The 57671-nt window shown below is 58.6% G+C and carries 50 protein-coding genes and 1 pseudogene (2 of these 51 running past the window's edge); 27 read left to right on the plus strand and 24 right to left on the minus strand.

Annotation, left to right across the window (positions count from 1 at the left end):
* Window positions 1-570: the final stretch of a Gfo/Idh/MocA family protein gene (locus JAO29_RS00690; protein ID WP_334266244.1), read on the plus strand. 693 nt of this gene lie to the left of the window's left edge; the window shows 570 of its 1263 coding nt (coding positions 694-1263); the start codon falls outside the window, past its left edge; it ends in the stop codon at window positions 568-570.
* A gap of 11 nt (window positions 571-581) precedes the next feature.
* Here JAO29_RS00690 and JAO29_RS00695 read toward each other — a convergent pair whose 3' ends face one another.
* From JAO29_RS00695 to ald, 3 genes are read right to left on the minus strand one after another with little or no spacing between them, the layout of a single operon-like run.
* A complete protein-coding gene (locus tag JAO29_RS00695; RefSeq protein WP_334266245.1) occupies window positions 582-1961 on the minus strand; it encodes a sigma-54-dependent transcriptional regulator in 1380 nt (459 codons plus the stop codon).
* Window positions 1958-4339, minus strand: coding sequence for a sensor histidine kinase (locus JAO29_RS00700; RefSeq protein ID WP_334266246.1), 2382 nt, complete (start codon window positions 4337-4339; stop codon window positions 1958-1960). The genes JAO29_RS00695 and JAO29_RS00700 overlap by 4 nt, the downstream gene beginning before the upstream one ends.
* 22 nt (window positions 4340-4361) lie before the next feature.
* On the minus strand, window positions 4362-5474 hold the full coding sequence (ald, locus tag JAO29_RS00705) for an alanine dehydrogenase (protein WP_334266247.1): 1113 nt from the start codon (window positions 5472-5474) through the stop codon (window positions 4362-4364).
* Window positions 5475-5560: 86 nt separating this feature from the next.
* Between ald and JAO29_RS00710 the strand changes: the two genes are divergently transcribed.
* On the plus strand, window positions 5561-6763 hold the full coding sequence (locus tag JAO29_RS00710) for an acyltransferase family protein (RefSeq protein ID WP_334266248.1): 1203 nt from the start codon (window positions 5561-5563) through the stop codon (window positions 6761-6763).
* 138 nt (window positions 6764-6901) lie between these two features.
* Window positions 6902-7966, plus strand: a complete 1065-nt coding sequence (locus tag JAO29_RS00715) for a rod shape-determining protein (RefSeq protein ID WP_130420560.1) — start codon at window positions 6902-6904, stop codon at window positions 7964-7966.
* Between the two features lie 292 nt (window positions 7967-8258).
* On the opposite strand, the gene JAO29_RS00720 is transcribed toward JAO29_RS00715, so the two are convergent.
* From JAO29_RS00720 to JAO29_RS00730, 3 genes are all read right to left on the minus strand, one after another.
* Complete coding sequence (locus JAO29_RS00720) at window positions 8259-9626, minus strand: hemolysin family protein (RefSeq protein WP_334266249.1); 1368 nt, start codon at window positions 9624-9626, stop codon at window positions 8259-8261.
* Entirely contained in the window at window positions 9626-10120 is a 495-nt protein-coding gene (gene ybeY, locus JAO29_RS00725) for an rRNA maturation RNase YbeY (protein WP_334266250.1), read from the minus strand. The genes JAO29_RS00720 and ybeY overlap by 1 nt, the downstream gene beginning before the upstream one ends.
* Before the next feature lie 95 nt (window positions 10121-10215).
* The gene (locus tag JAO29_RS00730) at window positions 10216-11259 is read right to left on the minus strand and encodes a PhoH family protein (protein WP_334266251.1); all 1044 of its coding nucleotides are present in this window, start codon (window positions 11257-11259) and stop codon (window positions 10216-10218) included.
* Between the two features lie 435 nt (window positions 11260-11694).
* On the opposite strand from JAO29_RS00730, the gene rpsT reads away from it, so the two are divergent.
* Complete coding sequence (rpsT, locus tag JAO29_RS00735) at window positions 11695-11973, plus strand: 30S ribosomal protein S20 (RefSeq protein WP_334266252.1); 279 nt, start codon at window positions 11695-11697, stop codon at window positions 11971-11973.
* Window positions 11974-12037: 64 nt separating this feature from the next.
* Here the strand turns inward: rpsT and JAO29_RS00740 are convergent, their stop codons facing one another.
* Entirely contained in the window at window positions 12038-13705 is a 1668-nt protein-coding gene (locus JAO29_RS00740) for a hypothetical protein (RefSeq protein ID WP_334266253.1), read from the minus strand.
* A gap of 143 nt (window positions 13706-13848) precedes the next feature.
* Here JAO29_RS00740 and JAO29_RS00745 point away from each other — a divergent pair, with 143 nt between their 5' ends.
* The 3 genes from JAO29_RS00745 (at window position 13849) to JAO29_RS00755 (ending at window position 19213) form a co-directional block, all read left to right on the plus strand.
* A complete protein-coding gene (locus JAO29_RS00745) occupies window positions 13849-15957 on the plus strand; it encodes a M13 family metallopeptidase (protein ID WP_334266254.1) in 2109 nt (702 codons plus the stop codon).
* Between the two features lie 96 nt (window positions 15958-16053).
* A complete protein-coding gene (locus JAO29_RS00750) occupies window positions 16054-16971 on the plus strand; it encodes a DMT family transporter (protein WP_334266255.1) in 918 nt (305 codons plus the stop codon).
* A gap of 31 nt (window positions 16972-17002) precedes the next feature.
* Window positions 17003-19213, plus strand: coding sequence for an FUSC family protein (locus JAO29_RS00755; protein ID WP_334266256.1), 2211 nt, complete (start codon window positions 17003-17005; stop codon window positions 19211-19213).
* A 2-nt stretch (window positions 19214-19215) separates the two neighbouring features.
* On the opposite strand, the gene JAO29_RS00760 is transcribed toward JAO29_RS00755, so the two are convergent.
* The gene (locus JAO29_RS00760; RefSeq protein ID WP_334266257.1) at window positions 19216-20580 is read right to left on the minus strand and encodes an MATE family efflux transporter; all 1365 of its coding nucleotides are present in this window, start codon (window positions 20578-20580) and stop codon (window positions 19216-19218) included.
* 504 nt (window positions 20581-21084) lie between these two features.
* Between JAO29_RS00760 and JAO29_RS00765 the strand changes: the two genes are divergently transcribed.
* Entirely contained in the window at window positions 21085-21429 is a 345-nt protein-coding gene (locus JAO29_RS00765; RefSeq protein WP_334266258.1) for an STAS domain-containing protein, read from the plus strand.
* A 746-nt stretch (window positions 21430-22175) separates the two neighbouring features.
* Here the strand turns inward: JAO29_RS00765 and JAO29_RS00770 are convergent.
* From JAO29_RS00770 to JAO29_RS00810, 9 genes are all read right to left on the minus strand, one after another.
* Window positions 22176-22997 carry a hypothetical protein gene (locus JAO29_RS00770; RefSeq protein WP_334266259.1) on the minus strand — a complete coding sequence of 274 codons (822 nt, stop codon included), beginning with the start codon at window positions 22995-22997 and terminating at the stop codon, window positions 22176-22178.
* 66 nt (window positions 22998-23063) lie between these two features.
* Window positions 23064-23573 (minus strand): MerC domain-containing protein, encoded by a 510-nt coding sequence (locus JAO29_RS00775; RefSeq protein WP_334266260.1) that lies wholly within the window; start codon window positions 23571-23573, stop codon window positions 23064-23066.
* A 37-nt stretch (window positions 23574-23610) separates the two neighbouring features.
* Window positions 23611-24216, minus strand: a complete 606-nt coding sequence (locus JAO29_RS00780; RefSeq protein WP_334266261.1) for a cation transporter — start codon at window positions 24214-24216, stop codon at window positions 23611-23613.
* Window positions 24216-24776 carry a hypothetical protein gene (locus JAO29_RS00785; RefSeq protein WP_334266262.1) on the minus strand — a complete coding sequence of 187 codons (561 nt, stop codon included), beginning with the start codon at window positions 24774-24776 and terminating at the stop codon, window positions 24216-24218. The genes JAO29_RS00780 and JAO29_RS00785 overlap by 1 nt, the downstream gene beginning before the upstream one ends.
* 583 nt (window positions 24777-25359) lie before the next feature.
* Complete coding sequence (locus tag JAO29_RS00790; protein ID WP_334266263.1) at window positions 25360-25797, minus strand: VOC family protein; 438 nt, start codon at window positions 25795-25797, stop codon at window positions 25360-25362.
* A gap of 266 nt (window positions 25798-26063) precedes the next feature.
* Window positions 26064-26546, minus strand: coding sequence for a hypothetical protein (locus tag JAO29_RS00795; protein ID WP_334266264.1), 483 nt, complete (start codon window positions 26544-26546; stop codon window positions 26064-26066).
* Window positions 26547-26619: 73 nt separating this feature from the next.
* A complete protein-coding gene (locus tag JAO29_RS00800; RefSeq protein ID WP_334266265.1) occupies window positions 26620-27228 on the minus strand; it encodes a class I SAM-dependent methyltransferase in 609 nt (202 codons plus the stop codon).
* 203 nt (window positions 27229-27431) lie between these two features.
* Window positions 27432-28463 carry an aldo/keto reductase gene (locus JAO29_RS00805; RefSeq protein WP_334266266.1) on the minus strand — a complete coding sequence of 344 codons (1032 nt, stop codon included), beginning with the start codon at window positions 28461-28463 and terminating at the stop codon, window positions 27432-27434.
* Window positions 28464-28533: 70 nt separating this feature from the next.
* Window positions 28534-29292, minus strand: a complete 759-nt coding sequence (locus JAO29_RS00810) for an SDR family oxidoreductase (RefSeq protein ID WP_334266267.1) — start codon at window positions 29290-29292, stop codon at window positions 28534-28536.
* Window positions 29293-29376: 84 nt separating this feature from the next.
* Between JAO29_RS00810 and JAO29_RS00815 the strand changes: the two genes are divergently transcribed.
* Window positions 29377-30282, plus strand: a complete 906-nt coding sequence (locus tag JAO29_RS00815) for a LysR family transcriptional regulator (protein WP_334266268.1) — start codon at window positions 29377-29379, stop codon at window positions 30280-30282.
* Between the two features lie 479 nt (window positions 30283-30761).
* On the plus strand, window positions 30762-31679 hold the full coding sequence (locus tag JAO29_RS00820) for a DAPG hydrolase family protein (RefSeq protein ID WP_334266269.1): 918 nt from the start codon (window positions 30762-30764) through the stop codon (window positions 31677-31679).
* Window positions 31680-31883: 204 nt separating this feature from the next.
* On the opposite strand, the gene JAO29_RS00825 is transcribed toward JAO29_RS00820, so the two are convergent.
* Window positions 31884-33320, minus strand: coding sequence for a two-component system sensor histidine kinase NtrB (locus JAO29_RS00825; protein WP_334266270.1), 1437 nt, complete (start codon window positions 33318-33320; stop codon window positions 31884-31886).
* Between the two features lie 244 nt (window positions 33321-33564).
* Entirely contained in the window at window positions 33565-33837 is a 273-nt protein-coding gene (locus JAO29_RS00830) for a hypothetical protein (protein ID WP_334266271.1), read from the minus strand.
* 393 nt (window positions 33838-34230) lie between these two features.
* On the opposite strand from JAO29_RS00830, the gene JAO29_RS00835 reads away from it, so the two are divergent.
* Window positions 34231-36483, plus strand: coding sequence for a transferrin receptor-like dimerization domain-containing protein (locus JAO29_RS00835; RefSeq protein ID WP_334266272.1), 2253 nt, complete (start codon window positions 34231-34233; stop codon window positions 36481-36483).
* 182 nt (window positions 36484-36665) lie between these two features.
* On the opposite strand, the gene JAO29_RS00840 is transcribed toward JAO29_RS00835, so the two are convergent.
* The 4 genes and pseudogenes from JAO29_RS00840 to JAO29_RS23325 form a co-directional block, all read right to left on the minus strand.
* Window positions 36666-38114: a serine hydrolase gene (locus tag JAO29_RS00840; protein WP_334266273.1), complete on the minus strand. Its 1449-nt coding sequence runs from the start codon at window positions 38112-38114 to the stop codon at window positions 36666-36668.
* A gap of 61 nt (window positions 38115-38175) precedes the next feature.
* Window positions 38176-38523, minus strand: a complete 348-nt coding sequence (locus tag JAO29_RS00845) for a DUF488 domain-containing protein (RefSeq protein ID WP_334266274.1) — start codon at window positions 38521-38523, stop codon at window positions 38176-38178.
* Window positions 38524-38555: 32 nt separating this feature from the next.
* Window positions 38556-38855, minus strand: a complete 300-nt coding sequence (locus JAO29_RS00850; RefSeq protein ID WP_334266275.1) for a hypothetical protein — start codon at window positions 38853-38855, stop codon at window positions 38556-38558.
* Window positions 38856-38865: 10 nt separating this feature from the next.
* A pseudogene (locus tag JAO29_RS23325) lies at window positions 38866-40121 on the minus strand (threonine synthase).
* Window positions 40122-40394: 273 nt separating this feature from the next.
* On the opposite strand from JAO29_RS23325, the gene JAO29_RS00865 reads away from it, so the two are divergent.
* The 14 genes from JAO29_RS00865 to JAO29_RS00930 all read left to right on the plus strand — a co-directional run bounded on the left by JAO29_RS00865 (window position 40395) and on the right by JAO29_RS00930 (window position 53759).
* Window positions 40395-41378, plus strand: a complete 984-nt coding sequence (locus tag JAO29_RS00865) for an HAD-IIB family hydrolase (protein ID WP_334266278.1) — start codon at window positions 40395-40397, stop codon at window positions 41376-41378.
* Between the two features lie 28 nt (window positions 41379-41406).
* Window positions 41407-42165: a lytic transglycosylase domain-containing protein gene (locus tag JAO29_RS00870; protein ID WP_334266279.1), complete on the plus strand. Its 759-nt coding sequence runs from the start codon at window positions 41407-41409 to the stop codon at window positions 42163-42165.
* A 36-nt stretch (window positions 42166-42201) separates the two neighbouring features.
* Complete coding sequence (locus JAO29_RS00875; protein WP_334266280.1) at window positions 42202-42513, plus strand: hypothetical protein; 312 nt, start codon at window positions 42202-42204, stop codon at window positions 42511-42513.
* Window positions 42513-43250: a lysylphosphatidylglycerol synthase domain-containing protein gene (locus JAO29_RS00880; RefSeq protein WP_334266281.1), complete on the plus strand. Its 738-nt coding sequence runs from the start codon at window positions 42513-42515 to the stop codon at window positions 43248-43250. Before JAO29_RS00875 ends, JAO29_RS00880 begins: the two co-directional genes overlap by 1 nt.
* Before the next feature lie 170 nt (window positions 43251-43420).
* Window positions 43421-43900, plus strand: coding sequence for a transcriptional regulator NrdR (nrdR, locus tag JAO29_RS00885; protein WP_334266282.1), 480 nt, complete (start codon window positions 43421-43423; stop codon window positions 43898-43900).
* 128 nt (window positions 43901-44028) lie between these two features.
* The gene (locus JAO29_RS00890) at window positions 44029-45072 is read left to right on the plus strand and encodes an isocitrate/isopropylmalate dehydrogenase family protein (RefSeq protein WP_334266283.1); all 1044 of its coding nucleotides are present in this window, start codon (window positions 44029-44031) and stop codon (window positions 45070-45072) included.
* A 131-nt stretch (window positions 45073-45203) separates the two neighbouring features.
* Complete coding sequence (locus JAO29_RS00895; protein WP_334266284.1) at window positions 45204-45539, plus strand: hypothetical protein; 336 nt, start codon at window positions 45204-45206, stop codon at window positions 45537-45539.
* A 106-nt stretch (window positions 45540-45645) separates the two neighbouring features.
* A complete protein-coding gene (asd, locus tag JAO29_RS00900; RefSeq protein WP_334266285.1) occupies window positions 45646-46752 on the plus strand; it encodes an aspartate-semialdehyde dehydrogenase in 1107 nt (368 codons plus the stop codon).
* Between the two features lie 26 nt (window positions 46753-46778).
* Window positions 46779-48182 (plus strand): lysine-sensitive aspartokinase 3, encoded by a 1404-nt coding sequence (lysC, locus tag JAO29_RS00905; RefSeq protein WP_334266601.1) that lies wholly within the window; start codon window positions 46779-46781, stop codon window positions 48180-48182.
* Between the two features lie 16 nt (window positions 48183-48198).
* Window positions 48199-48885: a 4-hydroxy-tetrahydrodipicolinate reductase gene (gene dapB, locus JAO29_RS00910; protein ID WP_334266286.1), complete on the plus strand. Its 687-nt coding sequence runs from the start codon at window positions 48199-48201 to the stop codon at window positions 48883-48885.
* A 52-nt stretch (window positions 48886-48937) separates the two neighbouring features.
* Entirely contained in the window at window positions 48938-50212 is a 1275-nt protein-coding gene (locus tag JAO29_RS00915; protein WP_334266287.1) for an aminopeptidase, read from the plus strand.
* 363 nt (window positions 50213-50575) lie between these two features.
* A complete protein-coding gene (locus JAO29_RS00920; RefSeq protein WP_334266288.1) occupies window positions 50576-51835 on the plus strand; it encodes a pyridoxal phosphate-dependent aminotransferase in 1260 nt (419 codons plus the stop codon).
* Window positions 51836-51962: 127 nt separating this feature from the next.
* On the plus strand, window positions 51963-52871 hold the full coding sequence (gene dapA / locus JAO29_RS00925) for a 4-hydroxy-tetrahydrodipicolinate synthase (RefSeq protein WP_334266289.1): 909 nt from the start codon (window positions 51963-51965) through the stop codon (window positions 52869-52871).
* Window positions 52872-52904: 33 nt separating this feature from the next.
* Window positions 52905-53759, plus strand: coding sequence for a 2,3,4,5-tetrahydropyridine-2,6-dicarboxylate N-succinyltransferase (locus JAO29_RS00930; protein ID WP_334266290.1), 855 nt, complete (start codon window positions 52905-52907; stop codon window positions 53757-53759).
* A 30-nt stretch (window positions 53760-53789) separates the two neighbouring features.
* On the opposite strand, the gene JAO29_RS00935 is transcribed toward JAO29_RS00930, so the two are convergent.
* Window positions 53790-55184, minus strand: a complete 1395-nt coding sequence (locus JAO29_RS00935) for a dihydrolipoyl dehydrogenase family protein (protein ID WP_334266291.1) — start codon at window positions 55182-55184, stop codon at window positions 53790-53792.
* Window positions 55185-55360: 176 nt separating this feature from the next.
* Between JAO29_RS00935 and JAO29_RS00940 the strand changes: the two genes are divergently transcribed.
* Both JAO29_RS00940 and JAO29_RS00945 read left to right on the plus strand, forming a co-directional pair.
* Window positions 55361-57025, plus strand: coding sequence for a ribonuclease J (locus tag JAO29_RS00940; RefSeq protein ID WP_334266292.1), 1665 nt, complete (start codon window positions 55361-55363; stop codon window positions 57023-57025).
* A gap of 214 nt (window positions 57026-57239) precedes the next feature.
* Window positions 57240-57671 carry the 5' portion of a patatin-like phospholipase family protein gene (locus JAO29_RS00945; RefSeq protein WP_334266293.1) on the plus strand. It continues 1818 nt past the right edge of the window, so 432 of the gene's 2250 nt are visible here — the first part of the coding sequence; its start codon is at window positions 57240-57242; its stop codon lies beyond the right edge, outside the window.

The raw sequence follows: 57671 nt of genomic DNA on the forward strand, positions 1-57671 counted from the left end.
ATGCTCCTCGAGCAGAACATCCACGTCATAGATGTCTGCAATTGGGTCATGAACGCACATCCAGTCTCTGCATTTGCGAAGAGCAGCCGCAAAGTTGTTCAGAGTCCGGGCGATACTTCGGATAACTATGAGGTCATCTTCACCTATCCGGGGGGAGTAGAACTCAGCTTCTCTTCAACACAATTCAGTAAGAATAATTTCTTCGATGTGTCGGAGCGCTTCTTTGGCTCGGAAGGACTCGCGGAAGCTCCTTACAGCGGCCCTCTTCAGATCAGGGGAACCCAGCCGTGGAAGTGGAACGCACCGGTGAATGCAACAGCGGGACAGTTCGCTGCCAACGGTGCCTTTACCGACAACCTCGCCGAAGCCGATGCGATGAAAGATCGCGACTTCATTCAGAGCATCGTCTCTGGCAAGTTGCAGAACCAGATTGCCGCAGGTGTCGATACCGCCCGAAGCTGCATTATGGGTCGGAAAGCTGCAGAGACCGGCCGTATCGTCACATGGCAGGAGATCGAGGCGGATACTGAAGCCTACTCACTGGGGTTCAATCTTTCGCAGTTCACCTGATCGTTGCTGTACTAATCCTTTAGGTTCACGCCGAGTGCCTTCATCTTGCGATAAAGATGACTACGCTCAAGTCCAAGCCCCTCTGCTGCGCGGCTTACATTGCCGTGAACCTCATCCAGCTTTTTCAGGATGAACTCGCGCTCGTAAGCCTCGCGGGCCTCCACCAGGCTCGAGAACTCTTCTGTCTTCGTACTCACCCTGCCGGACTCCGTCAACTTGGGGCCGCGATATACAAGCATGGGCAGATGCTTCTTCTCAATCCGTTGCACCTTCGGATTCAGGATCAGGACTCGCTCCACCAGATTGCGGAGCTCACGCACATTCCCCGGCCAGTGATACTGCCGCAGAGCAGTCAAGGCATCCTCTGTCATCTCCATATGCGGCCTGCCGTAGCGCGGCCCAAACTCTTCGAGGAATTCCTTTACCAGTAGAGGGATATCTTCCTTCCGCTCTCGCAATGGCGGAACATAAAACGGGATGACGTTCAGCCGGTAGAACAGATCCTCGCGAAAGTTGCCGCGAGCGATCTCTTCCTCAACGTCCTTATTTGTAGCAGCGATTACCCGCACGTCCACGTGAACGGGATGCGAAGCGCCTACGGGAAGAAATCGTTGCTCATCGAGAGCGCGCAGCACCTTTGCCTGCGTCTTCAGGCTCATGTCCCCTACTTCATCGAGAAAGAGTGTTCCTCCATCTGCCCGCTCGAACGTCCCTCGTTTTTCGGGTGGCCCACCCTGCACTGCTCCATGCCGATAGCCAAAGAGCTCACTCTCGATGTAGTCCTCCGGAATAGCCGCACAGTTGAGCTCGATAAAGGGACGATCCTTCCGCAGACTTGCCGCATGCATTGCCCGTCCGATTAGCTCTTTTCCTGTGCCGCTTTCGCCAAAGATCAGAACTCGTCCATTTGTGGGAGCCATCAGTTGGATCTGCTGACGGAGCGCCTTCATAGCAACACTCTGGCCGGTCACGTTGCCTTTGCCTGCCAGTTGGCGCGCAAACTCTGCATTGTCGGCTCGCATCTGGCGAGCCCGCATCGCGTTGTTGACCACGATGAGAGTGCGTTCCAGAGAGAGCGGCTTCTCCAAAAAGTCGTAAGCTCCCAGTTTTGTCGCCCGGACGGCGGCCTCGATGGTCCCATGCCCGCTGATGATGACCACCTCAGGAAGGTTTGCGGTCTCCATTCTGCGCATCTCGCCCAGGGTCTCTAGACCATCGCGGTCCGGCAACCAGATATCAAGAAGCACAACGTCATAATCGGCATCGCGAACCAGATCCAGTGCCTCGCCCGCGGTCGCACAGGTCGTCACCAGGTACCCTTCTTCGCGCAGAATCCCCTCGAGCGATTCGCGAATCTCTCCCTCATCGTCGACGATTAATACATGATTCAAGCGATCACACCTCCTGTTCCATTCACCGCAGCGGTCGTCTCTGATTCTCCATCTCCGACCGTAGCGGGGCGTAGCTCGATAATAAATTTCGCGCCCTTGGGAACATTCTTTTCGGCGCGGATTGTTCCCTGATGTTCCTGAATAATCTTCGCCGCAATTGCCAGCCCTAACCCCGTCCCTCGCTGTTTCGTGGAGAAGTAAGGAAGGAACAGCCTTTCACGCATCTCATCGGTAAGGCCCGAACCGGTATCGGAGATGGTTAGTTCCACCATTCCATTCTCCAGCAGACCCGTTGTGATTCGCAGCTCCCTCAGAAGACTCGATTGCATGGCCTCGGCGGCGTTATCGATCAGGTTGCCCAAAGCCCGCTTGAGTGCCTCCGGATCAGCCAGCACAAGAGGAAGCCCCTTGCTCACACGATTGATCAGGGTGATGCTCTGCATGCGTCCCGCAAACATCGCCAGCGAATTTTCAACAATAGTATTCAGATCTGCCGGACGGGGCTGTGCCGTAGGAAACTCGGCCAGTGCAGCGAATTGATCGACGAGAGATCGCATGCTCTCGACAGAACCCGAGATCACCTCGCTGCATCGACGAATCACACCTGTGGAAGCGGATTCAATCTCGTTCGTTCGGAGCGTCTCTGCCAGTCGGTCGATGTGTCTCCGTATCTGCTCAGCAGATAGGCCGATTGGCGTCAATGGATTCTTAATCTCGTGCGCCACTCGCCGCGCGACCTCCTTCCACGCAGACTGCTTCTGCGCTCGCAACAACTCGGTCGCGTCCTCCAGAACGAGCACATAGCCGCGATGCTCCCGGCGCAGGCGATCATTTCCGACTGAGGTCTCAAGCAGCGCGACCGTCACCAGCAGATTGAGCGTTCCACCGAAACGCTCGGCTCCTGGTGCCGTTATCTCGATTTCGCTGGAGGCTGCCCCCATACGATGACTCCGACGAATCAGCCGATCGAGAAGCTCAACCACCTCGGAAGGAAATAGCTCTTCTATTGCCAGACCAAGAAAGGGCCGTTGACCGCCGGGGTCGATCATCTCGCTCAACGCGCGGTTCGTAAGGATGATCCTGCGATCTGCATCCAGCATGGCCACGCCATTCGGGATGGTCTCGAGCATGGTCTCCAACTCTCCGCGTCGGGCCTCAAGTGCTGCATTTGCAGCACTCAGTTGAATGGTCGACTCTTCCACCGCCCTGCGACTGCCTTCAAGATCTGCAGCCATATGATTGAAGCTTCGCACCAGCTCACCAAGCTCCTGCGTCGCGCTCTCCTTGACGCGGTGTCCGTAATCCCCCGCGGCAATGGCAGCCATGGCATCGGCGAGAGATTCGACCGGTTTGGTCACCTGCTTGGAGAGATGAAGGGCGAGCCAACTGGATGAGAACAGCGCAAGACTGGTCATCATCAACAGCAAAAGCATGTACAGATTTCTAAGCTGACGCCTGCTTCGGAAGAGCACCCAATAAGTGTCGGCGGCAGAGCGGAGGCTCGCCATCGTATCGGCAAGCCCGTGAGGCATAGGTAAACCAACAACGACCATTACTCCGTTCCTTGCCGTTGCGGTACCCAGAGCATAATCCGTGTCACCGACGCTAAAGACAGGAACATCGCTGCGCCGAGCTGTAACAAAGATGGCGTCGTTCTTCGAAAGGCTCTGATCGGCTTGAAGACTGTCGTTCTTTCGTCTGCCATCCGGGGACGTTGCCGACGTCTCTGGAATCCACGGCTTTACCCGGGCAGGCGCACCGTTGCCCTCGGGCACCTGGAACGATGTCACAAATCGCTGATCGCGATAGACAGCGACAAATCCGCTCTGCAGCGTAATCTCATGCTTGCGGAGGACGCCCTGAACTTGGCTGGCATAATGCTGGGCCGACGTTTCTTCTCCTATGTCCGGCAGCGTTGTTGCAACGGATTCCGCTTCAGCCCTCGCATTCGCAGTCGTGTATCGAGCCAGTTCGAACGCCATGCTGTTGCTGGCGTCCCGCATCTCCGTCACAGGTTGCGAAAACCAACGTTCGACAGCCCGGTTCAGAAGCAGGTAGCTGAACGCGAACATAAACGAGATGGGAAGCAGGCTTACCAGTACGGCTCCCCACAGCATCCGCGTGCGCAACCTTGTGCCCATCACGTTGCTGCGTTGGTCCGCGTAGAGTTTCAAGACATTGCGGACCAGCATCACCAGTACGGCGACAAAAAGCAAGAATGCAACGATGGAAAGACCCGTGTAGATAAAGATTTGGCCGGTGGTCTCCGGATCGAGAAACCGCTTGTTGAATGCATTGAGAGCAGCCAGCGCTGCAAGCAACACCAGCAGGCAGGTTCCCAGCGCGATGCTCAGTACCTTCCGCCTGTTGTCGTTCATCCAAACCTCCGCGCACCAGAGACTAGGCCAGTTCCGTTACGCTCTTCCAATCGCGCTGCTGCGCAGCGGCCACCGCTTCATAGGTAAGAACGCCATCGAAGGTATTTACACCTTCTGCAATACCCTTATCTTCGCGAATCGCCTCTTTGGCTCCCAGCCTTGCCAGCTTCATCACATACGGGAACGTTGCGTTGGTCAGGGCAAGAGTAGACGTGTTCGGAACAGCGGCCGGCATATTGGTTACGCAGTAATGGACCACTCCGTTGACCTCGTACGATGGATCGCTGTGCGTGGTCGGGTGAGCTGTCTCGATGCATCCGCCCTGATCGATAGCGACGTCCACGATGACTGCTCCCTTCTTCATCTTCTCAACCATTGCCTTCGTCACGATCTTGGGCGCAGCGGCACCCGGAATCAACACTCCGCCAATCAGCAGGTCGGCCTCGCTGGCTGCACGCGCGATGTTGTAGCTGTTGGAGGCCATCGTGAAGACGCGGCCATTGAATATGTCGTCGAGCTCCCGCAGTCGGTTGAGGTTCAGATCGATCAGTGTGACTTTCGCTCCCATGCCCAGCGCGATCTTCGCCGCATTGGTACCGACGATTCCGCCGCCGATAATGCAGACCGAAGCTGGAGGAACCCCGGGCACACCACCCAGAAGAAGACCCCGGCCCCCATGCTCCTTGGTCAGATATTCGGCACCGATCTGGACGCTCAATCGCCCGGCAACCTCGCTCATCGGTGTGAGGAGCGGAAGGGATCCCGCGCGATCCCGGACGGTTTCATATGCGATCCCGGTGACCTTTTTCTCAAGCAGAGCGTCTGTCAGTTCCTTCAGAGGCGCAAGGTGCAGATAGGTGAACAAGACCAGGCCCTCGCGGAAGTGCCGATATTCCTTCTCCACCGGCTCCTTGACTTTGACCACCATTTCGGCCAGACGCCAAACGTCATACGCAGAACCGACGATCTCCGCGCCAGCCTCCTGATACTCGTCGTCCGGCATCGCCGAGAGAACCCCGGCGTCATGCTCCACCAGAACTTTGTGACCAGCCTCGACAAGTGCCTTCACACCGGCAGGAGTAACACCCACTCGGCTCTCGTGGTCCTTCACTTCCTTAGGTACACCAATGATCATCTTTGTCTTTCGCTCCACAATTGATTGTATCGACGCTTTCACGAAGTGTTGCATTTGGGGTGTAGCTATCTCATATACTGACCCCAATGGCCTCCCCTACGCGTCAATTTGCGCCTATCGATTTCAAATCTCGCTTTCCGGCGCTTGATGGTATCCGGGCCCTGGCAATCCTGATGGTCTTCGCTCTGCACTATGGCGGCGGAACCCATGGGGGCGCGTTTCTTCAGCTCGTCAATCAGATTCGCCTCAGAGGTTGGATGGGCGTCGACCTGTTTTTTACCCTCTCGGGTTTTCTGATCACCGGCATTCTCTTTGACACGCGAGCGGATTCACACTACTTCAAGAGATTTTTCGCGCGGCGGAGCGTCCGCATCTTCCCTATCTTTTATCTGGTATTTACCGTTTTTCTTATCCTGACCCCGATCCTTCACTACCAGTGGAAGGGTGGGCACCTGCTGTTTCTGCTCTATTTCGGCAACCTGGCCATGGTCGCCAATCCGAGTCTTGAAAACATTAATTCAGCGACCCATCCCGCCTTTTCGGCTCATCTCTTTCACTTCTGGTCGCTATGCGTGGAGGAGCAGTTCTACCTTATCTGGCCGCTGGTCGTCTGGCTGGTGAAGGAACGAATAAACCTCATCCGGATCGCCACTCTTCTGTCAGTTATCGCCCTGGTTCTGCGGATCGGAATGGTTCAGGTCGTCCCCTCCACCCATCTCGAAAGCTGGATGGCGCATCAGCTGCCTTTTCGCATGGACTCGCTGCTCCTGGGTGCGATCCTGGCCCTTGTGCTTCGTGGAGCGAATGCAGATCAGTGGCAGAGAAGCTGCAAATGGTGCTTCCTTATCGCTGCAGCTGCTTTCACAGCGCTCTCCATTGCGATGCCATCCCTCAATGCACCCTGGCTGAACACGATCGGCTTCTCCCTGCTGGCCGTGGCGTCTGCCGGTCTGATCGGCGTAACTCTCCGTCGCGAATCTCAAGCTTTTCGCCTCTTCAATCTCAAGCCGCTGCGCATTCTTGGGAAGTACAGCTACGGGTTTTACGTTTACCACGTACTCTGGGCTAGCGCCTGGTGGGCATTAGAGGCTTCACTGATCACCCGCTTTCATTCCTCCATCCTGGCAAACGCCATCTGCGATGTACTTAGCTTCACGGTGTCATTCCTGGTCGCGAAGATAAGCTATGATCTCTTCGAGGTCCGGTTCCTCCGCTTCAAAAAGAACTTCGAATATGACTCCGAACTCCGCGAGCACCGAACCAACTTCGCGGAAGAGCTGAAAGTCTGACCGCTTCAAGTCGCCTAGCTGTAAATGCGCGGCTTCTCCCAGAATGGACTTGCACCATGCAAGGTACGCTCCAAACCTTGCGACTCACGCCGTACAATATCCATAACTATCGTCCCCAGAAAGCCCGCGCAGCCGAAAATGTCTTCGAACTCCTTCCAGACCCGCTACTCCCGCATCCACAACATGCGATCGCTTTTCAGCTTATTTTCGAGCGACTTAGCCATCGATCTCGGGACCGCCAACACCCTTGTCTTCGCCCATAACAAGGGCATCATCGTCAATGAGCCCTCCATTATCGCCGTCAACAAGGTGACCAATGAGGTCGAGGCTGTCGGCAAAGAAGCCAAAGAGATGCTCGGGAGGACGCCCGGCAACATCGTGGCGATCAAGCCCATGAAAGATGGCGTAATCGCCGACTTCCGGCATACCGAAAAGATGCTGAACTACTTCATCCAGAAGGCGCACAACCGCAAGATGATGGTTCATCCGCGGATTGTGATTGGTGTCCCCTCTGAGATCACCCAGGTGGAAAAACGCGCCGTTATGGACTCGGCATATCGTGCCAAAGCCTCCGAGGTTCATCTGGTGGAGCAGGCTATGGTGGCCGCCATCGGCGCGGGCCTACCGATTACCGAACCCGGCGGAAACATGGTCGTCGACATCGGCGGCGGAACCACAGATATCGCCGTTATCTCGCTGGCTGGAATCGTCTATTCACGATCTGTCCGCATGGCCGGAAATCAGATGGACGAGTCGGTCATTACTTACCTCAAGCGTAAGTACAACCTGCTGATCGGCGAGCGCACTGGGGAACAGATCAAGATGCAGCTCGGTTCGGCTTATCCGCTCGATAAGCCGCTCTCGATGGAGGTCAAGGGCCGCAACCTGATCGAAGGCGTGCCGAAGACCATTACCATCGATGACTCCGAGATCCGCGAGGCACTCTCGGAATGCATTTCGACCATCATCAACGCTATCCGGGTAGCCCTGGAGCGTACCCCGCCTGAGCTCTCCGCCGATATCTCTGACCGTGGCATCGTCCTGACCGGCGGCGGAGCGCTGATCAAGAATCTCGACAAGCGTATTCGCGAAGAGACCGGCCTTCCCGTCTCCATCGCCGACGATCCGCTGGCATCGGTCGTGCTCGGAACCGGGAAGATGCTCTCCGACTTCAATCTGCTGCGAAAGATCTCGATCGACTAATCCGCGCTTTTCTCACCAAAGAGGCCCGGCCTATGGCCGGGCCTCTTTGCGTCCGCGGAGACTTACAAGATCGCGGCGAAATCTCAAAAACTAAATGATTTCAGCAAGATACATGGGTAACAACTGCTGCAGTACGGCCAGAGAGCCTCAGCTTCACAGCGGTTGAAGCCTGCATTCAGATGCAGCCTAAATTTCGAGCCGCAGACCAGGAGCATCCCACATGCCAAACGCTGAGAGTCCATACCTGCCAACAAGGCTGCGATCGCTTTTCCCCCTCCCATGCTGTTTAGAACTAATGCGTCAGGCTGACCCGTACTCTTCCGATCTTGCGGTCGGTTGAAGAAAGCACCTCAACCCGCAATCCATCCTGCTCCACGACCTCTCCCGGCATCGGGATGTGGCCCGCCATCTCCGATACCAGGCCTCCTACTGTCGTGGATTCGTACTCGTCGAGCACGAGGGGGAGTTCTTTTTCTTCTTCCTGTTCCTTGAGATCCTCCGGAGTCTCTCCATCCTCTGCAGGGCGACTGGGTGTCTGCTCCATCTGTTCGGAGAAGAGCTCCTTCAACCGTGACAGCTCAAAGCTGCCCGGCACAATGAAGGAACCGTCGACTCCGCGCACGGGAGATTCGTCCGGTTCGGGTTCATCGTGTTCGTCCGCAATCTCCCCAACGATTGCTTCCAGCAGGTCTTCGATCGTTACCAGTCCGGCGACTCCCCCATACTCATCGATGACGATGCGCATATGCTGCTTTTCCCGCTGCATCTCGCGCAGCAGTTCAGCAACCATCTTCGTCTCGGGAACGAAAGCGGCGGGCCGCTGGATCTGCGCCACAGTGCGAGTTCCGGCCTCGATATCCAGCACCTTCAGCAGGTCATGAGCGAAGGCAATCCCGGTAACGTGGTCGAGAGAGTCTGAATAAACCGGAACTCTTGAGAAGGCGTGTTCGTTGATCTCCGCAGTAAACTCGCGCAGCGTAAGAGTGCCGGGAACGGCAAATATCTCCGGCCGAGGGGTCATCACCTCGCGCACGACCTTGTCGCCAAACTCGACGGCGGATCGGACAAGATCACGGTCCGACTCCTCGAGGATACCTTCTTCTTCGCCCGCCTCCAGCAGCGCTTCCATCGCCTCAGACGGATGCTCTTCCTCCGCCTCATCCTCCGGCTCGGCAAGCGCAGCGATCGACAGCAAAAGCTGCAGGACGATCGTGACCGGCAGAATCAGATAGAAAAATGCCTGTAAAACGAAGGTTATGCGCCGAATCCACAGCCCACGAGTTCTCGCAAATAACACCTGCGGGATCAGGCGGTCGCAAACCAAGATCAGGAGGATCAGTTCAGCGACTGCACGGGCCACGGCACCGCCGCTCGGCGTTTCAACCCGGGCGTTAGTGACCTGATAAAGATGAAGCCCCCAGAACAATGCCATTGCCGCCAGGGATAGCTGGCGAAGTACCGACGCAGAAAGCGCGATCGACTCCCGACCCAGACGAAGCCTTGGCTCAATGGTCTCTTCCCATGCGTCGATATTGTCCTGGTACTCTCGCGCCAGAAACTTCCCCATCTCCGAGTACACCCGGTCAACATAGGAAGCGAGGGCGAGAACAATGAGAAGAACGCCCAGGGTGACGCCATAGATCACATCGGTCCAGTTCATTACGAGCGTCTCCGCGGAGAAACAGCAGAACGCATCCGGGAAGGAGGCCGGGAGACCCGTTCGATGAGGCTCCCCGGCAGCTTCAGTTCCGTTCTCAGTTCCGCCTCGCGCTCTGCCATCTCACCGGCATCCACCTCATGGTCCATTCCAGATAGATGCAGCAGACCGTGCAGCAGCAGAATGCGGATCTCTTCTACAAGCGAATGGCCGAAGCTCTCTGCCTGCTGCGCCGCCGTATCCAGCGAGATCGCAAGATCTCCGGCGTGCTCACCTGCAAGCTCTTCCGGCGCGGGAAAACTTAGAACATCGGTCGCTTTATTTTTCTTACGGAATGTCCGGTTAAGCCGCTTGATCTCTTCGTCTGAGGTCAGAAGCACGTCCACTTCGCCTTCCAGACCCACCATCTTCTGCGCACGACGAAGGTATCGCGTGAGACCAGGCTTAGCGGGCGCGATCGAACTGGAACGTGTACTTGGAGGCTCGATGGTGATCATCGTTCGGTGATGGTCAGCGGGCACAGGGTGCAACGCCACCAGGGCAGAACGCCTTGTATTGCGCTCTCCCCTGATGACGATAGTATCTCATTGCATTACTGCGGCTTGCCCGTACGGGGCTTGTTCTTGTCTCCCGCCATCTGCGACTCCGGCAGGACCGATTCCCCGATCGAGAGCGGCAGCTCCTGTTGGGCGCGGCTGTAGCTGTCGTAAGCCCGGACAATTCTCTGCACCAGGTGATGACGGACGACGTCCGTATCCTCGAAGTGACAGAAGCGAATACCTTCCACCCCATCCAGCACGTGCAGCGCCTCAAGCAGACCGGAGCGCTTCGGATTCGGAAGGTCCGTCTGAGTCAGGTCGCCCGTGATGACTGCCTTTGAGTTATTCCCCAGACGCGTAACGAACATCTTCATCTGCTCGGTGGTCGTGTTCTGTGCCTCGTCCATGATGACGAAGGCATCGTTCAGAGTGCGTCCTCGCATAAAGGCCAGTGGCGCAATCTCAATGACGTTCGTCTCGAGCATCTTGTCCACCTTCACCGGATCAAGCAGATCGTAGAGGGCATCGTAGAGTGGACGCAGGTACGGATCGACCTTCTCTTGTAATGAGCCCGGCAGAAAACCCAAGCGCTCTCCGGCCTCAACCGCCGGACGGACCAGAACGATCCTGCTGACCTTCTTCGCCAGCAGTGCGGAGACCGCCATGGCCACTGCAAGATAGGTTTTGCCAGTTCCTGCAGGTCCCAGGCCGAAGACCATATCGTGCTGCTCGATGGATTCGACATAGCGACGCTGATTGATGGAACGGGGCTGCACCATCCGCTTAGCCCCGGCAGAACGCTGTTTTCCGGAGTCCATGAGAGATTTGAGCGTCGCTGCCGGGTCTGACACGATCATCTTGAGCATTCCCCGCAACTCGCCATTGTGCAGGTTCACTCCTGCCTTTCGAAGCGCTTCGAAGTCTCCAAAGACACGTTCCACCCGGGCGACACTATCTGCATTGCCCGTTACGTGAACCGCATCCGACTTGAGGTCGATCGTCACGTGCAGCCCGTCTTCCAGCAGGCGTAGGTTTTCGTCGTGAGTTCCGTAGAGTGTTTCGATACCTGGGGTGATCTCAATAGCTGTTTTAATCAAGAGTGGGGCTGACCTCCGTCAGTGACAACAGGGTTATCTTCTAGATTGGATACATTGCAGGTGGCTGAGGTTGCGGAACGGCCAAAACGCGCAGACTGGGATGTCCATTCAGGCGGTGCGACCGGGTTGGCGATAGTTGCCAATCGTATGCCGAAGATGGGCACAGACTAGCCCCGCATGCCCGCATCGTCAAGGAAGTTTTCGATAAAAATGAATCTAAAGGAGTAACCAATCGGCGGGCAGACCCGGATCCCTGCCCTGAACCGCGGGAGATTGCACCCTGTCGGGAAGTTCCGGCGGTTTTGGTTGACCCGGAGGCCGATTTTCTCTAGACTTAGAGTTTGCAGGGGATGGGTCGGGCTGTGTTTCTGGCCAGCCTGAGGCCTGCACCCCAAATTTTTCCCGACACGTTCAGGGCAAGAAGAGAGCTAAAGAATGGCAAATCATGTTTCCTCGCTGAAGCGCACCCGTCAGACAGAGACCAAGACCGCGATCAACCGCGCCAATAAGAGCAAGCTGCGCGGGAGCCTGCGCACTCTGCGTGAGGCCATCGCAAAGGGCGATGCTCAGACCCTCGCGGCAGCTTACAGCTCCACCGTCTCCGTTCTCGATAAGAGCGTTCAGAAGGGCATCCTCCACAAGAACACCGCCAGCCGCTACAAGTCCCGCCTCAACGCCCGTGTTAAGGCCGTGGTCGCTCCCAAGGCTGCCTAATCGCCCCTTTTCGAACTTTGTAGAAGATCAGAGAGGCCAGCTTTATGCTGGCCTTTTTCCTTTGTCATCGAGGGTCATCTCGGTGAGCAGGATCATTCCCGTGCTTTTCTCCCGGCGCATAAAGCGTGGGAGGACGTCGAGGCTGGTCCGGCGTAGCGTCACCCTGGATGTCACTCGGCTTCTGCTCCGCTGGAGCCTGCTGGGATGCGCTGGTTGACGATGTTTGCGCCTCCGCCTTCGGACCTGCATCGGCGACGGGAGCGGGTGGTGTCGGCGTCGAGCCAGCAACAGAGGCGCTCGAGGAGCTCGCGTCTGCTGCTGCCGGTGCTGGCTGTTCTCTGGTCCCGGCAGGCGGTGTCGATGGATCGGACCGCTCTGGAGATCCCGTAGAGTCGCCGTTGCCGGACGACAGCACCATGGAAGGATCGCCATCGATCTGTGGAGCGGAGGCCTCCGCCATTTGGACCGCCTTACGCTCCTCCTTGGTCAGCTCAGGCAGTCTGTAGACCTCCAGGGCATCACTCCGGACAACCGCCAGGCTTAGGCCATCCGGAGATAAAGAAAAGTTCTGGCCGGCACGGGCGATTGGCGCCGCATCCACGTGAAGCAGCTGCCGCCCGCTGTCTGTCTGATAGACCGTGATCTCCTGCCCACCGAACATATCCGGACTGAACGAATCTGAGTCAACGAGAGAAGAACGGGTCAGCACCCTGCTCATAGCAAAGCGACCACTGCCGGGAGCGTACGAGAAGGAGGGCGACACATAATTCTCTGTCATGGTCTGCTCCCACATCTCCTCGCCTCTCAGATTGAATGCGCCTAAAATCTGCGGAGTGTGGCTCAGATGACACCCAAACGCAATGAACTCGCTGCGACTGACCAGCATCGGTGAGGGGCGGCACGTCGAATCGAACGCGGCCAGCTCTTTAATCTTTCCTCCATAGCTTCGGAAATCGAAGCTCCAGTGCTGACGGCCGTCGTCAAGAATTGCGATATATCCCGCCGAATTTGCCGGGATCCGTCCCGTCACTCGCGATCGTAGAGCGCCTGAGGCATGAACATCGATGTCAGCCCCATTCAGGCTGATCAAACGGAAGAAATTGATCTGAACCGGCTTATCCTCCTCTCTCGGCTGATCTCCCAGCACTTGGTCGGAGGGCCGCGGATCCATCGTCTCGAGGATCATCAGATCGGCGTCCGGAGACAGCAACACCCCTCCGATACGTCGCTCCGTTCTGATGAACGGGCGCTGCGCGAAGGCATCTCCCTTCGCCAGGTTCACCATCGGCGCGAAGGTCGTCAGGGTATTACGGATTCGGAGCATGAAGCGGCCGCGTCCCAGGTTCCAGAGGTACTGACCGTGATCATGGGTCCGCCACGAGGTTCGCGCCAGAACCTTGCCCGACGGCAACTCCAGCAGGACGCCATCGACCACGCGATCCTGATCGGCCGGAGGACAGTCAGACAATCGCTTCAGCAATTTCTTGGTGCTATAGGTCAGCAGCAGGTGGTCAGAATCGACATAGTCGACGGTCAACATCGAGCTCCCCGCCAGCATGAACTGCGCCAGCGGCGGCTGGAAACCGAGCGGGTCAAGCGGAATACGAGTCGCCGGGGCAGGTCCCTTCGCCCACATACAATTCGTCACAAAAAACAGCGCTACGACGACCAGCCGAGGCCAGCGCGTCTTGCGCAATCGGGGACTCGCGAGGATGATGCAGGGAACCGGCATAACAGGCGGCGCGTATCCCGGGAAGGGATGATTGGCTACTACTGTTTCACAGACGAGTCCAACCCGCCAACGGAAGCAGCTCGACGCAGCATTCCAGGGTGATACAAAAGACAGAGGTTCAACCGGAAACACGAGGAAAAGCAATGAAGAAAGTACAAGCAGTTAAGCCCGGTCCCGGGCAAAGGCTGGTCTTTGCCATGGCGACGCTCTTGCTTGCAACTGCGGCTGGCGCCCAGACTCCCGCACCAAACGCTACCGACAACAAGTCAGCCAAGCCCGCCGAGATCTACAAACCGATTCCCGGATTCGATGCCTCTTCCCTCGATACCTCCGTCGACCCTTGCAACGACTTCTACAAGTTCGCCTGCGGAAAGTTTGCTGCCAACCATCCCATTCCGTCCGATCAGCCCGAAGTTGACCAGTTTTACGCTCTCTATAACGTCAATACCCAGTCGCTGAACGGCATTCTCACAAAAGCGTCAGCCGCTGGGTCGGGCCGTGCTCCCAATGAGCAGAAGATCGGGGATTACTACAAGAGCTGCATGGATGCGGATGTTATCGAGTCCAAAGGGCTGGCCCCGCTTCGGCCTCTACTCGAAAAGATCGACAGTCTGCAATCGGTCAGCGACATCGCTCCCCTGATCGGCGAGCTTCAGCGTAATGGCATCGACGTCTTCTTCGGCTATGGCGAGCAGCAGGATTTCAAAGACGCAAGCAAGCAGATCGCCTTCATCGATCAAGGCGGCCTCGGGCTGCCCGAGCGCGACTACTATTTCCGCACCGGAGCCAAGGACGAGACCGTCCGTAAACAGTACGTTGAGCATGTGGCGAAGATGCTGACGCTTGCAGGCACCCCGGCGGAAAAAGCAAGGAAAGATGCAGACGCCGTCATGGCCTTCGAGACCACGCTCGCCAAATCCTCGATGCCGATCACCGATCGCCGCGATCCGGAGAAGGTCTATCATCTGCAGACTCTCGCCACCTTCAACCAGACCGTCGATGCGGACTCCTTCGACGAATTTCGCAAGGCAATTCGCTCGCCTCAGATCAGCGAGATCAACAACGCAAATCCGGAGTTCATCACCACTCTGATGGCGACCCTCAGAAGCGCGGATCTGGACACCCTCAAGGCGTACATGCGCTATCACCTGCTAACCGGCGCTGCCAATCGTCTGCCGAAGCGTTTCGACGACGAGAACTTCGATTTCTACGGACGCATCCTGACCGGTCAACCCGAACAGAGTCCCCGCTGGAAGCGATGCTCAAATGCAGTTAATGGAGCGCTGGGCGAAGCTCTGGGGCAGGTCTACGTGGAGCAGTACTTCGCGGGAGACAGCAAGGCCAAGATGCTCGAGATGGTTCACGACATCGAAAGCGCCATGCAGCGCGATATCCAGCAGATCGACTGGATGTCCCCGGCCACGAAGGTCAAGGCAGAAGAGAAGCTGCATGGCATCGCCAACAAAATCGGCTATCCCGACAAATGGCGTGATTACACCACGCTCGCGATCAAGGGAGACGATGCTCTTGGAAACAAGTTCCGCGCGAATGCCTTTGAGAACGACCGGCAGCTTAACAAGATCGGAAAGCCTGTCGATCACAGCGAGTGGGGCATGACGCCTCCAACGGTGAACGCCTACTACGACCCCAGTATGAACGACATCAACTTCCCTGCCGGAATTCTGCAGCCCGCCTTCTACGACCAGAGGCAGGATGATTCCGTGAACTACGGTCACATCGGCGCAGTCATCGGCCACGAGCTGACCCACGGCTTCGATGATCAGGGCCGCAAGTTCGACGCCAAGGGGAACATGGAAGACTGGTGGACTCCCGAAGACGCAAAGAAGTTCGAGGCCCGGACAGATTGCCTTGTAAACGAGTACGGCTCCTTCACCGCAGTTGACGATGTAAAGGTCAACGGCAAATTGACTCTGGGCGAGAACACAGCCGATAACGGAGGCCTCTTACTGGCTTACCTGGCTTATCTCGAGCGGGCAAAGACCGACAAGATCGACCTCAACGCCAAGGTCAACGGATACACAGCTCCGCAGCGGTTCTATATCGCCTACGCGCAGAACTGGTGTGAGAACTCCCGGCCGGAGGTCATCCGCCAGCAGGTATTGACCGATCCACACTCGCCAGATCACTTCCGGGCCAACGGAGCGATCGTCAACCAGCCTGGCTTTGCAGGGGCCTTCGGATGCAAGAAGAGTTCCCCCATGGTTCCCGCAAATAGCTGTCGCGTCTGGTAGACGTCACTCATCACCGGGATCCGCTAACCGTCACGAATCGCTCGAAAAGAAAGCGCCGCATCTGCGGCGCTTCTTCCTTTGTGCGACAGTGAAGATATGCCCGTCCCAATAAAGCACCGCGCCTTTGGGTTCCTGTCGTGTGCGCTTGCGAGCTCCTTGTGGGGCTGCGGCTTCTTCTTCGGCAAAATCGCCATGGCGGAGATGTCCTTCGCTCACATGGTGTTCTACCGCTTCCTCTTCGCCATCCTGGTCCTGCTACCGCTGCTGGCCACCCACCGGCCGAGACTCAACCGCTCGGAGTGGGGCACCCTGGCTCTCGCTTCGTTTCTCGGGGTTCCGGTTCAGTTCCTCATTCAGTTCTACGGGCTTTCGTTGACGACCGTCTCGCACGCGGCCCTGATGGTCGGAACCATGCCCGTTATCCTCGCCGTCGGCGCCACGCTCTTCGCACATGAGCGGCTCGACGTGATTGGATGGATCGCTCTCGCCGGGTCAACTACGGGAGCTGCGCTCATTGCGCTGGGCCATCACAGCAAAGGTGCAGGTCAACCTTCGCTCGCAGGGGATCTTCTGGTTGTACTCTCGCTGGCGATCGCCCTGGGCTGGATTTTGCTCAACAAGCGTCTGATGGATCGCCACTCTCCTGTCGTCGTCACGGCCTATGGCATCCTGCTCGGAACGGTAATGCTCTCCATCTGGGTGCCGTTGCGCTATGGCCTCCCTCCTGTCTCGCATGTTTCGACCAAGGCATGGCTCGCGTTGGCAGCCAGCGGAGTTCTCTGTACCGCCACCACGACGCTGCTGTGGAACTGGGGAATGACTCAGGTTCCGGCATCGCAGGCCGGCGTGCTGCTCAACATGGAACCATTGATCGGAAGCCTGCTCGGGGTCTTCGTCCTGGGCGAACACCTCGGCCCCACAGCATGGACTGGAGGCTGCATGATCCTGGCAGCGGCCTTCACCTTGACGACACGTTCAAAGGCTCACGTGCTCGAACATCAGCCCGCAGCCTGACTACGAACGATCGAGGCTAAACTCTCTCCAGATGCACTGGTACCTTCGATGGTCTTCGGCGCTGCGGCGCCTGCACTGGGAGCGCGGTCTGCGCGCCGGAATCGCTGTTATGGCCGCGATGGTCGTCTGTCGCGCCCTGGGCAAGCCCATGGGATGGGCGGCGCTAGGCGGGTTCGAGGCCATTCTGGTGGACAACGGGGGCCCTTACCGCAGCCGCCTGACCACCATGCTGACCGTTCTGGTAGGGGGCGCCATCGCCTGCGTCGTCGCTACCCTGTCCAGTACACCGTTGTGGCTGGCGGTGCTGGTCACTGCGGCCTTCTGTTTCGTCGCGACATTTGGTCGCGTGCTCGCCAATCAGATCGCCTCCACCTCCGTGATCATTCTCGTGCTTTACTTCGCGGGCTATGGCGGAGAAGACCACTCCCTCTACGGTGCGCTGGGCAACGCGCTGCTGTACGTGCTGGGAGGCTTGTGGGCTGCCGGACTCAGCCTCGTGCTCTGGCCGCTCGATCCCTTCCGTCCTGCCAGGCTGGGTGTGTCCAGGTGCTACAACCTGCTGGCGGAGTTCACCTCGCAGGTCCGCGCAACCCCGCCCGCCAGCAGCGACCGGCAGGCGGAGAGAGATCGCATGCACGAGCTGCAGCGGCATATGCGGCTGAGCATCGAGTCAGCGCGAGCATCGATCGGATCAACCCGCGCCCGCATTACCGCGAGAACGCTGCGCGCCCGCTCGCTGGCCGTCCTTCTGGAGACTGCAGACCTGCTCTTCGCAGGAACGATTCGCTGGACGGAGCTGCTGGAGTCTAGCTCCGACGCCCGCGCCCAGGCAGCTATAGCCGAGGCCTTGATGTGGCTGGAGCAGGCCGAAGCGACCATCGCCACTGCTCTTACACAGCGACCGGCAGATGGTGCAGCGTCGTTCGCTCCTGAGGGATCGCACTCCACCCAGCATCTTCGTAAGCGCGAAGCAGCCATCCAGGCCCTCGAATCCTCCTCAACGCCCCTCGATCCGCTCATCCGGCACCTCGTCCAGGAGGAGCGTGACATGCTTCTCAACGTCGAGGTGGCGTTCGAAGCGATCCAGACACTATGGAGCGGCGCGGAAGCCCCGACGACTCTCGAAAGCTCAAGCCAGGAGATCAGGCGATCGCTGCTGGCAAGACAGGCGCAACCAGCGTCCGGCACCGGCTTGCAGTCGATGCTGGAGGCCGCGCGGGCAAACTGGACGACCCGCTCCATCATGATGCGGCACGCTCTGCGCATGCTCATCGTCGGTGCGGTAGATGTGCTGCTGATGAAGATGGTCCACGTCAGCCACGGCGGATGGCTGGCGATGACCTCGATCATCGTGCTGCAGCCGACAAACTCGGGAACGCTGCGCCGCGGCTTGCAACGCGTCGGAGGCACCATTGCCGGTGGAGTGCTTGCGGCGATTCTGGCCGCGGCGATTCACAGCCAGGAAGGCATCATTGCGGTCATTACGGTCACGAGCATTTTGACGCTCGCAACGTATGCGATCGACTACGGCTGGTATGCGTTCTTTCTGACGCCGACCTTCGTTCTGCTGAGTCTGCCGCATCTGCGAGACTGGCACTTCGCGGGGGTCCGCATCGGAAACACCGTTCTGGGCGCCGCGGTTGCGGTGCTGGCGATGCGGCTGCTCTGGCCGGAGCGCGAGCAGCTCGAGATCAACCGCCTGCTTGTACGTGGAGCGCACGCCGATGCCGAGTACGTTCGCGCGATGCTTGGCTTCTGGAGCACGGTCGGGAACGCGTCTGCCGAGACCGCTCGCATCGATGCTGACCGCACGCTGCTTGCACCGGCGCGTCGTGCATGCGGTCTTGCGATCAACGATGCGGAGGAGGCTCTTGATCGCATCATGCTCGAACCGCAGGTCCCGCTCTCGAAGGGTCGTGAGTGGGAGCCTACGCTAACCTTCGTCACCTATCTGCGCCGTATGACGCGGGCTGTCACGACGCTCGCTTCGCTCGGCTGCGATGATGACGATCTTCGTTCCCGCGCGGAGCGAGTTGCCCTTCGGATGGAGAGACTTGCCAGCAGCATGAATGCTGCTCTCGATCAAAAGGCCAGCTCCTTGCCTGCAGAGACAGAGCCGGCTGATTCACCGGTCGCTCCGCTGGGCGAGGACACTCCGGCCGAACATCAACTGCGGCGGCTGGAGCGGCAGGCCGGAGTGCTGGAACGGACAGCAAAGATCCTGATGGAGCAGAACCGGTAGCCTCAGGAGGCGAGGCTCTTGCGTGAGAGCGAGCGGGTGGTCCGGCTCCAGACGGTGGTGAGGGAGATCCCGGCGACGACCAGGCCGGCGCAGAGGCCGATCCAGAGTCCCAGAGCGCCATAGTGGAGGCGAAAGCCGAGCCAGCTGCCGATGGGCAGACCGATGATCCAGTAGCCGATAATTTGGACGATCAGACCTGCATGCGTGTTCCCTGCCCCGCGGAGGGCTCCGGTGGCGGTGATCTGGAGGCCGTCGAAGAACTGAAATGCGGCGGCGACGAACAGGAGAGGGACCGTCGCGGCGATGACGCCCTGATCGGGAGTGAAGGCTCGCGCGATGGGGCGAGCGAAGACACTGAGGATGATGGAGCACGTGGCCATGCAGGCGGCTCCCAGCAGGATGGCGGTCCATCCGGCGCCGGCGGCCTCGCGTGGAGCTTCGCGGCCGATGGCTTGTCCGACGCGGACGGCCGCGGCAGCCGAGATGGCGAAGGGCACCATGAAGGTGAAGCTGGCGCAGTTGAGCGCGATCTCGTGTCCGGCCAGCGGAAGCGGCCCCATCGTTCCGATGAGGAAGGTGACGGTGCCGAAGATGGCGATCTCGACGAAGATCTGGCCTCCGGCAGGAGCGCCAAGCAGGGTAAGGCGTTTGAGGCGGCCGGTCTCGATGTGCCGGAGCATGGAACGAAGGCCGTAGTTGTGTTTGTGCTCCACGTGCCAGATGGCGGCGATGAGGAAGAGCGCGAGGTAGGTTCGCGAGAGCGAGGTCGCGAGGCCCGAGCCGACGATGCCGAGGGCAGGAATCCGGATCGGCCCCCAGTGGTGGCCGTAGATCAGGACCCAGTTGCCGAGGACGTTGCACAGGTTGGCCGTGACCAGGGCGAAGGCGATGGGGCGGACATGGTTGAAGGCCTGCAGGTAGCGGCGCAGGGTGAAGTAGAGAAAGAGGGTCGGCGTTCCCCAATTGAGGGCGTGGAGGAAGCGGACGGCTCCGTCCATGACCTGCGGGTTGATGGGCATGCGGCGCATAGCCAGCGGGGCCAGTTCCACGAGTGCGAAGAGCGAGGCGGCGAGGACGGCGGCGAGGATGAGGCCGTGGTAGAGCCAGCGGTTGGCCTCATCATAGCGGCCGGCGCCGTGCGATTGCGAGAGGAAGGTGTCGAGCGAGAGCAGGACTCCGGCGATCCCGAAGGCGAGGGTGTTGTAGAGCACCTGGCCGAGGGCGGCGGAGGCGATGTTGACTGCCGCCCTGTCCATGTGGCCGACCATCATCGTGTCGACGATTCCCATCGACATCCAGCCGAGCTCGGCGGCGATGAGAGGGAGGGCGAGGACCAGCATGTGGCGGATCTGCTGGCGAACTGTCATACTCCCCTCCCCCCACTTTTTGCACAAAGTATTCCAATGATTAGACTTAGGTCCGGACCTTTTGATTGGAGGCTCGTCGATTGGCCCGAGGATTGCGCCTTGGACGGTCTGGTGCTTTCGATGCCCGGAGACAGAAAAGCCCCGGAAGGCCGGGGCTTCGCGCTGCTTTCATTATATCCCTCGCGGGGAAGGCGTTCGGCGAAAGCAAGCTATTGTTTATCAGCGAGATAAGTGATGAAGGGGCTTGACAGGAATTCACAAGTTGCGAGGCTCAGCCGTGTCGGCGCCCGCCGAGACGGTCAATACGGACAGATCGTGACGGCTCAGACGCGATACAAGGATTCTTTACTTCTCTCAAAATCCCGTTTGCGGGTTTGTGCGCGAGCTTCGGTGCCGTGGGGGAACGGGCGATCACCAGGCGGTCGGGGGCAAGATATCTCATTCGTGCAGCACATTCATAGAGACTTAACATTTGGTGATGCCCGGCTCCCTAGACTTTCAGATATGCACAATGAACCTTTGAAGTACAGCTTTACCCCTGGTCAGCAGGATGGAACGACTATCTTGAAGCTCGACGGACCATTGACGCTGTCGAGTATGTTTGCTCTACAAGACGAGCTGCGAACGATGAAGCCGCAATTTCTGATCGTCGACCTGAGCGATTCTCCTTACATGGACTCAGCCGGGCTGGGACTGGTCATGAACACCTATGTATCGGCAGAGCACAACGGGAGAAAGCTGGTACTTGCAGGGACGAGCGCGCGGATTCGCGCCTTACTGGAGATGACAAAGGTCGACGGTGTGCTGAAGAACTACAACACGGTGGAAGAGGCAGAGGCAAGCCTGTAACGTTCTTCCAGCCGAACGGAAGGCCAGAAGAGCGGCTTCCCATTCCGCTGAAGATTCGGAAAGGCGCAGATCAATTCCCACAAGCCGACTTATGAGGACTAAGCTTCTAAGTACGAGCAGATGCGGACCCCGACCATCTACGAAGATGCAATCAGCCGCCCGGACCTATTCCGGTGGTTCGGGATCGATCTGACCCTATTCGAGGGTTGGTTGGCAAAGCTTCCGTTTCGTGCTCATCCCGGTTTGGTTGACTTCTGGCGCAGGACGGGAGGGGGCGACATCTTCGAATCAGAAACGTTGCTAGGGCCTCTCGTAGTTGATGAAACCGACAGTGTTCTCAAGATGAACGAATACCACTGGAGCAAAGGCTTGCCGCATAGGCTTCTCATCTTCCATGTCGGTGGGTACGTGTCTGCTTCATCGATGGACCGAGATCTGTTGGTTACGTTAGACCCTGATTCGTACCGAGTGACTGGGAGCTTCGACAGCTTCACCGGTTGGTATCAGAACGCCTTGCGATCAGAGTATGCAGCACGGTACGGTGTATAAGAAGCACCAACCGCCACCTATCGACCTAAGGCCTGATGGCTGAGCGGATCGCTCCTGATAAATGCCGTTTCCGGAAGCAGTATATCGCTGACGAGAAGCCGACTTCCCGTTACTAATCCGTTCCTGCTTGATCGAGGCAGGGCCGTTCGATACAGCACGAAGGACGACGGGCGAACCGACCACTTAGAAACATCTAGTTAGGGTTTAGCTGGTGGCGCTACATGGACAACGGTTCCGTGTTGCGTCTTGCAGTCCGTCAGTGTGTAGTTCAACCTCATCTTGTTTTGTTCTGAGGCCACCTCCACGTGCTGTGGAAGCTGAAATCCGTCGACGACCTGGTATGTGTAGGTGAAGCGGGCAACTCCTGCGTGGTCCGTATTCGTGGAGGACGCGGCCAGAACCAGACCGTTTGGCGCATCCGCAAAGTTGGTCGTGATTTCTATGTGCTGCGACGTATCGATAGTGCCGCTCAAAAGGTGCAGATCGTGGTCAAGAATGAGTTTGCCCGTTATGCCCCTACCATCCATCGAGAGGTTGTAGCCAGTTGCCGTCTTTTCAAATTGATAGTTGGTTGGTGCAATAGGAAGCACCTCTCCATAGGCGTATGGCACCCAGTTGCTAAGACCCGTTTGCATGAGAGAGCGGTTCGACTCTTCAAGCTGCGCAGCGACGGGTAATTGGCTGAAGTCTGGAAGCTTGGGCTGAACTGAGAGGGTCGCACCCGAATGATCAACAAACACTCGATATCTAATCGGCTCTAGAAGTTGTGCGATCGGACTGTCGGTTCGAGCCGCGTCACCAAAGTTGCTCTTGAGATGTTCAGCAAAGTCGAAGTCAATCGCACAAGAGAAGCTAATGAGACCCATCTGGAAAGGTGTGTCATAGAGCGCCTTAGTTTTTGCGAGCAGGGCCTCGGCATCACTAGGCGATTTTGCAGTCTTTGGAGTTACCTTCACAGATTGACTGTACGAGGAGACGCACGAAATCCCGAGAATAGCGATCATGACAGAACGGCGCATGACATATGCTACCGCGCGACGCCTAGTTCGGCATCCGGGCTGATGACGAGATTTGCGAGTCAGGGATCAGTCCTCATAAACGCGTTTTCCGGAAGCAGGATATTGCTGACGAGAAGCCAACTTACCGTTGCCAATCAAGGTGTGAGCATCACCCCGTAAGCCGCTGGTGCACTCACAGGATTGGCAAAACGTGTGGTTTAGGCGATGAGCGGCAATCATGAGTCCACTTCCGCAGAAGGTGATCGCGACCTCCACCGCGTGGGAAGGAAGCTTGTCTCCGAACCAGGCTGCTCCGGCAATGCAACTGAGACCGGTAAGCATGAGGAAGAGCACGGTGGTGCGACGGTGTTTGCGGAATCCGAGGAGCAACGCAACTGTGCCAAAGAGCGCAACCAGCAAAGCCAGTGTGCGGTGGACACGTTCTTCCGCAGACAGGAAGTGCGCCAGGACTGCGGAGAACGAAAGCAGCAAGGGCGTGAGCAGGCAGTGAACGACGCAAAGCGCCGATGTCCAAACACCCATCCTGTCGGCCCACTGACGCGAGCCGGTCGTAGCATCTGTGATAGCAGGAGTCATCCTGATCAGACTATTGCGAACTGGTCCGCATTTGCAATCAGCAACAACCGCAGGCGTGCCCGTGTCTGGCTCTCTTCGCCTCCATAATCAGGATCGGCACAGCAGCGAGGGCCGCGACTGAATCAACCCAATGCAGGCTGAAGATCGACCGTAAAAGCAGACCACCGAGAGTAAGCGCAGCGAGGTAAGCGCAGGTTGCCGATTGCACCGCATCGGCACGCAATGCGCTGTTCCCGATACGCTCCGCTTCTTGACGTTTCATGCGTGCGAGGATGGGCATGAGCAGCAGTGCTCCTGTTGTGATGGCTATGCCGAGGCGACTTGTATCCGCCTCGGCATGCCTAAACAGCCCAAGGAATGCTATCAACGTCACGATTACTGCAAGACCGTAGAGCAAGAGCCCGCAAAGCTTGGCCGCTCGCACCTGCGAGATACGCCACTGAGGCGCAAACTGCAGGAGCACCACCGAGGCAGAGATGAATTCGATAAGGCTGTCAGAGCCGAAGGCCAGAAGCGACACACTTCTCGCCTTCCATGCGGCGGTTAACGCAACGGAACACTCCACAGTCATCCAGCTTAGAGTCGCCCATTGGAGAAACAGGACGCGCCTGTCAGCACCACCTGGGATCGAGATCGTTTCCATTACTGATGCCTCCGTGCCAAGCCGATCAGCAGGCCAGCGGTTAAGGCAATCGATTTCTGATGACCCGCCGCGAAGCTGTACTCGTACGCCGGTTCCAGAAACCAGCCGAAGCGATGTCTGCCAGTCGGCCAGAACATAAAGTCTACCGCGACCTCCCCCGAGAACGAATCCCTCGTTTTTCCATTCTGTGTGAGACGAGCCCATCCCGGTCCGACGCCGATCATGAACTCGGCTTTGTTCGTGAGGGTCCAGGGTTTCTTGAAGAGAAAGTCGGCATCCCATTCCGTCGAGTTTCGAGTGTAGAAAGGGGTGATTCCGGCTTCCAGTTCAAGCCAGTTCTCGATGGGGGTGGTTTCGGCAGCTAAGCTGGGCGCGAACGTCGCAGCACCTCCTGAAGTGGTCCAGTTCGAAGCCGCGCCGAGCTCGAGTATCACTTTCGGATCATCGTCGATCCGGGAAGCGTGGAAAGAGATGTCTTTGGGAGAGGTCTGCCCGCGAAGAGGCAAGGACAGACACAGGCATAAGCACGCTGCTAGGCGCGTGAAGGTAGACAGTCGCATAAGGGATCTCCAGGGTGGGTTGTACTTGTCCGCGCAGGTCAGCACGGAGCCCGACAAACTACGAGAGGAGAGCGATGCGAGGTGGTCGAAAAACAAAGGAGCGCTGCCCCACAGGGGGGACTAACGCCTGTGGAGGCTCTTCCGCGGGAACGGCCTCTACACATCTAAGAGCGGAACCCGTGGTCAACAGTGCATGGAGCCCACAGCAGCCGCAGAGGCCATTGCAACTGTCCGGCGTTACAGGGACGTGATGGTGAACGAGGGCCTGGGAGGACGAGCGAACGAGAGAGATACGGTCACATGCCTCGCAATACGGCGGATCCACAGTGAGACATGCCAGAATCGCGCACAGCAGCCACACCAGGAAAAGGGTTCGTGATGTGTGATGCGTGGACACCTTCGGAGAATATACGACGTTGAGTGAGATGGGAATTCCGCCGTCCAGTCGGACTGGCGGGACCATTTTCGGTACCGAGAAACGCCGTTATCGCCACTGGTGGTTGCTACCTGCCATTACAAACTCACTTTTGTGAGACGCGCTCGCTGACATTGGTCGCTGTACTTCATCGGTTTCGTATTGCGCTCAGCTGAGTTCTTGCGCGAGTCCGATGAGAAGCTCTTCAGGCCCGCGGATGTAGCAGAGCCGATAGGAGTCCTGATACTGGATTACCTCGCCTACGAGCTGCGCGCCGCGCTTGCGAAGTCTTTCAAGCGTGTCGTCGATATCGTCCACGGCGAACATGACGCGGAGGTAGCCCAGGGCGTTCACCGGGGCGTTGCGGTGATCCGCGACGACAGGTGGCGTGAGGAAGCGGGAGAGCTCGAGACGGCTGTGGCCGTCCGGCGTGCGCATCATGGCGATCTCGACGCGCTGATCGCCCAGTCCGGTGACCCGTCCTGCCCATTCTCCTTCGATCGTGGCCCGCCCTTCGAGCTCGAGGCCGAGTTCTCGAAAGAAATCAATTGTTCCTTCGAGGTTATCGACGACGATTCCTATGTTGTCCATCCGTTTGATGGCCATGTGTCGAGTCTAAAAGGTGTCGTCTCGTTCTAACAATGAGCCCTCCCACAACGCCAAAGCACGAGCGGCGCGGAGCCTGCCAGATCGCTCCCGAATCGCTCTCTTGGAGCGGATCACGAGCAATTCGGAAGCCTTGGGTGCAAGCAGCGGCTCCGAAACGCAGTCAATGACCATATCGGACTGGAACCGGGTCTTCACTGACTGGCGTTCCACCCTGACTTGTCAGGGCTGACTCGCAGAGCAATCCGGCAACTTACCGACTCGAGCTATTCGCTCAGCTTTTCCCAAAATCTCAAGGGCCTTACAAAAATTGTGAGTATTCCTGGTTCAGGCTTCGCTACTGCTTTGCCGCAGGTATTTGCGGTCACAATGCCGGTGCGGACCCAATCTTCGGTCGAGTATGGCGTGATATGCAGCCACGAGTACTTCTGTTGCTTAACTTGGCAGAGGACGAAACCTGCCTGAACCTTGATCTCCGGAGCGAAAGGAAAGGTTGGCGAGTGAGCCGACTCCGCCTGTAAACCTTCATCTGCCGCACCACCTGTCAACCTTAGGACACCATTCCCACTGCTGTCGATAGGAATGGAAAGGGCTTCTTTTCGTTGATTGCCAACCCAGACATTGACATATGTATTCGAAATAGGCTTCCCACTACTTCCGTTCAACAATCTGACATGTAAGGTTTGGGCATCACCTATTGCTCCTGCAGTGGCGACTAAGGCCAAGATCACAAAACGGAACTTTTTCACAGAGGTCTCCTTCCCGCATCGGATTGCAATGCTGTGAGTAACGATAAACGCCGTTGTGAGAAGAGAGACGTGTCTATAGCCGTTTCCGCAGAACCCAAGTCGTCATGCAGCGGTAGTCCTGCACGATGGTGGTCTTCAAAGGATCCACAAGTATGCTATTCATCTTCTCGGTGTACTCCATGAGCATCTCTTCATCTACCAGGAACCACACCGAACCATCGCCAATCACAAACCGGCCGCCCGGTACTCGCTCGAACTCCATGCCGATCCTCGAGCCCAGGCGACAGAACAGCATTCCTCCGGGTCTTAGAACTCTCCATAACTCTGTCAGCATCGAGCTGAAGTGCTCCTCATCTCGAGCGAAGTGAAGTACCGAATTACAAATCACAACATCGGCAAAGGCGTCCGGGAAGGGCATCCGTTCAATGCGCCCAACCTGAAAGTTGTCTGACGGGAGTCCGGTTCCGAGCGAAGCGGAAAGCTGTCGTACATGCTCAACGCCATTGCTGTCGAGATCGAGTGCAAAGACCTCGCAACGTTCGCGCAGCAGGTGTACCAGATTTCTCCCATACCCACATCCGGCATCAAGAACACGCATCCCAGGCGTAATGTTCCCTCGCAGGATCTGATCGAAAACATAGATGTCAATCTGTCCAAATTGCTCTTGAATGGTTAAGGCCATGCTTCATCATCTCAGCTTGCGAATTGTTTGCCTTGGCGGGTGGCATCGATCGCTTCCCATAAGGCGACTTATCAGGATCGTTCGTTCGTCAATAAGCACATAGGCGATGATGTGCTCATTGAGGTAGTCTGCCGCGGAAGTCGGAGAATCGCTGAAGCCCGGGCCGGAACTGGGCGGCCAAAGCCCATGTCCCGGCGCTTCGGTCAGGCTGCGGCCCGATCTTGTAGCGTACGGCGGCGCAAGCTCGCCTGAGTCACCGCCGGCGGTGCATAGAGTGCGCCCATCGGTCCGGCGTCGGTTCCGGGCGCAACAACCTCGTCGATCCGGTCCAGGATTTCGTCGTCGAGGACGACTTCTGCGCCGGCGAGCAGATCGTCCAGTTGCTGCATCGTGCGGGGGCCGAGGATCGCTGAGGTCACGCCGGGGTGGGCCATCACAAAGGCCATCGCCATGTGCGTCAGCGACAGCCCCGCCTGCTCCGCGATGGGGATGAGCCGCTCGACCGCGTCCAGATTGCGTTCATCGGACATTTGTTTGGGAAACACCTTGACGCGCAGGCTTTCCGGCAGCGCCTGGCCCTTGCGGTAGCGGCCGGTGAGCATGCCCTTTGCCAACGGGCTCCAGACCAGCGCGCCCATCCCATACTTCTGGCAGACGGGCAGAACCTCCTGCTCGATGCTGCGATTGAGGATCGAATAGGGTGGCTGCTCAGTGCGGAAACGGGCCAGGCCCCGGCGCTCCGCCACCCCTTGCGCCTCCACGATCTCGGAAGCGGGAAAAGTCGATGACCCGATGGCGCGCACCTTGCCCGCACGCATAAGGTCCGTAAGCACCGACAGCGTCTCCTCGATGTCCGTGTCGGGCGAAGGCCTGTGGATCTGGTAAAGGTCGATATGGTCGGTCTGAAGACGGCGCAGCGACGCCTCCACCGCTTGGGTGATCCAGCGGCGCGAATTGCCCTGCTGGTTCGGATCCTCGCCCATTGCGCCGTTCACCTTCGTGGCGAGCACAATATTTTGGCGACGGCCCTTCAGCGCCTTTCCGACGATCTCCTCCGACTCGCCGTTGCTATACCTATCGGCGGTGTCGACGAAGTTGATGCCGAAGTCCAAGGCCCTGTGGATGATGCGAATGCAGTCGTCGTGATCGGCGTTGGCAATGCCGCCGAACATCATCGCGCCCAAGCAATAATGGCTGACCTTGATGCCGGTCCGGCCCAGCGTGCGGTATTTCATGGCTGTGTCCCTTCGTCTGTCGGTGTGTGGCCAAAGCGGCAGTTAACGATTCGATGGTTGGGATTTCTTGTCACCACGGGATCGTTTCGCCTTCCCAGCGGGTGAACGTACCCGTTGGACTATCCGGGCCGAGCAGCGCAACGCGCACTGCCTCTGCGGCGCCCTGCTCGACGGTCTCCGTGCCCGCATATCCGTTGAGGTTCGTTTTGGTGAAACCCGGTGAGACGGCGTTAACCTTGATTCCTTCCGGCTCCAGCTCGAGCGCCATGGCAACCGTCAAAGCGTTGAGCGCAGTCTTGGACGCCGGGTAGACAGGACCGAAGATCGAACGCCATGGAAAGGCTGGATCCGAATTCGTCGTGAGCGAACCAACACCGCTCGATACATTGACGATGCGGGCGCCCGGGGTCTGGCGCAGGAGCGGCAACATCGCCTGGTAGACGGCGAGGACGCCGAACACGTTGGTGTCCCACACCGCGCGCATCTCATCAAGGGACACGTTGCTCGGGCGAGTGGTGGCTGCATACTCCGCGACGGTCTGGCCGGGCAGTTTGTTCGTATTCGAGATCGCAGCATTCTGTATGAGCACATCGAGGCGACTGAATTCACTCTGGACGCGCTTCGCCGCGGCGGTGATCGACGCCTGATCCGTCACGTCGAGTTGGAGGGCGTGGGCGTCCTGCCCAACCTCCCTGGCTGCGGCCTCACCGCGCTCGAAATCGCGCGACCCAACCAGCACCGTGAAGCCATGCGCCACGAGATCCTTTGCGATTTGAAGGCCGATTCCTTGATTGGCTCCAGTAACCAGAGCTACGGGTTTGTCTTGCATGGACATTTCTCCTTTTCCCATTGGAGTATTCTGGGGATGTAGTCGCACCATGCATTGTTGGAATGGAAGGTATGCGCCTCAAGCATGAGCGAAGTACAATTCCGAAACATCGATCTGAACCTTTTGATCCCTCTCAAAGCCCTTTTGCATGAGCGCAATGTGACGCGCGCTGCGAAGCGCATCCATCTGAGTCAATCCGCCATGAGCCGCGCGCTGGATCGCCTCCGTTCGGAGCTAGGGGACGAACTGCTCGTGCGAGTCGGACGCAACTACGAGTTAACTCCGCGGGGAACCGCCCTCATGAGTGAATTGGGGCAGATTATGCCCCGGTTGGCACGTCTGTGGGAGGGAGAACCTTTTTCGCCCGCACAGAGCGAGGCGAAGATTCGTCTGGCCATGACCGACGATGCCAGTAGTGTCGTTCTGCCGCAACTTGCCGAGATTCTCGGACGGCTCGCGCCGGGCATTACTCTTGAGGTCGTTCCCTGGCACGAGCGAACTCATGAAGACAGTCTGGCGACGCAACTCATCCTAAGTCCGCTTGCAGCGCCCGCAACGTTCCGGTTTGAGCCTTTATTCGAAGATAGTTTCGTTTGTGTGGCTGGCCGGAAGCTCAAGCGCGGCAAAGGCGCGATCGCTATGAAGGAGTACCTCAGCTTCCGTCATGTCGCGATAGAGACACAACCGAATCACCAGAATCTGATTGATCGCTCACTTGCTGAAACTGGATTGCGACGACTCGTAGCTGTTCATCTTCCCTATTTCCAGGCCGCAATCAGAGTGCTTGAGGCAACGGATCTGGTACTGACGATGCCTGCACGAATTGCAGAACCGACATTGACGGCAATCGATTTCCCACTGCTGAAAGCGCCGAAAGAGCTTCCTCGCATCCGGTATTCCATGGTGTGGCACCCGCGCTTCGATAGCGATCTGTTGCACACCTGGATTCGAGAGACAGTGCGCCAGATCTTCCAAGTTCCCGTTCGGTAGCAACTTAGAAACCCCAGATTGCTCTAGAATGATCGCCGGCCGTTTACGAAGAAGCGCGTCTTCCGCCCGAGAGTTTGCCAAGGTGGTCCAGTCGATTGAAGTGATCGGTATTTGAGAAGTCGGCCAGTGATCAGCTTTCGTGTCAACTGGCAACTTCAGGCCAAGTCACTCATTGAGCAGGAGTCGCCTCTCTATCAGGCTCAGTTCGTCAGCTATGCGTGATTTAGGTCGCTTCGCTGTGGCAGTGCAGAGCGTTGGAAACGACGAGGAGTGAAAAGCGCATGGAAAGCCGCTTCCTCGATGACTTTTCTGTTCTATTGTTCTGCAAAATTTCGTTTTTTCATGAATCCAAGGCAAATCGTCTTCATCCATTCTATAGTACCGTACGGTACTATTTGCACCATAAGATAGGCTCGGTCTTTGATCTCACGGCTCCTACCCCGATCCATTTTGGACTGCAAACATAAGAGAGGTCTTTTATGAAATATCAGTTGACGAAGGCCGATGTGGCGGACGTGCCGGCCTCCTATGCAAGCGAGCCCCGGTATCTTGGATATCGGGAAGAGGACTATAAGAAGCCCTACGCACACTACTTCTCCGAGCGGGCATTGCCCGTCCAGGAGCATTTCAAGGATGCGCTGGTGGCAGGTCCAGCCGCCGGAGCATATGGTGTGCGATTGTCGACGTTGGCCGATGAGCTCTCACGGCCCGGGTACCTGCCGATGGAAACCGGCTACACCTTGAACGATGATGGGCACGTAGTCATCGCCGTGCTGACTGACATGCCCGGCGTGACCGGTGAAATGTGGGACTGGTGGATGTGGTGGCATGCCGTAGAGCCCGCCCGCTACAAACTGTGGCATCCGGAAGCACATCTGTATGCCGCCTACACCGAGGACCGAAGCCAGATCAGCGGTTTGAGCGATCGCCAACGCGGCAGGGGCAATTGCTGCATCATCGACGAATACATTGGCGCCGAAAAAAGTCAGCTGCGGGCAAGCTTTTTCGACCCGGAAAAGCTTGGGTTCGCGCCCAGCAAGCCGGGGAGCACCATCATTGCAGCTCGTGGAGGCGCTTCCACCATGCCCCTTGCCGCTGCCTGGATAGTTCACCAGGTGCGAGAAACCCGGGCCGGTTGCGAAATGCGCAGCCGCTTCGTTGCAAACGATGTGCGCGTGCTCCCACTGCCCTCTGGCTCTGTTACCAGCACGGCTGGCAAATTCATGACGCTGTCTGGCATCAACAGTCTGGCGGGTCTGGTAATGAACCGCAGCAAGCCGTCGAAACTTTACGAAGCAGGCCCCGCCATGCTGTACCACTGCGCGCAGGAAATGAACCATTTGGCATCGTTTCTGCCGCGGCTCTACGAGGAGTTCGCCCCGGACAGCAGGATGTAGCGTTCACCGGATTCACCGCTGATCGGTAATGGGAAGCCGGCTAGTGTTTAGGAATGTTCCACGGTTGCCCGGAATGGCGACAACAGGGCTTAGCACTCATTGTCGGTACACTCACGCCCCTTCTCTCTTTTGTGGAGTTTGTCTCGTTCCGGAGGCTATGCCGGGCAGTCCGTACTCCGAACCTGCCGATTCCAGGGAAGAGATTCAGGAGGGAAGAGCCTGGAAGGGCAGGAAGAGCGTGAAGGTAGTGCCGGATCTTGATTCCCTCTGACTGCTTCGAACGAGGAGGCGGCCTTGGTGGCGGTCGACGATCTCGCTGCTGATCCAAAGGCCCAGACCCGTCCCACGCAGACCTTTGGTTGTGTAAAAGGCTTTGTAGATGCTTTGAATCTCGCTGGGATCTATCCCGCTTCCTGTGTCGGAGACGGAGATGGCGATTCCTTTGACGTTGCTTCTCCACTCGGTGGCTTCGCGAGTGCGAATGAGCAACCTGCCGTGATGTCCCCTGAGGGCATCCATGGCGTTGCTGACCAGGTTGTTGAGAACCTGCCGGATCTCGCTTTCCATGCAGACGATAGATTGGGTGGTCCGCTCACGCCGCTCGATTGTGACGCCACGGGCGCTGAGACGCGCGCTGTAGACGTCAAGCACGGAGTCGATGAGATCGGAGAGATTGATAGCCTGAGGCTTGGTGGACTGCTTATAAAAGCGAAGCGACTGTGAGGTGATGAGCTTGACGCGTTGCAGTTCGCGGTCCGCGGTCTGAAGGTAGTTCCTGGCCTCGAGCAGGTTATCCGAACGTTGCGCGAGATAGACGAGGTTAACGATGGACTCGAGGGGATTGTTGATTTCGTGAGCGATGGAGGAGGCGAGACGTCCTACGGCTGCGAGTTTCTCGCTCTCACGAAGAGCAGCTTCGAACTCCACGCGGGCGGTGACGTCGGTCTGGATGCCAACGAAGTGAGTCAGTTCGCCGTCGCGATTCCGGATGGGGGAGAGCGAGAGCTCGTTCCAGAAGAACGTGCCATCCTTGCGGAAGTTTTTGAGAATGACGACAACTTCGCGTTCGGCGAGGATGGCCTCTCGAAGCACCGTGAGGGCGGGCTGATCGCGTTCTTCGCCCTGCAGGAATCTGCAGTTTAGTCCGGCGATCTCTTCAAGGCGGTATCCGGTCATGACCTCAAAGGCCGGATTGACGTATATGAGAGGCAGATCCGGCCTGGTGGCGCTGGCAACGGAGATCCCGCTGGTAACAGAACGGAAGATGCGGCGATTGAGGTGAAGCTCCTCGAGGGCGGAGTGGTACCGGCGCGCGAAGGCGCGGTGGGCGAGGAGGATGACACTGAGCTGCGCGGAGATCTGCGCGGGAGTCATAGGAAAGGCCAGGACGGCGTCGAAGGAGTCGGTACCCTGAGCCGAGGGGTCGTCCGGCAGAGTGGCAAGGATCACGGCGGGAAGAACGCCATCGCTGAGATCCTCGCCTCGCGAAGAGATCAGTGAACGAATCTCTTCCAAGCGATCGACGTCGATGACGATCATCTCGAGATCGGCGAGCGCACTGGGTTCTAGACGCTGGCCGGTGAGCATCACTGGCACCAGATCAAGATGGACAGAGGCACTCTCGACGAGGCGTCTGTTCATAGCGTCATCTATGAGAATGCCGATCCGCCCGATCGGTGAGGCGCTGATCTCTTGATACCCTGCATCCGTCTGGGCAATGACTTCAGACAAATTGGACTGTTCCATCTCCTACTGACACAAACTCCTTATTTAGACCGGCTGCAGTCTAAGATGCGCGTCGCGGGTGATGGTTTGTTTCCGTCAGGCTCTCGCCAAGTGGGGATGTCGACGTCTGAATGTGCGAGGATCGGATGTTCTTCCCGTCTTACTGGGGATTTGTGGACTTCTCGGCTTGCCGGTTCGCCTTGTCCTGAGCTTTGTCAGCCTTCTTCTGTTCGTCAGTATCGAGGGCTTTACGCTTGGCCTTGTCGGCCTTGGCCTGTGCCTTATTGGCCTTCTCCTGCTGTTTAAGCTCCTTTTTCTGCTGCTTGGTCATCTCCTGGTTGGTATTTTGCGATTCGTTCTGGGAGTAGGCCGGCAGCACAGGGGCGGCGAGGGCCAAGGTTAGAGCCATGATGGGCAGAAGATTGTGACGCATGGTTTTAAACCTCCGATAGTGTGGGATGCCGGAGCAGGGTTGCGGGTTAGCGCGTATGGCGGTCTGGACGGGACGATATGGAACCGCAGATCCTTCGACTGCGCTGCGCTTCGCTCAGGAGGACACCTTCAGAGTGTGGGGATCCGGGGAATGCTGGTTCGCTCAGGATGACAACGTTATTTTTCTGTGGCGTCATCGTAAGACTCTCATTCTGCGCAAGCACGGCAGGAGAGTCTTTGGGCCGCGCTTTTTAGAGCGGGTGCGTCGTTAAGCGGTTGTCGATCGTATCTTCGTAACAGATCCCTGATTTTTCTATAGCCTGCGGTCAGTTTTGTTAGAGACTGGACCATACCCATCGTTTCTATCTCTGGAATTTTGTAAGGAGAACTATCGTTGCGACAGATTGCCGCCCTTTCTCTTTTGTTTACTCTTCTTCTTTCGCAGGGCTTCGCCCAACAGCCTGCAAGCAAAACCCTGCCGGGTTATACAGCTGCCGATTCGTCGAAGGAGCTGGATCTGGAGAAGCGCTTCAGGGCGATCCCGGAGGCGGCGCGAGCGCACGAGAACATGAAGGTTCTGGCGGCGCATCCGCATAACGTGGGCTCGGAGGCGCAGCGGAAGAACGCCGAGTGGCTGGTGGCGAACTACAAGGAGTGGGGATGGGACGCGAAGATTGAGCAGTTCGACGTGCTGTATCCCACGCCGAAGTCGCAGATGGTGGAGATGATCGCGCCGACGAAGTACAGGCTGAAACTGGAAGAGACTCCACTGGCCGAGGACCCTTACACGCATGAGACCAAGACGCAGCTGCTGGGATACAACATCTACTCCGCCGATGGAGATGTGACCGGGCCGCTGATCTATGTGAACTACGGGATGCGGGACGACTACGAAGAGCTGGAGCGGCAGGGCATCTCCGTAAAAGGCGCGATTGTGATTACGCGCTACGGTGGCGGATGGCGTGGGCTGAAGCCGAAGCTGGCGTACGAGCATGGAGCGATTGGCTGCATCATCTACAGCGATCCGGCGGACGACGGATATGGCCAGGACGATGTTCTGCCGAAGGGACCGATGCGTCCACCGCAGGGTGTGCAGAGGGGCAGCGTTTCGGACACGCCGGTTTACTCGGGCGACCCGCTGACGCCGGGGGAGGGTTCGGTGCCGGGGACGAAGCGCCTAAAGATCGAAGAGGCGCAGACGATCATGAAGATCCCGGTGCTGCCGATCGGCTATGGGGATGCGGAGCCGCTCCTGAAGTCGCTGGACGGGCAGGTGGTTCCGGCGTCGTGGCGTGGCGGGCTGCCGTTTGCGTATCACTTTGGGTCGGGCAAGACGCAGGTCCACATGGACCTGAAGTTCAACTGGGACACGAAGCCGGTGCTCGATGTAATCGCGACGATGAAGGGATCGACTGCGCCGGAACAGTGGATTATTCGCGGGAATCACTATGACGGCTGGGTGAACGGTGCGGACGATCCTATCTCGGGCCAGTCGGGACTTCTGGAAGAGGCGCGGGCGCTGGGCGAGTTGCACAAGCAGGGATGGAGCCCGAAGCGCACGCTGATCTATGCGGCGTGGGACGGCGAGGAGCCGGGCCTGCTGGGTTCGACCGAGTGGGCCGAGACGCACCAGAAGGAGCTTACCGAGCACGCGGTGCTGTATGTGAACAGCGATGAGAGCAACCGGGGATTTCTGAATGCGAGTGGAAGCTACCAGGTGGAGCGCGTCATCAATGATGTGGCGCGCGATGTGACCGACCCGGAGACGAAGGCGAGCGTATGGGAGCGGCAGAGGGCGGCGCGGGCAGTGCGTCCGAGGCGCGCTGGAGCGAAGGCAGAGGGCGGCGATGCTGACATCATTCCTATCGGCGCACTGGGATCGGGGTCGGACTTTCAGGCTTTTGTGGATCACCTGGGAGTGACGAGCATTAGCCTGGGGTTCGGCGGCGAAGACCGCAGCGGGACGTATCACTCGGCATACGACACGCCGTGGTTTATTGAGCACTTCGGCGATAAGGACTCGCTTTACGGCAAGGCGATGGCCGATACGGCGGGCACGCTGGTGATGCGAGTGGCGGATGCCGACCTGCTGCCGTACGACTTCCGAGATCTGGCAACGACAGTTCAGGGATACTCGCGGGAGGTAAAAGGGCTGGTGAAGCAGATGCAGCAGGCTGCGGAGACTCGGCAGAAGGATATTGACGCGGGGTATTACAAGCTGGCTGCCGATCCGACGAAGACGGTGAAGCTGCCGGAGGCTCTGCCAAATCCACCGAACTTCGACTTTTCGGGGCTGGATGCGGCGATTGCGAAGCTGACAAAGGCGGCGGATGAGCTGAAGGCGGCAGAGGATTCCGCCGGGCCGCTCGACGCGAAGAAGGCTGAGACGATCAACCTGCAGCTGGCGATGGCGGAGCACAAGTTCCTGAACCCGGCTGGGCTGCCGCGGCGTCCATGGGTAGAGCATGTGCTGTATGCCCCCGGCTGGTACACGGGCTATGGGGCGAAGACGATGCCGGGTGTAACGGAGGCGATTGAGGACGGACGGTTCGATGAGGCGAAGCAGCAGATGGTAATTGTGACCAATGCGGTGGAGGCAGAGGCGGAGCATCTGGAAGGGATCGCGAAGGAGCTTGCGACAAAGTAGGGGTGTGGTGCCCCACATCTCAGAAGCGAGATGTGGGGCACCTGCATTCGGCGTGCAGACCGCAGATCCTTCGACTGCGCATCCTGCGGTGAAGCTGCAGGATGCTCCGCTCAGGATGACACCTCCGGCGGATGGGATAGGTCGGGAAATGGGAGGTTTTTACGAAAACCAATCCACTAAGATCAGAATGACGAGCCTGCAGCCGACATGCGGCCCGCAGTGATTTTCGCTGAAGCAGAGTGGCCGCCCTGGATGGGGCGGCCACTCTGTTTCAGCAGGATTATTGTTTTCTGCCTTCGTGCTGCACGCCGCCCTGATTGAGGACCAGGCGATTGATGGCGTGGGTCGCGGATCCCGGAAAACTCGACCTGGGCGTCGACCACTTTGAGGAAGAATTTCGTCTCCGATTCGGCGAAAAGATCGACGGTGGGCTGGTTGGCGAGTTTGGAAGTGAGGTGGCCGTCCTTGATGGCGATGATGTTGTCGATGGGGGCGTCGGTCATCCGGTAGGTGCCTGCGTACTCGGCGAGGAGGGCGGGTGAGACGTCGATGGTTTTGCGCTCGGAGGGCAGGATGACCTGCTGGCCGAGAGCGACCTTGCCGAGGCTGGAGGCAATCATATCGGGTGCTCCACCAGCGAGGTTACCGAGCACGATAACGGTGAGCTTGTCGTCGGGGTAGAAGTTGAGCGAGGTGTTGAAGCCTTCGATACCGCCGCCGTGGGTGATGAGCTTGTGGCCGTCGATGGTGCGGATGAAGAGACCACAGCCATAAGCGCCTTTGAAGGGCGTGGTCATCTTTGCGAGCGATTCGGGCTTGAGGACCTTGCCACCGAAGAGCCCCTGCTCCCACTTGAGGAGATCGCCGGTGGTGGAGTAGAGCGCGCCCGCGGAGAACGGGATGGTCATGCTGATGTAGCCGTCGTGCTCGATGCCGCGAGGTGTGCGGTGATAGCCCTGGGCGCGCTGCGGGAGGATGGCGACGTTGGAGTCGATGCCGGTGGAGGTCATGCCGAGGGGCGTGAAGATGTTCTGCTGGAGGAAGTCGGCGTAGGTCTGACCGGAGATCTTTTCGATGAGATAGCCGAGGAGGACGTAGCCGGAGTTGGAGTAGTTGAACTTTGTGCCGGGCTCAAACTCGAGCGGCTTGTTGCGGAAGCGGGCGACGAGCTCGGTCGGGTTTGTGTCCTTCCACTCGGTCGAGCGGTAGTCAGGGAAGCCGGTGAAGTTAGGGATCCCGGAGGTGTGGGTGAGGACGTTGTAGATGGTGATCTTTGACCAGGCGGCGGGAGCGTCGGGCATGTACTTGCTGACGGGATCGTCGATGGAGAGCTTGCCGCGGTCCTGGAGGAGCAGGATGCTGGCGGCGGTGAACTGCTTGGTGATGGAGCCGAGGCGGAACTTGGTGGTGGGTGAGTTGGAGATGTTCCATTCGAGATCGGCGGAGCCGTAGCCCTGATCGATGAGGGTGTTGCCGTCCTTGATGACGAAGACGGTGCCCATGAAGGATTTGTCATCGGTGTAGCTGGTGATGATCTGCCGCATGCGTGCTGTGGGTTCGCTGGCGGGTTTTTGAGTCTGGGCGAGTGAGCAGGCGGAGACGAGGCAGAGGAGTGCGGCGAGGGAGCGCATAGAGATCTCCTACGGAGCGGATGGGGGAAACGTTCCGACTGAATTGAGAAAACAGGCAGACCTATTTCGATCGCAGGACTGCCTGTAAGACAACAGCCTCGTTGTGGGCTTCATCTTTCGCGCCGTAGAGCAGCGTGACAGGTCCTTCATGGGTCTTTTTTTTCAGAGTCTCAAGCTCGCTACTCTTCGATTTCAGTTCCTGCCTGTATCGCTTTTGAAAGTCCGTCCATTTTGCCGGGTCGTGATGAAACCACTTGCGAAGTTCTGTGCTGGGGGCAATGTCCTTGAGCCAGAGATCCACTTTTGCTCGTTCTTTACTGAGACCGCGCGGCCAGAGTCTATCGACAAGAATGCGGAACCCGTCCGTAGAATCGGGTTCCTGATAGACGCGCTTGATCGCGATTCGCATAGACGACAATATCTTACTGCGGGGTAGTCGACTCAATCACCGACAAAACGTAAGTACAGGTGAACGCTTTTTTTGCATTTGAGTGCGAGGCATTCGATACGATCCAAATGCAAAGTTTGTGCAGAATTCATTTGTTTCATTTTGAGCTTGCTCCATTCGCTTAGGAAATCGTCCATCTGAATGCGATTGAAGATTGTGTCCCCATAGGGATCAATTCCAGATAAAAGTGAATGATCGCCTCCCGGAAGAAGATCATGCAGAAGACGCTTCTCATCAGAAACGTGTTCGAGGATCTTCCCATCCTCATCTTGTAACTGGATATCAATTCCCATGCTTCTTCTCCTATTGCGGGGTGATGATGCCTCCTACCGGCAGGCTGGTCGGGAGAGTGCCGGGACGGCGGAGGTGCATGGCATCGGCGGTCATATCGGTGTACTTGAGGCCGGCGCCGGTGTTGAAGAGGACGACCTTGTCGGTGGGCTTGAGATCGCCGGATGCGAGGAGCTGGTCGTAGGCAGCGGTCGCGGCCGCGCCTTCGGGGGAGAGGAAGATACCCTCGTTGCGTCCGTAGTCGAGGATGCTCTCGAGGATGGTGGCGTCGTCGGAGGCGATGGCCTTGCCGCCGGATTGCTGAAGAATGTCGAGGATGATGTAGTCGCCGTAGGGCTTGGGGACGCGGAGGCCGGCGGCGAAGGTGTCGGCGTTCTGGAAGAACTCGCTGGCGGGTTTGTGCTCCTCAAAGGCCTTTACGATGGGCTCGCAGCCTGCGGCCTGGAGGGCGTACATCTTCGGGCGTTTGCCGGTGACCCAGCCTAGCTGCTCCATCTCCTCGAAGGCCTTCCACATGCCGATGAGGCCGACGCTCCGCCGGTGGGGTAGAAGACGGCGTCGGGGTAGGTCCAGCCGAGCTGCTCGACGAGCTCGTAGCCCATCGTCTTTTTGCCTTCGACGCGGTAGGGCTCCTTGAGAGTGGAGATGTCGAACCAGGTTTCGGCGGCGGGGGTGTTGGCTTCGCGCTGGGCCTTGATCTTTTCGCCGACGATGCGGGCGCAGTCGGAGATGAGGCCGTCGATCAGGTTGACGTCGGCTCCGTAGACGATGCCTTCGACGTAGTTGGCGAAGGGGACGTCCTGGGGCATGAAGATGTGGGCCTTGATCTGGGCGGCGGCGGCGTAGGCGGCGAGGGCTCCGGCGGCGTTACCGGCGGAGGGTACGGCGAGGTGCTGGAGGCCATAGTGCCTGGCCATGGTGACGGCCATACCGAGGCCGCGGGCCTTGAAGGTTCCGGTGGGGTTGGCGCCTTCTTCCTTGAGGTAGAGGCCGGGATAGCGGCGGGAGTGGATCATGGGGGTCCAGCCTTCACCTAGGGTGACAGGGGAGACGTCGGGAAGGACGTCGGAGTAGCGCCACATACCGAGGCTCGCGGGGGATGCCGCTGCTCTGGCCGCGATGTCGTCTCGGCGGGCAGTGCGCCTGAGTGCGTCCATGTCGTAGCGAACGTAGAGGGAGCCGGCACAGGCGGGGCAGACGGTCTGCGGGGTGTCGGCGGAGACGTGGTTGTGGCAGCGGGAGCACTCGAGGAAGGCGATGCGGGGCATAACTCGATGCTACTAGAGGAGGTGGCGGGGAGGAGATCCAGCAAGCCCACCTTAGCGACGAAAGGGCCGTCGCGAAGATGGGGCACCCGATACCCTATCTGACGCTGAAAGCAGCGAATGCAGGGTACCCGGACAGTAAGACACGCGAGGCACTTGAGGAGAGGGCAGCAGGGCGAACCCTGCGAATCGGCTTGGGTCTGCACGGCTAAGATCGGCCTCGGCCTGGGTCTCTCCCTTTAAGGGCTTGTCCGGGCCGATGAGAGAATGGTGGGTATGGGCAAAGGCCAACGGATGCGCATGGTTGCTGTCGATATGGATGGGACGCTGCTGGGCGCGGACGGGCAGGTGAGCGCGCGAAACCTCGCGGCGCTGAAGGCTGCGGAGCAGGCCGGCGTAGAGGTGGTGGTTGCGACCGGGCGGCGACACAGCTACGCGATGCGGGTGCTGCGAGGGCTTGGGCTGCGGGAAGAAAACGGTCTGATCAGCTCGAACGGCGCGGTGGTCCGGACTATCGGAGCGCGCCTGCTGGAGCGAAGCCTCCTGCAGGAGAAGACGGCCAAGTGGCTGGTCGGGCATATGGGTGAGTTTCGGAGCTCGCTGCTGATTACCTTTGATCGGGTTCGACTGGATGGTGAAGACACGCGTGGAGCTCTGGTGGTGGAAGAGATGGAGGAGCTGAACGGAAGCATCGGCAGGTGGATGGCGGCCAATGAACCCTACATCGAGCGCGTGGTTCCGATGGAGGATGCCCTGGGACGGGAGGGGCTGATCCAGATGATGCTGTGCGGCACGATCGAACGGATGCGCGAGGCTGAGGCGAAGCTGTTGCTCGACCCGAAGGTGCTGGGCGTAGGTCTGGAACCACTGGGAAGGCACGAGGTGCGGCGCGGAGAACACGAGGTGAGCCCGGGGGCGGAGGCAGCCCTGCACCGCACGGAGTATCCGGAGCGTGACCTGAGTATTGTGGACATTCTGCCGGGTGGATGCAGCAAGGGACGGGCGCTGCTGGATCTGGCGGCGGAGCGCGGGATTGGGAGCGACGAGATCCTGGCGATCGGGGACAACTGGAATGATGTGTCCATGTTGGAAGCAGCGGGTTCAGCGGTGCTGATGGCAAATGCTCCTGAGAGCCTGAAGGTGGCGGGAGCTGGACGGGGCTGGCTGGTAGGCGGGCATCACGCCGAAGATGGGGTCGCGATAGCGGTTGAAGCGGCACTGGCCGGTGACTTGTATCCCACGATAGTGAGTGCGCTTTAGGCTGGCACGCGGTGATAGGCTTTTGGGAGTGAGAAAACAGCTGAGTTCGTGCGGATGGGCAGAGGCGTTATTTGCGCTCGCGGTCGCGGTGTGTCCCATCGCGCGCGCCGCCGAACACGTCACCCTGAAGAACGGTTTTGAACTGGATTGCGCGCGGAGAGAGATGCATGGCGACCACGTGCGGCTGTTTCTTCTGCCTGCACAGAGCTCCGGCAATGCGGGGATGAATTACCTGGATGTTGCCGCCGGTGCGGTGGCTCGGGTTGAGATGATTCCGGATGCGCAACTCCGCTCCGAGAATGGTGACGAGCACCCCGCGATCACCTCTCCGAGCCGGGTGGATGCGAAACCGGTGGCCCTGACTGGCGAGGAGATGCAGACGATGCTCACCCATGCCGGAGGAGCCCACAATATCGACGCGGATCTGCTGGCGAGCCTGGTCAAGGCCGAGAGCGGTGGCCGCGTCCGAGCCGTATCGCGAGTGGGAGCTCAGGGACTGATGCAGCTGATGCCCACGACGGCGGGGGAGCTGGGTGTAGAGAATGCGTTTGAGCCGGAGGAGAATATCGCCGGTGGAACAACGTACCTCGACGGGTTGTTGACGCGTTACCACGACAATGTTGCGCTGGCGCTGGCGGCATACAACGCCGGACCGGCGGCAGTGGATCGATATCACGGTGTGCCGCCGTATCCTGAGACGCGGGCCTATGTGGCAAGGGTCATTCGCGAGTTCAACCGGCGCAAGCGAATGTCTGGCGTAGCCGAACAGATAGCACGAACGAGATAAGGCAACGAATCCCAGAAGCGAGGCGCTAGTCATTCCATGAAGAAACGCAGCGGAGCCCTGTGGGCGGTCCTGATTGTCGTGCTTGCGGTAATCGTCTTCGTTTACCGCGACCGGATCCATTTTGACTGGGCCAACTTCTGGGAGCAGCTGCGGTACATCTCCGCCGGACACGCGATTGCGGGGATCGCCCTGATCTACGCGACCTATTGGCTGCGGGCGTTTCGATGGAGCGTGCTGGTACAACCCACCAAAGAGGTGAAAGCAACCGCCCTAATTGGCCCGCAGTTTATTGGATTCACGGCGGTGGCACTGTTTGGTCGACTGGCGACCTTACGCGGCCGTACCTAGTGGCTCGAAAGATTGAGCTTCCTCTGAGCTCGCAGATTGCGGTGTACACACTGGAGCGCATGTTCGACCTGGGGGCAGCGGCGCTGATCTTTTCGACTGCCCTGGCGTTTATGCCAAAGAACATGCCGCATCAACATGTCTTTATGCGAGCCGGAATCGGCAGCCTTGCCGTGACGCTGGCGATTGCGATCTTCGCGGTGGTTGTTCGGGTGGCGGGGGGAGCCGTAGCAGGCTTTGCGCGAACGGTGCTGAGCCCGGTGTCGAAGCCTGCCGCCGAGAGCATCGCGGAGAAGATCGCCGGGTTTCGCGAGGGCCTGAATGCGCTGAGAAGTATGCGCGAGTTCGCGGTGGTCGCCGGGATCTCCCTGCTGATGTGGATCATGATTGCGTCGGCTTACGTGCAGACGGCTCACGCCTTCATCCAGACGCCGGAGCTGGCGACCCTGTCGTTTTCACGAGCGATGCTGCTGATGGCGGCAAGTATCGGCGGCAGCCTGCTGCAGCTTCCAATTGTGGGATGGTTTACGCAGATTGCGGTGACGGCGACGGCGATGCATACCTTCTACGGCGCACCGATCGAGGCGGCCACAGCATGCGGCGCGTTGCTGCTGGTGGTGACGTTCCTCTGCATTATTCCGGCTGGGTTGATATTCGCCCAGATGGAGCAGGTGAGCCTGAGCAGCATTGCGACGGAGAGTGAACAGGCAGGTAAAGAGGCCGGAGTGGTGCAGGAGTAGCTTTGGCACGCATCGTTCCCACCTAGCGACGATAAAGCTATTGCGAAGATGGGGCACCCGGTGGTGGGTCAGCAGTGGGGCTCGCTCCGGTACTGCGACGATCCGGGCGGGTGGCTGAAGCGGTGCATCCAAGGCCCCGCGCGTATCACTGCTAGAATCAAGGTATTCCGATGAAGTGTCCTTACTGCGGTTTTAGCCAGGATCGAGTGGTCGATTCACGAGAGAGCAAGGAGGCGGACTCAATCCGTCGGCGGCGCGAGTGCGAGGGCTGCAACAAGCGGTTCACCACCTACGAGCGCATTGACGAGATTCCCTACATGGTCGTGAAGAAGGACGGGCGAAGAGAGAAGTTCGATCGCCAAAAGGTTCTGAGCGGACTATTGCACGCCTGCGAGAAGCGGCCGGTTTCGGCTCTCAAGCTGGAGCAGATTGTGGATGAGACTGAGGCGTTCGTCGTGGATTCGCCGGAGCGGGAGCGGTCGACTTCGGAGGTGGGCGAGCTGATCATGTCGCGTCTTAAGGAGATCGATACCGTTGCTTACATACGGTTCGCCAGCGTGTACCGAGATTTCAAAGATGTCAGTGAGTTCAAGCAGGAGCTGGAACAGCTGTTGAGCGGCAACGGCAAGGACCAGAAGAAGAAACGATGATGCGGATTGGAACGGGCGAGGGTGGTAGAGAAGCAGATTCCTCGACTTCGTTGCGCTGCGCTCGGAATGACAGTTGACTGAAGGTAGATTCGAAGAGCAACAACACGGGAAGAGAGCTGGGGAGAGAGATGGCAGTGGAAAGAACGCACAAGATTACGTTGATTCCGGGCGATGGGATCGGGCCGGAGGTCACTGCAGCGGTCGTGAAGATTGTCGAGATCGCGGGAGCGGCAACCGGAGTCGGTTTCGAGTGGCACCGGTTTGCTGCAGGCGCAGAGGCATTCGAGCAGACGCGCGAGTATATTCCACAGGCGCTGTATGACTCCATCGAGCAGAACAGGGTGGCGCTGAAGGGGCCGGTGACGACGCCTGTGGGCGGAGGATTTGCGTCTATCAATGTGACCCTGCGTAAGAAGTTCGACCTGTATGCGAACTTTCGCCCGGTGAAGAATCTTCCCGGGCTGGCGACGAAGTATCCAGACATCGATCTGGTGATCGTTCGCGAGAACACGGAGGATCTGTACGCCGGGCTGGAGCACGAGATTGTACCCGGCGTGGTGCAGTCGCTGAAGATCATCACGGACAAAGGTTCGACACGGATTGCGCAGTTCGCCTTCGACTATGCGCGCAAGCATGGAAGGAAGAAGATTCATGCGATCCATAAGGCGAACATCATGAAGTTGTCCGATGGACTGTTTCTGCGCTGCTGCCGCAGGGTTGGCGAAGGGTTCCCGGAGGTTGAGTACAAGGAACATATCGTCGATAACACCTGCATGCAGCTGGTGCTGAATCCCTACCAGTACGACATTCTGCTGACGGAGAATCTCTACGGCGATATCCTGAGCGACCTGTGCAGTGCGTTCATTGGCGGATTGGGGCTGGTTCCCGGAGCGAACCTCGGCCGCGAATGCGCGATCTTCGAGGCCGTGCATGGATCCGCGCCTGATATTGCGGGCAAGGATATGGCGAATCCGACGGCGCTGTTGCAGTCGGCTGTGCTGATGCTGCACCACATTGATGAACGTGCCGCGGCAGAGATGGTGCAGAACGCCATCGAGCAGGTGTATCGCGAGGGCAAGACACTGACTCGCGACGTCGGAGGCCAGAGCGGAACGAGAGCTTTTGCAGACGCGGTGCTCGAGGCGATGGCTTCTTCGACAGCTGCGAAGTAGCACGGGGCTCAAGGGAGTAACTGCTTACAGTATTTCGAGGGAATGGGCGAGCAGACGATCAGGGCGAAGATTGCATCGAAGGAGAGGGCAAAGGCTGAGTTTACTTACTGAATGAAAGAGGAGAAGAACGGATGGGAATGGCGGCGGCACTGTGGCAAGAGGTGGTGGGACACGGTTTCAGTCTGGCGCTGATCTCGCATCGGCTCCCTTTCTGGTTTCTGGTCTTTGCGCTGTTTCTTCCTCGCGTTTCCCTGGTAGTGGCCTGGTTTCAGGGGGTGCTGATCCCCTTCCATCTGGTGGGATGGATTCCGCTTGTCTTCGCGGTTCTGCTGCCGCGCGCGCTGGTTCTGTACCTGATCTACCTGGATCAGGGGCTAAGCCTGTGGTTTGTGATTCACCTGGTGGTGGCGATCCTGGTCTGGATGGGCGGAGGGCATACGTACCGAAGCCGGCGGGCGGACCTCTAAAGCCTGATCCGACCCGACGCTGGTCAGCCATGATTTCTTACCAGATCGGTGCTTTTATGAACGGATCGTGACGCAAGCGAACCTGCCGCGTTATTCTTAAAAGACTATGGAACGGCGACGGGTTGGCATTCTTGGCGCGACCGGCATGGTCGGTCAGCGATTCATTCAGCTTCTGCATAATCATCCCTGGTTTGAGATTACCTGGCTTGCGGCGAGCGATCGCAGCGCGGGCAAGACGTACGGAGAGGCGTGTAAGTGGAAGCTGGACACCCAGCTCCCGGCAAAGATCGCGGCGATGAAGGTGCAGCCGAATGTGCCGGAGCTGTGCGAGGGCGAGCTTCCGAAGATTATCTTTGCCGCTTTGGACGCGGACATCGCGCGCGAACTGGAGCCGAAGTTTGCGGCAGCCGGGTGCGCTGTGATCTCGAACTCGAGTGCATTCCGCATGGTCGCGGATGTTCCCCTCGTGATTCCTGAGGTGAATGCGAGTCACCTGCCACTGATTGAGGCACAGTCGTGGAGACGCGAGAGCGGCGGATTTATCGTGACGAATCCGAACTGCTCGGCGATTGGACTGGTGCTGGCGCTGAAACCTCTGGAGGAGCGGTTCGGGATTGAGAGCCTGTTCGTCTCGACGATGCAGGCGGTCAGTGGCGCGGGATACCCCGGTGTGCCTTCGCTGGACATCCTGGGCAATGTCGTTCCGTTTATCAAGAACGAAGAAGAGAAGATGCAGGAAGAGGTCGGCAAGCTGCTGGGCCACCTGAACGGCGAAAGCGTTACCATGCTGGATGCCAAGGTGAGCGCGCACTGCAACCGCGTGGCGGTGGAAGACGGCCACACGGAGTGCGTAAGCGTCAAGTTCCGCAAGAAGGCGACGCGGGAGGAGATTCTTGCGGCGTGGAGCGAGTTCGCACCGCTGCGCGGGGAAGGCCTGCCAACAGCGCCAGAGGTTCCGGTGGAGTTCGATGCGGCGGTAGATCGTCCGCAGCCCCGTCTGGACCGGATGCGCGGCAACGGCATGGCAGCGACGGTGGGACGGCTGCGTGAGTGCTCGCTGCTGGACTGGAAGTTCGTGGTGCTTTCGCACAATACGATTCGCGGCGCCGCGGGAGCAGCGCTGCTGAATGCCGAGGTACTGGCGCGGATGGGCAAGCTGGATAAGCTGGGGATTCCCACCGGCGCCGCAGAGGGTCAGGCGGTGCTGGCTTGAGTGAGGCACGGGAACAGCTTGTCGTGATGAAGTTTGGCGGAACCTCCGTCGAAGACGCGAAGGCGATGCTGCGAACCGCAGCTATCGTTGCGGGGCGCAGGAACAAGGGTCTCGAGGCGATCGTCGTCGTATCGGCCATGGCCAAGGTAACGGATCAGCTGCTAGCGGCGGCGGCCGCGGCGGGACGCGGGGATAAGGCCGGGGCGATGGCCATCAGCGCCCGATTGCGCCATCGGCATATCGATACGGGGACGGAGCTTCTAGACGAGCAGAGGTTTGCGGCTTTGCAGGCATCTGTCCATCAGGAGTTCGACGCGCTCGATGACCTGTTGCGCGGCATTGCAGCCGTGGGAGAGCTTACGGCGAGAACAAGCGATCTGGTGGTGAGCTTCGGCGAACGACTTTCGAGCCGCATGGTTGCCGCTGCGTTCGATCAACAGGGCCTGAACGGAACGCACGTCGATGCGCGAAGCTGCATCATCACGGATGCGAACTACGGCAAAGCTGCTCCGCAGGAGCCGGCGATCGAGGCAAAGCTGACGGAGCTGGTGCTTCCTCTGGTTGAGGCGGGTAAGACCCCTGTTATGGGCGGCTTCATCGGATCGACGGTTGAGGGAATCACGACGACGCTGGGGCGTGGCGGAAGCGATTATACGGCAGCTCTGGTTGGTGGCGGACTGCACGCGGGTGCGATTGAGATCTGGACTGATGTGAACGGCATTATGACGACCGATCCTCGCATAGTCCCTGACGCACTGCGAGTGAAGACGATCAGCTTTGAAGAGGCTGCGGAGCTTGCCTACTTCGGCGCGAAGGTGCTGCACCCGGCGACGATACTTCCGGCAGTGCAGAAGAGCATTCCGGTCTGGGTTCTGAATTCGCGTAATGCGGAGAATGAAGGCACGAAGATTACGGCGGTAGCTCCGCGATGCAAGAGCCCGTTCAAGTGCATTGCGGCGAAGAAGAAGCTGACGATCATCGACATCGTGGCGAGCCGGATGCTGATGTCGCACGGGTACCTGAAGTCGGTCTTCGATGTACTGGATAAGTACAAGTGCGTCGTCGACATGGTTTCGACCAGTGAGGTCAGCATCTCCCTGACGGTGGATTCGAACGAGCGGCTGCCGGAGATTGCCGAGGAGCTGTCGAAGATTGCAGATGTAAAGATGGAAGGCAACAAGGCCCTGATCTGCATGGTGGGCGAGGATATCCGCGGTCACAATGGGATTGCCGGACAGGTCTTCACTGCAGTAAGCCACGTGAACGTCAGGATGATCTCGCAGGGAGCCAGCGAGATCAACATGAGTTTCATGATTGACGAGGAAGACGTGGAAGAGGCGGTGCGGAGTCTGCACAAGAACTTCTTCGCCAGCCCCGACGAGAACATCTTTGATGTGACGGCTCGCGTCCCTGCGGAGAGCAGGGCTTAGGAAGGAATCTCTGAAGATGCGTGTACTGGTGCTGGGCCACGGAAAGACGGGCAAGCTGGTAGCTGAGGTAGCGGCTGAGCGGGGTCACAGCGTCCATGTGCTCGATGCGAAGGAGAATGCAAACGCGTCTGCGTTGACGCCTCCCTTTGTTGCAGGCTTCGACGTCGTGATCGACTTTACGACTCCGGAGGCGGCGGTCCAGAACATGCGGGCGGTGCTTGCGACCGGGGCCAAGATGGTTGTCGGAACGACGGGCTGGTACGACAAGCTTCCTGATATGCGCGGGCTTGCCGAGCGCAGACAGGCCGGGCTGCTGTACGGGACCAATTTTTCCGTCGGCGTGCAGGCCATGCTGCAGATGGCGAAAAAGATGGGCGAGCTGCTGAAGGGTGCGGGCTACGAGTTCTCTATCGAGGAGACGCATCACGAGACCAAGCTGGACTCGCCTTCCGGTACGGCGATTACGCTGGCCAAAACGGTTCAGGCTGTAACAGGGCTGGCAGAGATTCCGATCCAGGCACATCGGGTTGGCGATGCGGCAGGACTGCATGTGCTGGAGGCGAAGAGCAGTGCAGACAGGCTGGTCCTGATCCACGAAGCGCATTCGCGGCGGGGATTCGCCGAAGGTGCCGTGCGGGCAGCCGAGTGGATTTCGACTCACAGCGGCTGCTACGACTTCCAGGACGTCTGCACGAAGGTCTAGGTGAATCGCTTCCTCGAGCTTCGCGTCAAACCTAATTGAGGACATGATGACTATGAGCGTTGCTGAAGCGGTAAAGGCCAATCCATTTAGCGAATTGACCTTGGATGAAAAGCTGGATCGACTGGCGGAAGTTGCAGTTAAAGTCGGACTGGGCCTGAAGGAAGGTCAGGAGCTGATCATGACGGCCCCGATGGAGACGCTTCCATTGGCCCGCAAGATTGTCGAGCAGGCGTATAAAGCCGGCGCCAAGCTGGTTACAACCTTCTACAGCGACGATCCGAGCGTGCTCGCGCGGTACCAGTACGCGCCGGACGCAAGCTTCGACTATGCTCCAACATGGCTGCAGGATGCCATCGCGAATGGGTTTCGCAGCGGAGCAGCGCGGCTTGCCATTGCGGGCGCGAATCCAGCCCTACTGGCCAAGCAGGACCCGGCCAAGGTGGCACGAACGAACGTAGCAGCTTCCAAGGCTGGCAAGCCTGCAATGGAGCTGATTACGCGCCACGAGATCAACTGGACGATCGTCGCCGCAGCGACTCCGGAATGGGCGAAGCTGGTGTTTCCGGGCGAGACCGAGGAAGCAGCCGTTGCCAAGCTTTGGGAGGCGATCTTCGCCGCCTCACGCGTGGATGCGGACGATCCTGTCGCAGAGTGGCGGCAGCATGGAGAGCGGCTGAAGAAGCGCGTAGACATGCTGAATGCGAAGCGCTTCTCTGCCCTGCACTTCAAGTCCGCCGACGGTTCGACGGATCTGAAGGTGGGCCTGGCGGATGAGCATCTTTGGGCTGGAGGCGGAACGACCGCAGGAAACGGGATTTACTGCCAGCCGAATATTCCCACGGAGGAGTGCTTCACGACTCCGCATAAGGACCGGGTGGATGGACGGGTACGGGCATCCAAGCCTCTTTCGCACCAGGGAACACTGATCGAGAATATCGCCGTACGTTTTGAGGGTGGCAAGATCGTCGAGGCCACGGCAACGGCAGGTGAGGATGTTCTGAACCGGCTGATCTCCACGGACGAGGGTGCACGGCGGCTGGGAGAGGTTGCGCTGGTGCCGCACAACTCGCCCATTGCGCAGAGCGGAATCCTGTTCTGGAATACGCTGTTCGACGAGAATGCGGCGAGTCATATCGCGCTGGGACAGGCGTACTCCACCTGCCTCATCGGCGGAGAGAAGATGGACTCCGCTCAACTGGCCTCATTGGGCGCGAACGAGAGCCTGATCCATGTCGACTGGATGATCGGGTCGGCAGAGATGGACGTTGATGGGATCTCCGCAGATGGAACAGCGGAACCGCTGATGCGCAAAGGCGCGTGGGTTTAGGACCGAAATCGAGGAGATGAGGAATGAAAGAGCCCGGCAGAGCGCCGGGCTCTTTTGCATTATTTTGCAAGGAATCCGCAAAAGGATCGACGATTCGCCTGAGGTTTGCAGTTTTTTTCGCGGCACGAGAAGTTTTTCGTGCGCGGGGTTCTTTTTCGCTGTAAATTGAAACACAACGTAGGTCTGATACGTCAGTATCCCTGAATCCCACCACATCGTAGTTGCTGCGTGAGCCGTGACGCTCCGCAGGACAAGTTCGAATTTCCGATCTTGGCCTTTCGCACGACCGCAGGTCGTCGCGTCCTTGCATCCCGTGTATCCCAAATAGCTTGCTCGCGTAAATCGCGTTCGGAGGAAGTCCCTATGAGTTCCAGCGTCAATACAAGTGTTTCCAGAAGGTCCTTTATGCGAATTCTCGGGGCAGCCTCAGCTGCGGCTACCTCGTTTCCGGCTTTAGCTGCTGTCCAGCAGCCTGCGGCAGCTCCAGCACAGGGCCCCGGCGCGGCCCGTGGTTTTGGCAGCATGGGAATGGCGCGCCACATCTCTGCGGATACGGTGATCATCAGCTCGAACGAGAATCCCCTCGGACCGGCACAGTCTGCGCTTTCGGCGATTACTGAGACGGCGCCGCTGGGCGGCCGCTATCACCAGGAAGAGACGATGAAGACGGTTGCGGTCTTCAACGACCTGTTCGGCCTGAAGCCCGGATATGTCGCTCTGACGCCTGGATCGGGCGGACCTCTGGATCTGGCACTGATGTCGAACATAGGTCCCGACAAGCCGCTGGTTTATGGCGATCCGAGCTACGAGCAAGGCTTCCGGGCTGCCGAGACGATGAAGGCACCGAAGGTTCCGGTGCCGCTGAATGCCGCATTTGCGCATGACGTAAAAGCAATGGTGAAGGCGCATCCCTCGCCCGGCGCGTACTACATCGTGAATCCCAATAACCCGACCGGTACAATCACGCCGCGGGAAGACATCCTTTGGCTGCTTGCGAACAAGCCTGCTGGATCTGTAGTCATCGTCGATGAGGCGTACCACCACTTCTCCGACCAGGACAGTGTCATCGATCAGGTTGCTGCGGATAAGGACATCATCGTTCTGCGGACGTTCTCGAAGATCTACGGAATGGCTGGCCTCCGCGCAGGTGTTGCGATTGCACGGCCCGAACTGCTGGCCAAGTTCTCGACTGTAGCTCCGGCGGCCCGCAGCCTTGCGAGCATCTCGATCACCAGCTCCGCCGCAGCCAGGGCAAGCCTGCAGGATAAGGATCTGGTGCCGTTGCGCCGCAAGATCAATGCTGATATCCGGGCTGAGACGCTCGAGTTCCTTCACAAGCACAACTACAAGGTCGTTCCCGGATCGCAGGCGAACTTCTTCATGGTCGATGTGAAGAGGCCAGGTCGCGAATTCCAGGCGGCGATGATCAAGGAGAACATTGCCATTGGCCGTTCATGGCCCGCGATGCCGAACTATGTTCGCGTCACCGTCGGCACCAAGCCGGAGATGGCGAAGTTCCAGACGGCGTTTGTGAAGTGCATGGACACTGCTCCGGGAACCGCGAATGGTGCATCTCTCTACATGCCGGAATATCACGTGCCTTCGGAGCTGTATCGCGGCTAAACACCCGGAGGTACAGAGACGTAAGCCCCGGCCATGTGCCGGGGCTTTTTCTGTTGCGAAAGATTTGGCTGGGATGGGCCTGCTGCCTGATCCCAGTCAAGCCGGTACGCGGTAAACTTGCATCATTATGGAATTGATGGGTTGCGGAACAGCGCTGGTGACCCCCTTCCGCGGGGATACGAGCGTGGACGAGGCGGCGTTACGCGCTCTGGTCGATTGGCAGATTGAGAGCGGCATCGGTTTTCTGGTTCCCTGCGGCACGACGGGCGAGGCAGCCACACTGAGCGAGCAGGAGTGGCTGCGGGTAGTGGCGATTGTCGCAGAGACGGCGGCAGGACGGGTGCCGGTGTTTGGCGGATGCACGAACAACTCCACGCAGGAGGCGGTCGCCAAGGTGAGGAAGCTGGCGACGGTCTCCGGCCTGACGGGGGTCCTGACGGCGAACCCTTACTACAACAAGCCGGGGCAAGAGGGGCAGTACCAGCACTTTCGCGCCATCGCAGAGGCAGTTGATCTTCCGGTGCTGCTCTACAACATTCCAGGACGAACAGGCGTGAATCTGGAGCCGGCGACGGTCCTGCGATTGGCAGAGCTCGAGAATGTTGTTGGGATCAAGGAGTCGAGCGGGAACATCACACAGATCACCGAGCTTCTGACGACCGCACCAACGGGATTCAAGGTCTTCGCAGGCGACGACTCGGTTGCGCTTCCTGTACTCGCTCTTGGTGGCGCAGGGCTGGTGTCAGTAGCGTCGAATGTGATTCCTGGTGAGATGTCGACGATGGTCCGGTCGGCACTCGCGGCCGATTGGGAGAAGGCACGGAGTCTGAACAGGCGTTATTTCCGGCTGATGGTCGCGCACTTCTGGGAGGCGAGTCCGGGGCCGGTGAAGAGTGTCCTGAACATGATCGGGCATGGCGAGGATGTGCTGCGTTTACCGATGACGCCGGTGACCGATGCGACGAGGAAGCGGCTGGAAGTGCTGGTCGGGGAGTTGGGGCTGCTGAAGACGGTGGCCGCGAAACGCGCTTCGTAGCTTCAAAGATGTTTTCCATAGGAAAGGTGACAGGTGAGTCTGAACGGTTCTTTGCAAGAGCAGATTGAGCACTGGTTTGGCCAGGGCTCCGAGGCGGTTGGAAACAAGGACGCGGAGACTGCGTTTCTGGAGTTACGTGAGGCGCTCGAGGCCGGAGCTCTGCGTTCGGCAGAGCCCGATGCTTCGCTTCCATTGGGGTGGAGCGTCAATGCTTGGGTGAAGCGGGGTATCCTGCTGGGTTTCCGGCTGGGCCAGATGATAGAGATGGGCTGCCCGGATGGCTTTCGCTTTGTGGACAAGGCGACATATCCGGCGCGCCGATTCGAGGTGAGCGATGGCGTACGCGTGGTTCCTGGAGGTTCCAGTGTGCGAAGCGGAGCCTACTTGTCCAAGGGCGTTGTCGTGATGCCTCCGGCGTATGTGAATGTTGGCGCGTATGTCGATGAGGGCACGATGGTGGACTCCCATGCGCTGGTAGGAAGCTGTGCGCAGATTGGTAAGCGGGTACACCTGAGCGCCGCAGCGCAGATTGGCGGAGTTCTGGAGCCGGTAAATGCAAGTCCCGTGATCATCGAAGATGACGCTTTGGTCGGCGGAAATACCGGGGTGTACGAAGGAACGATCGTTCGGAAGCGTGCGGTGATTGCGGCGGGAACCGTGCTGACCCGTGGAACGCCGGTTTATGACCTTGTGAAGGGCGAGATCTACAAAGCGACAGCTGAGACTCCGCTCATCATCCCTGAGGGTGCGGTGGTGGTTCCGGGTTCCCGCGCCGTTACGAAAGGAAAGGGAGCGGAGTGGGGCCTCAGCGTCGCCGCGCCGGTGATTGTGAAGTACAGGGACGAGAAGACGGAGCTTTCGCTGGTTCTGGAAGACGTTCTGCGCTGATCGATCCGAATTGAGAGTAGCCGGAAGGCTTCACAGCTTCTTCGCCGGGACAGCGGAGAAGAGGCTGATGAAGCCTTCGCCCATTGTGGGGTGAGCGACGACGATATCGCGCAGCGCTGTATAGGGAAGATTGGCAGACATCACGACCTGAACAGGGACAAGGAGATCGGAGACGCCGGGACCGAAGGCGGTAAAGCCGAGGATGCGATCGTCGTCCGAGATCAGGGCTTTGAGGAAGCCACGTGTCTCGGAGAGGGTTCGAGAGCGAAGGATGGCGGCCATCGGGATGCGCGCGAGACGGTAGGGTATCCCCTGCTTCGCGGCCTCCGTCTCGGAGAGACCGATCTGCGCCAGCTCTGGATCGATAAAGGTACAGGAAGGAATCTGGCGGCCGGTGGTGGTGCGATTGGCTCCAGCCAGATTGGAGCGAACAATCCGGAAGTCATCGAAGGAGATATGGGTAAAGTAGGGTGAGCCTGCACAGTCGCCCATCGCCCAGACTCCGGGAGCGGTGGTTTCGAGACGCTTGTTAACCTTGATGTGACCCGCTGGTGTGAGCTCGATTCCGACGAGTTCGAGGCCGATGTTTTGCGTGTTGGGCGTGCGCCCGGTGGCAACCAGAAGATGTGAGCCTTTGAGTTCGGACGGAGCGCCATCTGAGGTAATGTGCAGGGTCACCCCGGCTCCGGAGGTGCCTTCGACGCGATCGACGTTGGCGTCGGTGACGATCTGAATGTCTTCATCGAGGAAGAGCTCTGTAATGGCAGCGGAGATGTCGGGGTCCTGCTGATGGGCGAGGTGCGAATTTCGTTCGATGATGGTGACCCTGGATCCGAAGCGGCGCACCGCCTGCGCAAACTCGAGGCCGACAAAGCCGCCGCCGAGGATGATGAGGTGCTCGGGGACGATGTCTAGCTCCAGAGCCTCGACGTGGGTAAGAGGATTCGCCTCGGTGAGTCCGGGGACGGTGCTGATGGTCGCGCGTGAGCCTGTGTCAATGAAGATCTTGTCGGCGCGGAGGGTGCGGGTTCCTCCAGCGAGCAGATCCACCTGAATCGTCTTTTCGGCGATGAAGTGGCCGAAGCCCATGACGATTTCAGCCCCGCTTTTACGAAAGTTGTTAAGATGAAGCTCCTCTAGGCCGTCGACCATCTTCCGTTTGCGACTGCGAACAGCGGCCATATCGACGTGCCATTCTCCGGATACTATGCCGAACTCCGGTCCCCGTTGAAAATACGAGGCGACCTTCGCACTATGGACGACATTTTTACTCGGGAGGCATGCGAAGTTTGGGCAGGCGCCGCCGACTTTTTTCTTCTCGATTGCGGCTACACGCAGCCCCTGTGAGCCGAGATGCCAGGCCATGAATTTGCCGGCTTCGCCGGTACCGAGGACGAGGGCGTCATAGATCTCAGGAGCAGTCATAGAGTCTCCTATTGGCCTGAATTGGCAGGTGCTTGCGATGCGTATCCAAACAGTTTCGCATGCCAATTTGAATACACCGAAAATTGAGGCGGGCAGGTTAACTGAGAGAACGGGTGGGCATTAACTTGAGAGAACAGGCGGGCACCTTACATCAGCAGTGCTAAGATTTAAGGTTCATGGCACAAGATAAATTGAAGCTGATTTCGCTGGGCGGCCTCGGTGAGTTCGGAATGAACTGCATGGCCCTCCGCTGGCAGGATGACATTATCGTCATCGATGCTGGACTGATGTTCCCCGAAGACGAGCTGTTGGGGGTAGACATCGTTGTCCCGGACATCAGCTATCTGACGGAAAACCGCGACAAGGTGCGGGGTATCGTTCTGACCCATGGCCACGAGGACCATATCGGCGGCCTTCCCTGGATTCTTTCGGAGCTGAATGTTCCGGTTTACGGGACCGAGTTCACGCTGGCCTTTGTCGAGGGCAAGCTCGAAGAGCACGAACTGCTGGACGATGCCGAGCTCAATGAGATCATTCCCGGACATCGGGTGACTCTGGGACCGTTCTCGATCCTGCCGATCCGGGTTACGCACTCGCTGGTGGACTGCGTCGCGCTTGCGATCTACACCCCGGTCGGAGTGGTACTGCATACGGGCGATTTCAAGGTTGACCTCTCGCCTACCGACGGCCAGCCATTTGACCTGCAGGCGTTCGCAGAGCTCGGTAAACAGGGAGTACTGGCGCTGCTGCAGGACTCCACCAATGTGGACCGCAGAGGCTATACGCCGAGCGAGAAAGCCGTACGACCTCGGCTGGACGAGATCTTCGGACAGACGAAGAAAAAGCTCTTCTTCAGCTGCTTCTCTTCTTCGATCCATCGGATCCGGCTGGCGATGGAGCTGGCGGAAAAGCACGGTAGGAAGATCGCCATTATCGGACGGTCGCTGGATAACTCGACGGAGATTGCGCAGGATCTCGGCTATCTGGAACCTGCACCCGGCCTGCTGATTCATCCCGGTCAGATCAAGGACTTTCCTGCGGAAAAGCTATGCATCATGATCAGCGGAACGCAGGGCGAGCCGATGAGCGCGTTGAGCAGAGCTGCGGTCAACAATCACAAATTCGCTCGTATCGATGCGGACGATACGGTGCTGATGAGCTCGCGAGTGATTCCCGGTAACGAGAAGTCGATCTATCGGGTGATCGATCATCTGGAACGGCGCGACGCAAAGGTGATCTATGACGACGGCACGGCGGGTCTAATTCATGTAAGCGGTCATGGAAGCCAGGAAGAGCTGCGGTTGATGATCAATCTGGTCAGGCCGAAGTTCTTTGTGCCGATCCACGGCGACTACCGGCATCTGAAGCGCCATACGGAGCTGGCCTCGTCGATGGGCCTGATTGAACGCGCGATCCTGATGGAGGATGGCGAGGTTCTGGAGATGGATCGGAACTCGGCCGTCAAGACCGGTAAGGTGACCGTGGGCCGTGTGTGTATCGACTCCGGGGGTGCGGCTTCTGATGTGGTCGAAGATCTGGTAATCCGCGATCGTCGCCACCTGAGCGAAGATGGCATCGTCCTTCCGATCATTGCGATCAACAAAGGTACGGGTAAGCTCGAGAATCTGCCAGAGATCGTGATGCGGGGAATGGCGGTTCCTGAAGAAGGCCTTATCGCCGAGGCGCGCCAGGTGGTTCAGCGTACGCTCGATGGATCTTCGAATGAAGAGAAGGCCGACTACGGCGTCGTCAAGGAAAAGATCCGCACAGACCTCAAGCGATTTATCCAGAAGAGCATGAGCCGACGTCCACTGATTATGCCTGTCATTCTGGAGATCTGAGATTTCCATGAAGCTATGCGAGCCGGGCGTCCTTCGGGGCGCCCGATTCTGTTTCTCTTGAAGAGTGCCGCGAAGTATACATCAGGGAGAAAACCGCAATTCCGGGCGGTAAGATAGGTGCGAGCGGCTAATTCCCGACAATCCAGGAGAACAAGCCGGTTCCGCGGATTAGAAGATGGACGAAGCTGAAAGAGATGGTGAAGGTATGTTGAGCTTGGCATCTTCCCGCGGTTTGATCCTGACGCTAGTGGGTGCGCTGTTTGTGCCGGGCACGGCTGCCTATGCGGGTCAACAGCATGAGACTGCAGCCGGTCAGCAAACCAGAAAAGTCGCCTCATCCTCTCAGCCAAAGGGCCGCCCCAGGATTGGGTTGGTGCTTGAGGGAGGCGGAGCTCTCGGCTTTGCCCACATCGGTGTCATTGAATGGATGGAACAACATCACATTCCCGTCGATTACGTGGCGGGGACGAGTATGGGAGGTCTGGTTGGCGGCCTGTATGCATCCGGGATGTCGCCTGACGAGATCAAACAGTTTGTACAGGGGATCGACTGGCCCACAGTGCTTAGCGGGCAGGTTCCTTTTAGTGCTCTTGGGTACAGACGTAAAGAGGACAAACTGGCCTATCCCAATCGTCTGGAGTTTGGT

Origin of the sequence: Edaphobacter sp. HDX4 (genome assembly GCF_036877565.1) — a bacterium.
In the GTDB taxonomy this organism is placed as follows: domain Bacteria; phylum Acidobacteriota; class Terriglobia; order Terriglobales; family Acidobacteriaceae; genus Edaphobacter.

What these genes read in the sequence shown, in the direction of transcription:
- JAO29_RS00700 (WP_334266246.1), bottom strand. Translation starts at nt 4,339, where the DNA reads ATGAACGACAACAGGCGGAAGGTACTGAGCATCGCGCTGGGAACCTGC.
- ald (WP_334266247.1), bottom strand. Translation starts at nt 5,474, where the DNA reads ATGATCATTGGTGTACCTAAGGAAGTGAAGGACCACGAGAGCCGAGTG.
- JAO29_RS00710 (WP_334266248.1), top strand. Translation starts at nt 5,561, where the DNA reads ATGGCCTCCCCTACGCGTCAATTTGCGCCTATCGATTTCAAATCTCGC.
- JAO29_RS00715 (WP_130420560.1), top strand. Translation starts at nt 6,902, where the DNA reads ATGTCTTCGAACTCCTTCCAGACCCGCTACTCCCGCATCCACAACATG.
- JAO29_RS00720 (WP_334266249.1), bottom strand. Translation starts at nt 9,626, where the DNA reads ATGAACTGGACCGATGTGATCTATGGCGTCACCCTGGGCGTTCTTCTC.
- ybeY (WP_334266250.1), bottom strand. Translation starts at nt 10,120, where the DNA reads ATGATCACCATCGAGCCTCCAAGTACACGTTCCAGTTCGATCGCGCCC.
- rpsT (WP_334266252.1), top strand. Translation starts at nt 11,695, where the DNA reads ATGGCAAATCATGTTTCCTCGCTGAAGCGCACCCGTCAGACAGAGACC.
- JAO29_RS00740 (WP_334266253.1), bottom strand. Translation starts at nt 13,705, where the DNA reads ATGCCGGTTCCCTGCATCATCCTCGCGAGTCCCCGATTGCGCAAGACG.
- JAO29_RS00745 (WP_334266254.1), top strand. Translation starts at nt 13,849, where the DNA reads ATGAAGAAAGTACAAGCAGTTAAGCCCGGTCCCGGGCAAAGGCTGGTC.
- JAO29_RS00750 (WP_334266255.1), top strand. Translation starts at nt 16,054, where the DNA reads ATGCCCGTCCCAATAAAGCACCGCGCCTTTGGGTTCCTGTCGTGTGCG.
- JAO29_RS00755 (WP_334266256.1), top strand. Translation starts at nt 17,003, where the DNA reads ATGCACTGGTACCTTCGATGGTCTTCGGCGCTGCGGCGCCTGCACTGG.
- JAO29_RS00760 (WP_334266257.1), bottom strand. Translation starts at nt 20,580, where the DNA reads ATGACAGTTCGCCAGCAGATCCGCCACATGCTGGTCCTCGCCCTCCCT.
- JAO29_RS00765 (WP_334266258.1), top strand. Translation starts at nt 21,085, where the DNA reads ATGCACAATGAACCTTTGAAGTACAGCTTTACCCCTGGTCAGCAGGAT.
- JAO29_RS00770 (WP_334266259.1), bottom strand. Translation starts at nt 22,997, where the DNA reads ATGCGCCGTTCTGTCATGATCGCTATTCTCGGGATTTCGTGCGTCTCC.
- JAO29_RS00775 (WP_334266260.1), bottom strand. Translation starts at nt 23,573, where the DNA reads ATGACTCCTGCTATCACAGATGCTACGACCGGCTCGCGTCAGTGGGCC.
- JAO29_RS00780 (WP_334266261.1), bottom strand. Translation starts at nt 24,216, where the DNA reads ATGGAAACGATCTCGATCCCAGGTGGTGCTGACAGGCGCGTCCTGTTT.
- JAO29_RS00785 (WP_334266262.1), bottom strand. Translation starts at nt 24,776, where the DNA reads ATGCGACTGTCTACCTTCACGCGCCTAGCAGCGTGCTTATGCCTGTGT.
- JAO29_RS00790 (WP_334266263.1), bottom strand. Translation starts at nt 25,797, where the DNA reads ATGGCCATCAAACGGATGGACAACATAGGAATCGTCGTCGATAACCTC.
- JAO29_RS00800 (WP_334266265.1), bottom strand. Translation starts at nt 27,228, where the DNA reads ATGGCCTTAACCATTCAAGAGCAATTTGGACAGATTGACATCTATGTT.
- JAO29_RS00805 (WP_334266266.1), bottom strand. Translation starts at nt 28,463, where the DNA reads ATGAAATACCGCACGCTGGGCCGGACCGGCATCAAGGTCAGCCATTAT.
- JAO29_RS00810 (WP_334266267.1), bottom strand. Translation starts at nt 29,292, where the DNA reads ATGCAAGACAAACCCGTAGCTCTGGTTACTGGAGCCAATCAAGGAATC.
- JAO29_RS00815 (WP_334266268.1), top strand. Translation starts at nt 29,377, where the DNA reads ATGAGCGAAGTACAATTCCGAAACATCGATCTGAACCTTTTGATCCCT.
- JAO29_RS00820 (WP_334266269.1), top strand. Translation starts at nt 30,762, where the DNA reads ATGAAATATCAGTTGACGAAGGCCGATGTGGCGGACGTGCCGGCCTCC.
- JAO29_RS00825 (WP_334266270.1), bottom strand. Translation starts at nt 33,320, where the DNA reads ATGAACAGACGCCTCGTCGAGAGTGCCTCTGTCCATCTTGATCTGGTG.
- JAO29_RS00830 (WP_334266271.1), bottom strand. Translation starts at nt 33,837, where the DNA reads ATGCGTCACAATCTTCTGCCCATCATGGCTCTAACCTTGGCCCTCGCC.
- JAO29_RS00840 (WP_334266273.1), bottom strand. Translation starts at nt 38,114, where the DNA reads ATGCGCTCCCTCGCCGCACTCCTCTGCCTCGTCTCCGCCTGCTCACTC.
- JAO29_RS00845 (WP_334266274.1), bottom strand. Translation starts at nt 38,523, where the DNA reads ATGCGAATCGCGATCAAGCGCGTCTATCAGGAACCCGATTCTACGGAC.
- JAO29_RS00850 (WP_334266275.1), bottom strand. Translation starts at nt 38,855, where the DNA reads ATGGGAATTGATATCCAGTTACAAGATGAGGATGGGAAGATCCTCGAA.
- JAO29_RS00865 (WP_334266278.1), top strand. Translation starts at nt 40,395, where the DNA reads ATGGGCAAAGGCCAACGGATGCGCATGGTTGCTGTCGATATGGATGGG.
- JAO29_RS00875 (WP_334266280.1), top strand. Translation starts at nt 42,202, where the DNA reads ATGAAGAAACGCAGCGGAGCCCTGTGGGCGGTCCTGATTGTCGTGCTT.
- nrdR (WP_334266282.1), top strand. Translation starts at nt 43,421, where the DNA reads ATGAAGTGTCCTTACTGCGGTTTTAGCCAGGATCGAGTGGTCGATTCA.
- JAO29_RS00890 (WP_334266283.1), top strand. Translation starts at nt 44,029, where the DNA reads ATGGCAGTGGAAAGAACGCACAAGATTACGTTGATTCCGGGCGATGGG.
- JAO29_RS00895 (WP_334266284.1), top strand. Translation starts at nt 45,204, where the DNA reads ATGGGAATGGCGGCGGCACTGTGGCAAGAGGTGGTGGGACACGGTTTC.
- asd (WP_334266285.1), top strand. Translation starts at nt 45,646, where the DNA reads ATGGAACGGCGACGGGTTGGCATTCTTGGCGCGACCGGCATGGTCGGT.
- lysC (WP_334266601.1), top strand. Translation starts at nt 46,779, where the DNA reads ATGAAGTTTGGCGGAACCTCCGTCGAAGACGCGAAGGCGATGCTGCGA.
- dapB (WP_334266286.1), top strand. Translation starts at nt 48,199, where the DNA reads ATGCGTGTACTGGTGCTGGGCCACGGAAAGACGGGCAAGCTGGTAGCT.
- JAO29_RS00915 (WP_334266287.1), top strand. Translation starts at nt 48,938, where the DNA reads ATGAGCGTTGCTGAAGCGGTAAAGGCCAATCCATTTAGCGAATTGACC.
- JAO29_RS00920 (WP_334266288.1), top strand. Translation starts at nt 50,576, where the DNA reads ATGAGTTCCAGCGTCAATACAAGTGTTTCCAGAAGGTCCTTTATGCGA.
- dapA (WP_334266289.1), top strand. Translation starts at nt 51,963, where the DNA reads ATGGAATTGATGGGTTGCGGAACAGCGCTGGTGACCCCCTTCCGCGGG.
- JAO29_RS00935 (WP_334266291.1), bottom strand. Translation starts at nt 55,184, where the DNA reads ATGACTGCTCCTGAGATCTATGACGCCCTCGTCCTCGGTACCGGCGAA.
- JAO29_RS00940 (WP_334266292.1), top strand. Translation starts at nt 55,361, where the DNA reads ATGGCACAAGATAAATTGAAGCTGATTTCGCTGGGCGGCCTCGGTGAG.